The 57267-nt window shown below is 71.3% G+C and carries 52 protein-coding genes, 1 tRNA gene and 2 rRNA genes (1 of these 55 running past the window's edge); 39 read left to right on the top strand and 16 right to left on the bottom strand.

From position 1 onward, the window contains the following. Positions 1-257 precede the first annotated feature (257 nt). The 6 genes from FHU40_RS19145 (at position 258) to FHU40_RS19170 (ending at position 7398) form a co-directional block, all read left to right on the top strand. Positions 258-3414, top strand: a 23S ribosomal RNA gene (locus tag FHU40_RS19145). 160 nt (positions 3415-3574) lie between these two features. Beyond that, positions 3575-3691: ribosomal RNA gene (gene rrf / locus FHU40_RS19150) — 5S ribosomal RNA — on the top strand. Positions 3692-3778: 87 nt separating this feature from the next. Next, the gene (locus tag FHU40_RS28475; RefSeq protein ID WP_183593979.1) at positions 3779-4876 is read left to right on the top strand and encodes a tetratricopeptide repeat protein; all 1098 of its coding nucleotides are present in this window, start codon (positions 3779-3781) and stop codon (positions 4874-4876) included. A 97-nt stretch (positions 4877-4973) separates the two neighbouring features. Next, on the top strand, positions 4974-5750 hold the full coding sequence (locus tag FHU40_RS19160; RefSeq protein WP_183593980.1) for a PP2C family protein-serine/threonine phosphatase: 777 nt from the start codon (positions 4974-4976) through the stop codon (positions 5748-5750). Between the two features lie 40 nt (positions 5751-5790). Further along, a complete protein-coding gene (locus FHU40_RS19165) occupies positions 5791-6726 on the top strand; it encodes an alpha/beta fold hydrolase (protein ID WP_183593981.1) in 936 nt (311 codons plus the stop codon). 138 nt (positions 6727-6864) lie between these two features. Then, positions 6865-7398: a DUF3145 domain-containing protein gene (locus FHU40_RS19170; protein WP_183594757.1), complete on the top strand. Its 534-nt coding sequence runs from the start codon at positions 6865-6867 to the stop codon at positions 7396-7398. 33 nt (positions 7399-7431) lie between these two features. Here the strand turns inward: FHU40_RS19170 and FHU40_RS19175 are convergent, their stop codons facing one another. After that, positions 7432-8367 carry an aldo/keto reductase gene (locus tag FHU40_RS19175; RefSeq protein ID WP_183593982.1) on the bottom strand — a complete coding sequence of 312 codons (936 nt, stop codon included), beginning with the start codon at positions 8365-8367 and terminating at the stop codon, positions 7432-7434. A gap of 94 nt (positions 8368-8461) precedes the next feature. Between FHU40_RS19175 and FHU40_RS19180 the strand changes: the two genes are divergently transcribed. Further along, positions 8462-9040 (top strand): TetR/AcrR family transcriptional regulator, encoded by a 579-nt coding sequence (locus tag FHU40_RS19180; protein WP_183593983.1) that lies wholly within the window; start codon positions 8462-8464, stop codon positions 9038-9040. Here FHU40_RS19180 and FHU40_RS19185 read toward each other — a convergent pair whose 3' ends face one another. The 7 genes from FHU40_RS19185 to FHU40_RS19215 all read right to left on the bottom strand — a co-directional run bounded on the left by FHU40_RS19185 (position 9041) and on the right by FHU40_RS19215 (position 16300). Beyond that, entirely contained in the window at positions 9041-9484 is a 444-nt protein-coding gene (locus FHU40_RS19185) for a hypothetical protein (RefSeq protein WP_183593984.1), read from the bottom strand. Between the two features lie 47 nt (positions 9485-9531). Beyond that, positions 9532-10962 carry a carboxyl transferase domain-containing protein gene (locus tag FHU40_RS19190; RefSeq protein ID WP_183593985.1) on the bottom strand — a complete coding sequence of 477 codons (1431 nt, stop codon included), beginning with the start codon at positions 10960-10962 and terminating at the stop codon, positions 9532-9534. Positions 10963-10987: 25 nt separating this feature from the next. Continuing rightward, positions 10988-12253, bottom strand: a complete 1266-nt coding sequence (locus tag FHU40_RS19195) for a beta-ketoacyl-[acyl-carrier-protein] synthase family protein (RefSeq protein WP_183593986.1) — start codon at positions 12251-12253, stop codon at positions 10988-10990. Between the two features lie 45 nt (positions 12254-12298). Beyond that, complete coding sequence (locus tag FHU40_RS19200) at positions 12299-12544, bottom strand: acyl carrier protein (RefSeq protein ID WP_028645031.1); 246 nt, start codon at positions 12542-12544, stop codon at positions 12299-12301. A gap of 89 nt (positions 12545-12633) precedes the next feature. Beyond that, positions 12634-13644 (bottom strand): beta-ketoacyl-ACP synthase III, encoded by a 1011-nt coding sequence (locus FHU40_RS19205; RefSeq protein ID WP_183593987.1) that lies wholly within the window; start codon positions 13642-13644, stop codon positions 12634-12636. After that, entirely contained in the window at positions 13644-14828 is a 1185-nt protein-coding gene (locus tag FHU40_RS19210) for an acyltransferase domain-containing protein (RefSeq protein ID WP_183593988.1), read from the bottom strand. Before FHU40_RS19210 ends, FHU40_RS19205 begins: the two co-directional genes overlap by 1 nt. Positions 14829-15109: 281 nt before the next feature. After that, positions 15110-16300 (bottom strand): PucR family transcriptional regulator, encoded by a 1191-nt coding sequence (locus tag FHU40_RS19215; protein ID WP_183593989.1) that lies wholly within the window; start codon positions 16298-16300, stop codon positions 15110-15112. A gap of 139 nt (positions 16301-16439) precedes the next feature. On the opposite strand from FHU40_RS19215, the gene FHU40_RS19220 reads away from it, so the two are divergent. After that, positions 16440-17378: an alpha/beta fold hydrolase gene (locus tag FHU40_RS19220; RefSeq protein ID WP_252274590.1), complete on the top strand. Its 939-nt coding sequence runs from the start codon at positions 16440-16442 to the stop codon at positions 17376-17378. A 43-nt stretch (positions 17379-17421) separates the two neighbouring features. On the opposite strand, the gene aceE is transcribed toward FHU40_RS19220, so the two are convergent. Next, positions 17422-20223 (bottom strand): pyruvate dehydrogenase (acetyl-transferring), homodimeric type, encoded by a 2802-nt coding sequence (gene aceE, locus FHU40_RS19225; RefSeq protein ID WP_425490189.1) that lies wholly within the window; start codon positions 20221-20223, stop codon positions 17422-17424. Between the two features lie 169 nt (positions 20224-20392). Between aceE and FHU40_RS19230 the strand changes: the two genes are divergently transcribed. The 11 genes from FHU40_RS19230 (at position 20393) to FHU40_RS19280 (ending at position 31543) form a co-directional block, all read left to right on the top strand. Next, positions 20393-20833, top strand: a complete 441-nt coding sequence (locus FHU40_RS19230; protein ID WP_183593990.1) for a DUF3052 domain-containing protein — start codon at positions 20393-20395, stop codon at positions 20831-20833. Positions 20834-20846: 13 nt separating this feature from the next. Continuing rightward, positions 20847-22460 (top strand): AMP-binding protein, encoded by a 1614-nt coding sequence (locus FHU40_RS19235; protein ID WP_183593991.1) that lies wholly within the window; start codon positions 20847-20849, stop codon positions 22458-22460. A gap of 47 nt (positions 22461-22507) precedes the next feature. Further along, the gene (locus tag FHU40_RS19240) at positions 22508-22972 is read left to right on the top strand and encodes a peroxiredoxin (protein WP_183593992.1); all 465 of its coding nucleotides are present in this window, start codon (positions 22508-22510) and stop codon (positions 22970-22972) included. Positions 22973-23152: 180 nt separating this feature from the next. Then, positions 23153-23224: transfer RNA gene (locus FHU40_RS19245), tRNA-Val, on the top strand. 247 nt (positions 23225-23471) lie between these two features. Beyond that, a complete protein-coding gene (locus tag FHU40_RS19250) occupies positions 23472-23861 on the top strand; it encodes a phage holin family protein (RefSeq protein ID WP_183593993.1) in 390 nt (129 codons plus the stop codon). Between the two features lie 69 nt (positions 23862-23930). Then, on the top strand, positions 23931-26228 hold the full coding sequence (locus tag FHU40_RS19255; RefSeq protein ID WP_183593994.1) for an HAD-IB family hydrolase: 2298 nt from the start codon (positions 23931-23933) through the stop codon (positions 26226-26228). Next, positions 26228-27415, top strand: coding sequence for a zinc-dependent alcohol dehydrogenase (locus tag FHU40_RS19260; protein ID WP_183594760.1), 1188 nt, complete (start codon positions 26228-26230; stop codon positions 27413-27415). Before FHU40_RS19255 ends, FHU40_RS19260 begins: the two co-directional genes overlap by 1 nt. After that, positions 27412-28992 carry an NPN-dependent hydroxyacid isomerase, LarAH14/15/16 family gene (gene larAH / locus FHU40_RS19265; RefSeq protein WP_183593995.1) on the top strand — a complete coding sequence of 527 codons (1581 nt, stop codon included), beginning with the start codon at positions 27412-27414 and terminating at the stop codon, positions 28990-28992. Before FHU40_RS19260 ends, larAH begins: the two co-directional genes overlap by 4 nt. 208 nt (positions 28993-29200) lie before the next feature. Further along, complete coding sequence (locus tag FHU40_RS19270) at positions 29201-30127, top strand: lysophospholipid acyltransferase family protein (RefSeq protein WP_183593996.1); 927 nt, start codon at positions 29201-29203, stop codon at positions 30125-30127. A 157-nt stretch (positions 30128-30284) separates the two neighbouring features. After that, positions 30285-30683, top strand: a complete 399-nt coding sequence (locus FHU40_RS19275; protein WP_183593997.1) for a hypothetical protein — start codon at positions 30285-30287, stop codon at positions 30681-30683. Further along, entirely contained in the window at positions 30683-31543 is an 861-nt protein-coding gene (locus FHU40_RS19280; RefSeq protein WP_183593998.1) for a serine/threonine-protein kinase, read from the top strand. The genes FHU40_RS19275 and FHU40_RS19280 overlap by 1 nt, the downstream gene beginning before the upstream one ends. Positions 31544-31563: 20 nt before the next feature. On the opposite strand, the gene FHU40_RS19285 is transcribed toward FHU40_RS19280, so the two are convergent. The 3 genes from FHU40_RS19285 to FHU40_RS19295 form a co-directional block, all read right to left on the bottom strand. After that, on the bottom strand, positions 31564-32235 hold the full coding sequence (locus FHU40_RS19285) for a response regulator transcription factor (protein WP_183593999.1): 672 nt from the start codon (positions 32233-32235) through the stop codon (positions 31564-31566). Then, on the bottom strand, positions 32220-33632 hold the full coding sequence (locus tag FHU40_RS19290) for a sensor histidine kinase (protein ID WP_183594000.1): 1413 nt from the start codon (positions 33630-33632) through the stop codon (positions 32220-32222). Before FHU40_RS19290 ends, FHU40_RS19285 begins: the two co-directional genes overlap by 16 nt. Positions 33633-33785: 153 nt before the next feature. Next, on the bottom strand, positions 33786-34172 hold the full coding sequence (locus tag FHU40_RS19295) for a hypothetical protein (RefSeq protein ID WP_183594001.1): 387 nt from the start codon (positions 34170-34172) through the stop codon (positions 33786-33788). A 121-nt stretch (positions 34173-34293) separates the two neighbouring features. Here FHU40_RS19295 and FHU40_RS19300 point away from each other — a divergent pair, with 121 nt between their 5' ends. Next, complete coding sequence (locus FHU40_RS19300; RefSeq protein ID WP_183594002.1) at positions 34294-35856, top strand: AMP-binding protein; 1563 nt, start codon at positions 34294-34296, stop codon at positions 35854-35856. Positions 35857-35874: 18 nt separating this feature from the next. Here the strand turns inward: FHU40_RS19300 and FHU40_RS19305 are convergent, their stop codons facing one another. Next, positions 35875-36180: an antibiotic biosynthesis monooxygenase family protein gene (locus FHU40_RS19305; protein WP_183594003.1), complete on the bottom strand. Its 306-nt coding sequence runs from the start codon at positions 36178-36180 to the stop codon at positions 35875-35877. Positions 36181-36247: 67 nt separating this feature from the next. Between FHU40_RS19305 and FHU40_RS19310 the strand changes: the two genes are divergently transcribed. From FHU40_RS19310 to FHU40_RS19320, 3 genes are read left to right on the top strand one after another with little or no spacing between them, the layout of a single operon-like run. Next, positions 36248-37366, top strand: coding sequence for a Nif3-like dinuclear metal center hexameric protein (locus FHU40_RS19310; RefSeq protein WP_183594004.1), 1119 nt, complete (start codon positions 36248-36250; stop codon positions 37364-37366). 34 nt (positions 37367-37400) lie between these two features. Beyond that, positions 37401-38120 carry a zinc ribbon domain-containing protein gene (locus tag FHU40_RS19315; protein WP_425490206.1) on the top strand — a complete coding sequence of 240 codons (720 nt, stop codon included), beginning with the start codon at positions 37401-37403 and terminating at the stop codon, positions 38118-38120. Beyond that, entirely contained in the window at positions 38117-39304 is a 1188-nt protein-coding gene (locus FHU40_RS19320; protein WP_183594005.1) for a bifunctional RNase H/acid phosphatase, read from the top strand. The genes FHU40_RS19315 and FHU40_RS19320 overlap by 4 nt, the downstream gene beginning before the upstream one ends. Positions 39305-39464: 160 nt before the next feature. On the opposite strand, the gene yaaA is transcribed toward FHU40_RS19320, so the two are convergent. Then, the gene (yaaA, locus tag FHU40_RS19325; protein ID WP_183594006.1) at positions 39465-40238 is read right to left on the bottom strand and encodes a peroxide stress protein YaaA; all 774 of its coding nucleotides are present in this window, start codon (positions 40236-40238) and stop codon (positions 39465-39467) included. Positions 40239-40255: 17 nt separating this feature from the next. On the opposite strand from yaaA, the gene FHU40_RS19330 reads away from it, so the two are divergent. The 4 genes from FHU40_RS19330 to FHU40_RS19345 all read left to right on the top strand — a co-directional run bounded on the left by FHU40_RS19330 (position 40256) and on the right by FHU40_RS19345 (position 44688). After that, positions 40256-41731, top strand: a complete 1476-nt coding sequence (locus FHU40_RS19330; protein ID WP_183594007.1) for an RNB domain-containing ribonuclease — start codon at positions 40256-40258, stop codon at positions 41729-41731. Positions 41732-41836: 105 nt separating this feature from the next. Continuing rightward, positions 41837-42244: a YciI family protein gene (locus FHU40_RS19335; protein WP_183594008.1), complete on the top strand. Its 408-nt coding sequence runs from the start codon at positions 41837-41839 to the stop codon at positions 42242-42244. Continuing rightward, positions 42241-43404: an RNA polymerase sigma factor gene (locus FHU40_RS19340; RefSeq protein WP_343057949.1), complete on the top strand. Its 1164-nt coding sequence runs from the start codon at positions 42241-42243 to the stop codon at positions 43402-43404. Before FHU40_RS19335 ends, FHU40_RS19340 begins: the two co-directional genes overlap by 4 nt. 33 nt (positions 43405-43437) lie before the next feature. Then, positions 43438-44688 (top strand): MFS transporter, encoded by a 1251-nt coding sequence (locus tag FHU40_RS19345; protein ID WP_343057950.1) that lies wholly within the window; start codon positions 43438-43440, stop codon positions 44686-44688. Here the strand turns inward: FHU40_RS19345 and FHU40_RS19350 are convergent. Then, on the bottom strand, positions 44681-46126 hold the full coding sequence (locus FHU40_RS19350; protein ID WP_183594009.1) for a sensor histidine kinase: 1446 nt from the start codon (positions 46124-46126) through the stop codon (positions 44681-44683). The two genes, FHU40_RS19345 and FHU40_RS19350, sit on opposite strands and share 8 nt — an antisense overlap. Further along, positions 46123-46818 carry a response regulator gene (locus FHU40_RS19355; protein ID WP_183594010.1) on the bottom strand — a complete coding sequence of 232 codons (696 nt, stop codon included), beginning with the start codon at positions 46816-46818 and terminating at the stop codon, positions 46123-46125. The genes FHU40_RS19350 and FHU40_RS19355 overlap by 4 nt, the downstream gene beginning before the upstream one ends. A gap of 106 nt (positions 46819-46924) precedes the next feature. On the opposite strand from FHU40_RS19355, the gene FHU40_RS19360 reads away from it, so the two are divergent. The 12 genes from FHU40_RS19360 to FHU40_RS19415 form a co-directional block, all read left to right on the top strand. Continuing rightward, on the top strand, positions 46925-47326 hold the full coding sequence (locus tag FHU40_RS19360) for an ArsR/SmtB family transcription factor (protein WP_183594011.1): 402 nt from the start codon (positions 46925-46927) through the stop codon (positions 47324-47326). Beyond that, positions 47326-48234, top strand: a complete 909-nt coding sequence (locus FHU40_RS19365) for a cation diffusion facilitator family transporter (RefSeq protein ID WP_183594012.1) — start codon at positions 47326-47328, stop codon at positions 48232-48234. The genes FHU40_RS19360 and FHU40_RS19365 overlap by 1 nt, the downstream gene beginning before the upstream one ends. 70 nt (positions 48235-48304) lie before the next feature. Continuing rightward, entirely contained in the window at positions 48305-49249 is a 945-nt protein-coding gene (locus tag FHU40_RS19370; RefSeq protein WP_183594013.1) for a LysR family transcriptional regulator, read from the top strand. 259 nt (positions 49250-49508) lie between these two features. Beyond that, the gene (locus FHU40_RS19375) at positions 49509-51071 is read left to right on the top strand and encodes a 4-hydroxyphenylacetate 3-hydroxylase N-terminal domain-containing protein (RefSeq protein WP_183594014.1); all 1563 of its coding nucleotides are present in this window, start codon (positions 49509-49511) and stop codon (positions 51069-51071) included. Between the two features lie 23 nt (positions 51072-51094). Next, positions 51095-52030, top strand: a complete 936-nt coding sequence (locus FHU40_RS19380) for a VOC family protein (protein WP_183594015.1) — start codon at positions 51095-51097, stop codon at positions 52028-52030. Then, on the top strand, positions 52027-52761 hold the full coding sequence (locus FHU40_RS19385) for an RraA family protein (RefSeq protein ID WP_183594016.1): 735 nt from the start codon (positions 52027-52029) through the stop codon (positions 52759-52761). Before FHU40_RS19380 ends, FHU40_RS19385 begins: the two co-directional genes overlap by 4 nt. Then, positions 52758-53189: a cupin domain-containing protein gene (locus FHU40_RS19390; RefSeq protein WP_183594017.1), complete on the top strand. Its 432-nt coding sequence runs from the start codon at positions 52758-52760 to the stop codon at positions 53187-53189. The genes FHU40_RS19385 and FHU40_RS19390 overlap by 4 nt, the downstream gene beginning before the upstream one ends. Then, positions 53186-54754 (top strand): aldehyde dehydrogenase family protein, encoded by a 1569-nt coding sequence (locus tag FHU40_RS19395; protein WP_221200072.1) that lies wholly within the window; start codon positions 53186-53188, stop codon positions 54752-54754. Before FHU40_RS19390 ends, FHU40_RS19395 begins: the two co-directional genes overlap by 4 nt. A gap of 11 nt (positions 54755-54765) precedes the next feature. Continuing rightward, the gene (locus FHU40_RS19400; RefSeq protein WP_215524625.1) at positions 54766-55188 is read left to right on the top strand and encodes a RidA family protein; all 423 of its coding nucleotides are present in this window, start codon (positions 54766-54768) and stop codon (positions 55186-55188) included. Positions 55189-55231: 43 nt separating this feature from the next. Beyond that, complete coding sequence (locus tag FHU40_RS19405) at positions 55232-56692, top strand: purine-cytosine permease family protein (RefSeq protein ID WP_183594018.1); 1461 nt, start codon at positions 55232-55234, stop codon at positions 56690-56692. A 26-nt stretch (positions 56693-56718) separates the two neighbouring features. Beyond that, positions 56719-57225 carry a flavin reductase family protein gene (locus FHU40_RS19410; protein ID WP_183594019.1) on the top strand — a complete coding sequence of 169 codons (507 nt, stop codon included), beginning with the start codon at positions 56719-56721 and terminating at the stop codon, positions 57223-57225. Next, positions 57222-57267, top strand: partial view of a hypothetical protein gene (locus FHU40_RS19415; RefSeq protein WP_183594020.1) — the start only. Its footprint extends 119 nt past the window's final position; only the first 46 of its 165 coding nucleotides appear in the window; the start codon lies at positions 57222-57224; its stop codon lies off the right edge, out of view. Before FHU40_RS19410 ends, FHU40_RS19415 begins: the two co-directional genes overlap by 4 nt.

A 57267-nucleotide genomic window follows, 5' to 3' on the forward strand; every position in this document is an offset into this window, starting at 1 on the left:
GCGGGTTTCTCTGCGGGGGGCGTGTGTCCCCCGGTGCCTCCTTGGGGGGTGCCTCCTTGGGGTCTGGGGTCTTCGGGTCGTGGTCTCCTTGGTGGGTTGGAAGTTTGTGAATTGGATAGTGGACGCGAGCATCTTGCGACATCACTTCACCAGGTGGTGTCGCGATATAGCGATTGGTCGTTCGTGCGCGTGTGTGTGCGGGCGATCGTTGTCTAGTCTTTGTAGTTTTGCTTTGTAGTTTTTGTTGAGTGTTTGTGCGACAAGCTATGAAGGGCACATGGTGGATGCCTTGGCATCAAGAGCCGATGAAGGACGTAGGAGCCTGCGATAAGCCCTGGGGAGTTGGCAACCGAGCTGTGATCCGGGGGTGTCCGAATGGGGGAACCCAGCACGAGTCATGTCGTGTTACCCGCGCCTGAATATATAGGGTGTGTGGAGGGAACGCCGGGAAGTGAAACATCTCAGTACCGGTAGGAAGAGAAAACAATAGTGATTCCGAGAGTAGTGGCGAGCGAAATCGGATCAGGCTAAACCGTCTGCGTGTGATACCCGGCAGGGGTTGCGTGGGCGGGGTTGTGGGACCACTTGGGAGGATCTGCCGGTCTTCCAGACAGTGAGAAAGCATCGTTGAAGTTGAAGTCCATTGGAAAGTGGCGCCGTAGAGGGTGATAGCCCCGTAAGTGTAAGGCGATGTCTGTCGAGTGGTATCCCAAGTAACACGGAACCCCTGAAATTCCGTGTGAATCTGGCGGGACCACCCGTTAAGCCTAAATACTCCTTGATGACCGATAGCGGACTAGTACCGTGAGGGAAAGGTGAAAAGTACCCCTGGCGGGGAGTGAAATAGTACCTGAAACCGTGTGCCTACAATCCGTCAGAGCCCGGCTGCCTCCTTTTGGGGGTGTTGGGGTGATGGCGTGCCTTTTGAAGAATGAGCCTGCGAGTTTGCGTTGTGTTGCGAGGTTAACCCGTGTGGGGTAGCCGTAGCGAAAGCGAGTCCGAATAGGGCGTATCCATGTATGTGGTGTAGTAGCGCGATCAAGACCCGAAGCGAAGTGATCTATCCATGGGCAGGTTGAAGCGCGGGTAAGACCGCGTGGAGGACCGAACCCACTTAGGTTGAAAACTGAGGGGATGACCTGTGGATAGGGGTGAAAGGCCAATCAAACTTCGTGATAGCTGGTTCTCCCCGAAATGCATTTAGGTGCAGCGTTGTGTGTTTCTTGCTCCAGGTAGAGCACTGGATAGCCGATGGGCCCGACCAGGTTACTGACGTTAGCCAAACTCCGAATGGGAGTAAGTGAGAGCGCAGCAGTGAGACTGCGGGGGATAAGCTCCGTAGTCGAGAGGGAAACAGCCCAGACCATCAGCTAAGGCCCCTAAGCGGTGACTAAGTGGAAAAGGATGTGGAGTCGCAGTGACAACCAGGAGGTTGGCTTGGAAGCAGCCACCCTTGAAAGAGTGCGTAATAGCTCACTGGTCAAGTGATTCCGCGCCGACAATGTAGCGGGGCTCAAGTCATCCGCCGAAGCTATGGCACTCACACGTGTACTCAGCCTCCTTGTGGGGTTCAGGTGTGTGGGTGGGTAGGGGAGCGTCGTGTCGCGAGTGAAGCTCCGGGGTGACCCAGGGGTGGATGCGACACGAGTGAGAATGCAGGCATGAGTAGCGAATCACGGGTGAGAAACCCGTGCGCCGAATGATCAAGGGTTCCAGGGTCAAGCTAATCTGCCCTGGGTAAGTCGGGACCTAAGGCGAGGCCGACAGGCGTAGTCGATGGACAACGGGTTGATATTCCCGTACCGGCAAAGTAGCGCCCATGACGAGGCCGGTGATGCTAACCACCCGAAGCCCGGGTGACCGATCCCTTCGGGGTGAGGCGTCTGGGTGGAGCGTGGGATCCGATCCGGTAGTAGTCAAGCGATGGGGTGACGCAGGAAGGTAGCCCAACCACGCCGATGGTTGTTGCGTGGGTAAGCAGGTAGGGGACGGTCTAGGTAAATCCGGGCCGTGGTGTCGTAAGGCACGACCCTGAGATGTGATGCCGAGCCCGTATGGGTGAAGTGGGTGATCCTATGCTGTCGAGAAAAACCTCTAGCGAGCTACGCGCCGCCCGTACCCCAAACCGACTCAGGTGATCAGGTAGAGAATACCAAGGCGATCGAGCGAACCATGGTTAAGGAACTCGGCAAAATGCCCCCGTAACTTCGGGAGAAGGGGGGCCGGATCCGTGATACCCCTTGCGGGTAGTAGCGGTGATGGCCGCAGAGACCAGGCCCAAGCGACTGTTTACTAAAAACACAGGTCCGTGCGAAGTTGTAAGACGATGTATACGGACTGACTCCTGCCCGGTGCTGGAAGGTTAAGGGGACGGGTCAGCCACGTGAGTGGTGAAGCTCAGAACTTAAGCCCCAGTAAACGGCGGTGGTAACTATAACCATCCTAAGGTAGCGAAATTCCTTGTCGGGTAAGTTCCGACCTGCACGAATGGAGTAACGACTTGGGCGCTGTCTCAACCGTGGACTCGGCGAAATTGCACTACGAGTAAAGATGCTCGTTACGCGCGGCAGGACGGAAAGACCCCGGGACCTTTACTATAGTTTGGTATTGGTGTTTGGTTCGGCTTGTGTAGGATAGGTGGGAGACTGTGAAGCATCGACGCCAGTTGGTGTGGAGTCATCGTTGAAATACCACTCTGGTCGTACTAGATGTCTAACCTAGGACCATGATCTGGTTCAGGGACAGTGCCTGATGGGTAGTTTAACTGGGGCGGTTGCCTCCTAAAATGTAACGGAGGCGCTCAAAGGTTCCCTCAGCCTGGTTGGCAATCAGGTGTTGAGTGTAAGTGCACAAGGGAGCTTGACTGTGAGACAGACATGTCGAGCAGGGACGAAAGTCGGAACTAGTGATCCGGCCACGGCATGTGGAAGCGTGGTCGCTCAACGGATAAAAGGTACCCCGGGGATAACAGGCTGATCTTCCCCAAGAGTCCATATCGACGGGATGGTTTGGCACCTCGATGTCGGCTCGTCGCATCCTGGGGCTGGAGTAGGTCCCAAGGGTTGGGCTGTTCGCCCATTAAAGCGGCACGCGAGCTGGGTTTAGAACGTCGTGAGACAGTTCGGTCCCTATCCGCCGCGCGCGTAGGAAACTTGAGAAAGGCTGTCCCTAGTACGAGAGGACCGGGATGGACGAACCTCTGGTGTGCCAGTTGTCCCGCCAGGGGCACGGCTGGTTGGCTACGTTCGGAAGTGATAACCGCTGAACGCATCTAAGCGGGAAGCACGTTTCAAGATGAGGTTTCCCACCGGGTTAACCGGGTAAGGCCCCCAGCAGAACACTGGGTTGATAGGCCAGAAGTGTACAACCGTGAGGTAGAGCTGACTGGTACTAATAGGCCGAGGGCTTGTCACACAAACCCTCAACAAAACCCACAACACATTCCTGCATCGACACTCGCGTCCACATCCATACCAGACACGACAAGACCACGCCCTCGACCGGCCGTGATCTCTAACTGAACAGATGCTTGGCCACACACCGTGACAACACCGGTGCGTGACGCCACCAGAGTTACGGCGGCCATAGCGAAAGGGAAACACCCGGTCCCATCCCGAACCCGGAAGTTAAGCCTTTCAGCGCCGATGGTACTGCAACCGAGAGGCTGTGGGAGAGTAGGACGCCGCCGGACATACACTCAGTAGAGGCCACCGTAAGGTGGCCTCTACTCATTTCAGCACCATGTGGTGCGACCAGCGAGAACCAGGAGTACCCAGTCGTGGCCGAGCAGCGTCGTAGCCAGCGTCCGTCGGGCGGGGGCGGCCGCACGGGCGGCAAGCCCGCGGGCGGGCGCTCCGGCAGCCAGGGCCAGCGGTCCGGCGGCCCCAAGTCGGGGCCGAAGTCCGGTCAGAAGTCCGGTCAGAAGTCGACCCAGAGGTCAGGCCAGGGTTCCGGACAGGGGTCCGGCCAGAAGTCGGGCGGTCCGAAGTCGAGCCAGCCGCGAGGTCAGTCGGCGAAGTCGGCGGAGCGGTCGACTCGCTGGAGCCCGGACGACCGGCGCGGTGCGGGCAAGGACGCGCCCCGGCGCGGCGGCAAGCCGGCGGGCAAGCCCACGGGTGGGCGGTCGGGCGGCCGGCAGGGTGCGCCGCGTGGCGGCGGTCGCGCCGCGGAGCAGCCGGCACGCACGGCCGAGCAGGCGGCGTACGACGGTCCGGAGCTGCCCGCGGAGATCACCGGCGCCGAGCTGGATCGGTCCGTGACCGCTCAGCTGAAGGGTCTGCCGGAGAAGCTCGCGTCGCGGGTGGCGCGGCACCTCGCGGCGGCTGGGCTGTTCATCGACCAGGATCCGGAGCTGGCCTACCAGCACGCGCTGGCCGCCCGGGCCCGGGCGTCGCGGATCGCCGTGGTGCGGGAGGCGACCGGAGAGGCGGCGTACGCCGCCGGCCACTACGCCGAGGCGCTGGCCGAGCTGCGCGCGGCGAAGCGGATGAACGGGGCGACGGCGTACCTGCCGATCATGGCGGACTGCCACCGCGCGCTGGGCAAGCCCCAGGAGGCGCTGAAGCTGGCGAAGAGCCCGGGCGTCGCGAACTTCTCCGCGGAGGCGAAGGCGGAGATGACGATCGTCGAGGCCGGCGCCCGCCGTGACCTCGGACAGCTCGACGCAGCGCTGCGGACGCTCGAGCTGGCGCCGCTGCAGTCGAAGAGCCGCGGGTCGTGGGTGGTGCGGCTGCGCTACGCCTACGCGGACACGCTCGAGGCCGCGGGCCGCGAGCAGGACGCCTTGGCGTGGTTCCACCGGACCCACGCCATCGACGGGGACGACCTGACCGACGCGGCCGAGCGGGCCGAGACCCTGGAGCGCCGGTTCGGCTAGCGCGCTGCCGCCCCTGGTTTCGTGTCGGCGGCGTAGGGCAGGATCGCACCAGTCCCGGGCGAGGGAGGTCATCGTGCTGCGGTTCGCGGGAGCGGGCGTGAGTGACGTCGGTCGGGTGCGTCCCCACAACGAGGACGCGGCCTTCCTGGGCCCCTACGTCGCCGTGCTCGCCGACGGCGTGGGCGGTGCCGCCGCCGGTGAGGTGGCCGCCGCGACCGCGGCCTACGTGGTGGCGGCGACGGCGCTGGCTCGCTTCGGCGAGGATCCGGTGCAGGTGCTGCTCCGCGGTGTCGAGGACGCCCACCTGAGCGTCCGCGTGGGCGTGGCGGTGGACCCGGAGCGGACCGGGATGGCCACCACGTTGACGGCGCTCGTCACCGACGGCCGGCGGGTCGTGCTCGGCCACGTCGGCGACAGCCGTGCCTACCTGCTGCACGACGGCGAGCTGCGTCAGCTGTCGCACGACCACACCTACGTGCAGCACCTGGTCGACTCCGGCCAGCTCGACGAGGACGCGCGGGCCGGTCATCCGTGGAGCAACGTGGTGCTCCGCTCGCTCGACGGCGGCCCCGACCCGAGCCTCGACGTGACGGAGCTGCACCTGGAGGTGGGCGACCGCGTGCTGCTGTGCAGCGACGGGCTCACCGACCTGGTGCCCGACCAGGAGATCAGCGAGGCGCTGGTGACGGTCGCGGACCCGGACGTCGCGGCCGGCGTGCTGGTGTACGCCGCACTGGCGGCCGGCGGCAGGGACAACGTGACCTGCCTGGTGCTCGACGTGGTCGACGGCCCGGTCGTCGTCGGCGACGGCACCGTGCTCGGCGCCCTGGTCGACCCCGCGAACCTGGTCGACCCCACCTCCGTGCGTGTCTGATCCGGCGTCCTCCCGCGGTGTCGAGTGGGAGACTGGACGCATGGCTGGGGCGAAGGCCGGAGTGCGGCGACCGGCACTGGAGGGCACGGTCGCGGTGCGCGGGGACCGGCGGCTGAGCTTCGCGGAGTACGGCTCGCGGGGCGGCCAGGCCGTGGTGTGGATGCACGGCACCCCCGGAGCGCGTCGGCAGGTCCCGTTCGAGGCGCGGCGGTACGCCGAGCAGCACGGGATCCGGCTGATCGGGCTGGACCGGCCCGGGATCGGCTCGTCGACGCCGCACCTGTATCCGGACGTCCTCGACTGGACCCGCGATCTCGAGGTGGTGCTGGAGACGCTGGCCATCGACACCGCCCACGTGATCGGCCTGTCCGGCGGCGGGCCGTACGCCCTGGCCGCCGCCGCAGCGCTGCCCGAGCGGGTGCCGGGCGTCGCCGTCCTCGGGGGAGTGGCGCCGACCCAGGGCGTCGACGCGGCCGCCGGCGGCATGGTCGCGCTCGCCGCGCACCTGGCGCCGCTGCTCACCCTGGCCCGGGTGCCGTTGGGCGTGACGCTCACCCAGGCGATCCGGCTGGCGCGCCCGCTGGCGGGGCCGGCGCTGGACCTGTACGCCGCGGCTCAGCCGCCGGGGGACAGGAACCTGCTCGCGCGGCCGGAGTTCAAGGCGATGTTCCTCGACGACCTGCTCAACGGCAGCCGGTTCCAGACCACGGCACCGATCCACGACGTCATCCTGTTCACGCGGTACTGGGGCTTCGACCTCGCCGAGGTACAGGTCCCGGTGCGGTGGTGGCACGGCGACGACGACCACATCGTCCCGCTCCGGCACGGCCGCCACGTGGTCGACCGGCTGCCGGACGCGACGCTCACGGTCATCGACGGCGAGAGCCACCTCTGCGGGCTCGGGATCGCCGAGGGCGTGCTGGCCTCGCTGCTGGAGCCCGGGCCACGGCGTACGCCGGCCGCCCGGGTCCCGTGACCGCGTGGCCGTTCACACGCCGAACGCTGGCGTTCTCGCGTCCCGTTTGCCACAATGGAGCCACAACTGCACGCGTGTCACTCACGCCTCAAGACATCTTCGGTGAGACCGCTGGGGAAGGCGCATCTCGCGCCGGAGATGAAGGAGGTCACGGTGACCGCAAGCACTGCCATCCGCACCGCGACGAGGGGCGTCCTGTACGTCCACTCAGCGCCGTCCGCGCTGTGCCCTCACATCGAGTGGGCCGTCGGCGGTGTCCTTGGCGTGCCCGTGAGCCTGGACTGGACGCCGCAGGCGGCGCAGGCGGGCACCTACCGCGCCGAGCTCTCGTGGACCGGCGGTACCGGCTCCGCCGCCGCGGTGGCCTCCGCGCTGCGCGGCTGGAACCAGCTCCGGTTCGAGATCACCGAGGAGCCGACCGCCGCCTCGGAGGGCGCGCGCTACTCCTACACGCCCGAGTTGGGCGTCTTTCACGCCGTCACCGGCCTGCACGGCGACATCATGATCCCCGAGGACCGGCTCAAGGCCGCCGTGGTCAAGGCCGCCCTGGGCGACACGACGCTACTCGTCGAGATCGACAAGCTGCTCGGCAAGCCGTGGGACGACGAGCTGGAGACCTTCCGGCACGCCGGCGAGGGCGCTCCGGTGCGCTGGCTGCACCAGGTGGTCTGACAGGCGGCCCGAACGGCGGGCCTGGGCCCTCGCTCAGGCGCGGCCTCCGAAGCCACCGGTCGGCGCGAGCTCGTCGATGCGGGCCAGGTCGGCCTCGGTGAGGATCAGGTCGGCGGATGCGACGTTCTCGGCGACCCGGCCGGGGTTGCGGGAGCCGGGGATCGGGACGATGTGGTCGCGCCGCGCGAGCAGCCAGGCGATGGCCAGCTGGGAGAGGGCGGCGCCCTTCTCGGCGGCGAGCCGGGTCAGGTCGTCGACGATGCGCACGTTGGCGTCGTAGTTCTCCGGTGCCCACCAGCCGACGTACTGGCGGAAGTCGTCGGCGCCGTAGCCGCTTCGCGGCCGGACCGCGCCGCTGAGGAACCCGCGGGCCAGCGGCGAGTAGGCGACGAGCCCGATGCCGAGCTCCTCGATGGTCGGGAGGAGCGCCTCGGTGTCGCGGGCGAAGAGGGAGTACTCGGCCTGCAGGACCGAGATCGGGTGGACGGCATGAGCCCTGCGGATGCTCTCGGCGTCGGTGTTGGACAGGCCGAGGTACCTGACCTTGCCCGCGTCGACGTACTCCTTCATCACGCCGACGACCTCCTCGACCGGGACCCGGGGGTCGTGGACGTGCTGGTAGAGCACGTCGATGCAGTCGACGTCGAGGTTGCGCAGGCTGGCGTCGACGACCTCACGGATGTGGTCGAGCCGGGAGTCCGGCTCGAACCTCGGCGTGAATCCGAACTTGGTCGCGATGGTCACCTCGTCGCGGATCGGCGCCAGCGCGGCGCCGAGGAGCCTCTCGCCCGCACCCCAGCCGTACATCTCCGCGGTGTCGAAGTGGGTCACGCCGAGCTCGTGTGCCTTCCGGATCGCCGCGATCGACTCCGTCTCGTCGGCCGGACCGTAGCCGATCGCGGTGCCCATGGCGCCGTAGCCGATCGCCGCGACCGTGAGTCCCTGCTGCCCGAGGGCGCGCTGCTGCATCGTCTCTCCTAGAGTCATACCGAACGGTTCGGTTTGACTCTACGTGTGGTCGTCCGGTTTCCAAACCGTACGGTTCGGTTCGTATGCTCGAGCCATGGCCGCCACCGAGTCCACCCGCGACCGGATCCTCACGGCGGCCACCGCCGAGTTCGCCCGGCACGGCATCGCCGGCGCCCGGGTGGAGCGCATCGCCAAGGCCGCGCGCACCAGCAAGGAGCGGGTCTACGCCCACTTCGGCAGCAAGGACGAGCTCTACCGGTTCGTGGCGGCGCGAGAGCTCACGGCGATGGCCGCGGCGGTGCCCCTGGACCCGGCGGACCTGCCCGGTTACGCCGTGCGCCTGCACGACCACGTGGTCGCGCACCCCGAGCGGCTGCGCCTGATGCGGTGGGGACAGCTCGAGCTGTCCCCGGACGACACGCCGCCCGACGACCCCTTCCGGACCGTCGTCGCGGGCAAGGTCGCCCAGCTGCGCCGGGCTCAGCGGTCCGGCGTCGTCGACCCGGACTGGGACCCCGTGGACGTCCTCGTCTTCGTGAGCCAGCTGGCGACCTCGTGGGCCGACCAGGGCGACCAGGTGGCTGCGGGCCCGGAGCGCGACGCGTTCCTGGCGGCCCGTCGGCGCGCCATCGAGACGGCCGTCCAACGGCTGTTCCCCGGCGCCGCCGACTGACTACCGGGCCCGCCTCAGGCGGAAGCGGGAGGGCTCGAGCCAGACCCGGTGGCCGCCCTCGTCGTCGTACCAGTGCAGCAGCGCGCGGATCGTGAACCTGCCCGGGCGGGTGTTGTAGCGGCAGAGGTCGAAGGTGCTGCGCCGGGTGGCCGGGTCGGAGTCGGACATGAAGGCTCCGGAGGCGACCGAGTCGCCAGTGGGGTCACGGAGGAAGGTCTCGAGCGTCCAGTCGCCCGTGGGTGGTGTGACGGTGTAGCGGTAGGCGTAGCCGCGGCAGCCCTTGCGGAGCACCCCGTCGGGGGCGTGCGTGCTGCCGTACGACGAGCGCTCATGCGGTGCGCCGGGCTCCGCCGGCGTCGGCTCGGCCCGGCCGGGTGCGCCGAGCAGGCCCACGGTGACGCCGGCGGCCGCGAGGCACGCGGTGGCGCGGGTGACCTGGGTCATACCGGGACCAACGCGGCCCCGGCGCGCCCGTTACGGGTCGGGCCCGCTCAGAGCGGGATGTTGCCGTGCACGCCGCGGCGTACGCCGACGGTCTGGACGGCGTCCTCGATCGCCCGCGCGATCGCCGAGCGGGTCTGCGCCGGCTCGACGACCTCGTCGACGACGCCGATCTCGACGGCCTTCTCGACGCCGCCGGCGATGCGCTCGTGCTCCGCGGCCAGCTCGGCCTCGACCTGCGGCCGGATGTCGGGGGCGACCTCGGCGAGCCGGCGGCGGTGCAGGATCCGGATTGCGGCGACCGCGCCCATGACCGCGACCTCCGCGCCCGGCCAGGCGAACACCTTGGTGGCGCCGAGGGAGCGGGCGTTCATCGCGATGTAGGCGCCGCCGTACGTCTTGCGCGTGACCAGGGTGACCCGGGGGACCACGCACTCGCCGAACGCGTGCAACAGCTTGGCGCCGCGGCGCACCACGCCGTCCCACTCCTGACCGACGCCGGGCAGGTAGCCGGGGACGTCGACCACGACGACCAGGGGCACGCCGAAGGCGTCGCACATCCGGACGAAGCGGGAGGCCTTCTCGGCCGAGAGCGAGTCGAGGCAGCCGCCGAGGCGCAGCGGGTTGTTGGCGATCACGCCGACCGTGCGGCCGCCGAAGCGGCCCAGGGCGGTGACGATGTTGGGTGCCCAGCGGGCGTGCAGCTCCTGCGTGGTGCCCTCGTCGAGGATCGACTCGACGAGCGGGTGCACGTCGTAGGCGCGCTTCTTGGACTCCGGCAGCAGGGCGGCCAGGTCGCGGTCCTCGATCTCGTCGACCTTCATGCTGCCCTGCGAGCCGAGCAGCGAGGCGACGCCACGTGCCCGATCGAGCGCCTCGCGCTCGGACTCGGCGAGGATGTGCACGACGCCCGAGCGGCGACCGTGCGGCTCGGGGCCACCGAGGCGGAGCATGTCGACGTCCTCGCCGGTGACCGAGCGGACCACGTCGGGGCCGGTGACGAAGATCCGGCCCTCGGGGCCGAGGATCACGACGTCGGTCAGCGCCGGACCGTACGCCGCGCCGCCGGCCGCCGGGCCGAGCACCACGGAGATCTGCGGGATCTTGCCGGACGCCTGGGTCATGGCCTGGAAGATCCGGCCGACCGCATGCAGAGAGAGCACGCCCTCGGCGAGGCGCGCCCCGCCGGAGTGCCACAGGCCGATGATCGGCACGCCGTCGGTCATCGCGCGGTGGTAGGCGTCGACGACCACCCGGCAGCCGAGGTCGCCCATCGCGCCGCCCATCACGGTGGCGTCGGAGCAGAAGGCCACCACGCGGGTGCCGTCGATGCTCCCGACCGCGGCGAGCATGCCGGAGTCGTCGTCGGGCGTGATCAGCTCGAGCGTGTCCTCGTCGAACAGCGCGGTGAGCCGGTGCACGGGGTTGCGCGGGTCCTCCGCGCGGGGGAGCTTCGCGGGCTTGGTCGCCGTGGCAGTCACTGTCGTCCTTCCGTGGGGTGGCGGCTCACACCGAACCGAACGCCACGGCGACGTTGGCGCCGCCGAATCCGAACGAGTTGTTGAGCGCCGCAATGTCGCCGGCCGGCAGGTCGCGGGCCTTGGTGGCGATGTCGAGCTCGACCGCCGGGTCCTGGTTGTCCAGGTTGATCGTCGGCGGCGAGACGCGGTGGTGCAGGGCGAGCACGGTCGCCACCGCCTCCAGCGCGCCGGCCCCGCCGAGCAGGTGGCCGGTCATCGACTTGGTGCTGGTCACGACCACCTCGGTCGCGTGGGCGCCGAGGGTCGCGTGCAGCATCAGGCCCTCGGCGATGTCGCCCTGGGGGGTCGACGTCGCGTGGGCGTTGACGTGGACGATGTCGGCCGGGCTGATGTCGGCCTCGGCCAGCGCCCGCAGGATCGCCCGGGAGCCGCCGCGGCCCTCCGGGTCGGGCTGGGCGATGTCGTGGGAGTCGGCGGTGATGCCGGCCCCGAGCACGGTCGCGTAGATGCGTGCGCCGCGCGCCCGGGCGTGCTCCTCGGACTCGAGGACCAGCACACCGGCACCCTCGCCGAGGACGAACCCGTCGCGGGCGAGGTCCCACGGGCGGGAGACCGCGGTCGGATCGCCGCCCGCCTCCCCGCTCGCGGTCTTCGACAGCGCCATCATGTTGGCGAACGCCGCCATCGGCAGCGGGTGGATCGCCGCCTCGGTGCCGCCGGCGACCACGACATCGGCCCGGCCGAGCCGGATCTGGTCGACGGCGTGGGCGATCGCCTCGTTGCCGGACGCGCACGCCGAGACCGGCGTGATGACCGCCGCGCGCGCTCCGACGTACAGGCTGATCTGCGCCGCGGGCGCGTTGGGCATCAGCATCGGCACCGCGAGCGGCGAGACCCGGCGCGGCCCCTTCTCCTTCAGCGCGTCGTAGTTGTCGAGGAGCGTGGTCACGCCGCCGATGCCGGAGGCCATGGCGACGCCGAGCCGATCGCGGTCCAGCGAGCCGTCCTCCTGCGCGGCGGCCAGGCCGGAGTCGGCCCAGGCCTCCATGGCGGCGACCATCGCGAACTGCGCGCTGCGGTCGAGGCGACGGGCCTTGACCCGCTCGATCACCTCGGTGGGCTCCACGGCGATGCGACCGGCGATCTTGACCGGCATCTCCTCGGCCCAGTCGTCGGTCAGGTACCGGACGCCGGAGCGTCCGCTGACCAGGGCGTCCCAGGTGCTGGGAACGTCACCTCCGACGGGACTGGTGGTCCCGAGGCCGGTGACGACGACTCGCTTGGAAGACATGCTGCTCCTCGGTGTTCCTCGACGTGCTGGACGGTCGAGAGAAGGTCAGGCCTGGGCCCGCTCGATGAAGGCGACGGCGTCGCCCACGGTCTTGAGGTTCTTGACCTCGTCGTCGGGGATGGAGACGCCGAACTTCTCCTCCGCTGCGACGACGACCTCGACCATGGAGAGCGAGTCGACGTCGAGGTCGTCCACGAAGGACTTGTCGAGCTGGACGTCGTCGGCGTCGATGCCGGCGACCTCATTGACGATCTCGGCGAGGTCGGCGCGGATCTCTTCGGTGGTGGCCATCAGGCTGTTCCCTCTCTTCGGGGTTGGTTGGGTGGTGCGGAAACTTCGGAAGGGCGCTGGGTCGGGTGCGGTGCCGAGCCCGGGACGGGTCAGGGGACCCGGACCACCTGCGCGGCGTACGCGAGGCCGGCGCCGAACGCGATCAGCAGCGCGAGGTCGCCGCTGCGCGCCTCGCCCTCCTGGATCATCCGGTCGAGCGCGAGCGGCACGGAGGCGGCCGAGGTGTTGCCCTGCTCGGCGATGTCGCGGGCGATCTTGACCCGGTCGGGCAGCTTCATCGCGCGCGCCATGGCGTCGGTGATGCGCATGTTCGCCTGGTGGGGCACGAAGACGTCGAGCTGGTCGGCGGTGATGCCGGCCCGGTCGAGCGCCTCCTGGCCGATCTTGGCCATCGAGTACGACGCCCAGCGGAACACCGGGTTGCCCTGCATGACCAGGTGCGGCATGACGGGGTTGTCGCTGGCGACGACGTCGCGCCAGTCCTCGCGCTGACGGATGTGGTCGAAGTGCTCGCCCTGCGAGCCCCAGACCACGGGGCCGATGCCCGGGGTCTCGCTCGGTCCGACGACGACGGCGCCGGCGCCGTCGGCGAAGATGAAGGCGGTGCCGCGGTCGCCGACGTCGGTCAGGTCGGAGAGCCGCTCGACGCCGATCACCAGCACGTGCCCGGCGCTGCCGGCGCGCACGAAGTCGGCGGCCATCCCCACGCCGTGGCAGAAGCCGGCGCACGCCGCCGAGATGTCGAAGGCGGCGGCGTTGTCGGTGCCGAGCTCGTAGGCGATCGCCGTGGCGATGGCCGGGGTCTGGAACATGTGGCTCACCGTGGCGACGACCACGCACTCGATCTGCCGGGCGTCGACGCCGGCGTCGTCGAGGGCCTTGCGGGCCGCGGCCACCGCCATGAACTGCACGGTCTCCTCGGGGGTGGCCCACCGGCGCTGCTTGATGCCGGAGCGCTGCTGGATCCACTCGTCACTGGAGTCGATCGCCTCGACGACCTCGGCGTTGGGGATCACCCGGCTGGGCCGGTAGGACCCGAGGCCGAGGATCCCGGCGTGGCGGGCGCCCTCGGCCTGGGCGAGAGCGATGGACTCGGCCATCACTGGCCTCCTTCGGGGTGCAGGCGGAGCAGGGGCTGACCGGGGGAGACGAGGTCGCCGTCCTCGACCAGCCACTCGACGACGCGGCCCCCGTGGGGCGCGGCCACGACGGTGCGGTCGCGGAGGCTGGCGACCTCGCCGATCGTCGTACCGGACGACAGCACCTCGGCGTCCGCGGAGTCGGCGGCGATGTGGAAGGTGCCCTTGGCGGGGGAGACGACCATCCGCCAGGTCGGGCTGATGCCGAGGCCGGAGGATTCGCCGTGCTTGGCGCAGAACGCGCGGGCGTCGTCGAGTTGGTCGGGCGTCTTGAGGGCGAAGGTCTCGACCCCCTTGAGCGCGCGCTTCGCGATGCCGGTGAGCGTGCCGGCCGGCGGCATCTCGAGGATGCCGGTGACCCCCAGGTCGTCCATGGCGTCCAGGCACAGGTCCCAGCGGACCGGGCTGGCGATCTGGCCGACGATCCGGGCCAGCACCTCCCGGCCGTCGTGGACGACCTTGCCGTCCCTGTTGGAGATCACGCGGGTGCGCGGGTCGTGCACGGACACCGAGCGGGCCAGCCCGGCGAGATGGCCGACCGCGGGCTCCATGTGGTGGGTGTGGAACGCGCCGGCGACGCTCAGCGGCATCAGCCGGGCCTTGGCCGGGGGCTCCTCGGCGAACGCCGCGAGCTGCTCCATGGTGCCGGCCGCGACGATCTGGCCGGGGCCGTTGTCGTTGGCGGCGGTGAGGCCGTGCGTCTCGATGACCGCGAGGACCTCCTCGCGGTCGCCGCCGAGCACCGCGGTCATGCCGGTCGGGGTGGTGGCGGCGGCCTGCGCCATCGCCTTGCCACGCTCGCGGACCAGTACCATCGCCTGCTCGGCGGTGATCACCCGGGCACCGGCGGCCGCGGCGATCTCGCCGACGCTGTGGCCGGCGACCGCGCCGATCTGGTCGAACGCGTCGGCCGGGTGGGGGAACAGTTCCAGCGCGGCGACCAGTCCGGTCGCGACCAGCAGCGGCTGGGCGATCTGGGTCTCGCGGATGGTCTCGGCGTCCGCCTCGGTGCCGTAGTGCGCGAGGTCGAGGCCGGCCACGGTGGCCAGCCAGTCGAAGCGGGAGGCGAAGACCGGGTCCTCCAGCCACGGCTTGAGGAATCCGGGAGTCTGAGCACCTTGGCCGGGGGCGACGATCACGAGCACGCGTCCACTCTGCCGCGTGGACGGCCCGGACCTCGCCTACGGCCCGCACGAAAACGATCCGCGAGTCTTTGTATGGTTCCTACAAAGACTCCAGGATCCCGGTGCTAGTGGTCGTCGCTGGAAGTTCCTCGGGGGTGGCCCGTGCACAGGGTGCGTGCATCGCAAGGCGCCGGAGCGCAGCTCTACCTGTTCGTCCAGCAAGCGACGGCAACGCAGCGAGGTGCGTGCCCGGGGTGCGGGCCACCCGAAGAACTTCCGGTGATGGCCACTAGGGCGCTGGTCTACGGTGTGCGGCCCGAGAGCCGGCCCAGGACCAGTGCCATCTGCAGGGTCAGCGCCTCGCGTGGATCGCTGGGGGAGAAGCCGGTGAGCTCCGTCACCTGACGCAGCCGGTAGCGCACCGTGTTGGGGTGCACGAAGAGCGCCCGACCGGTGCCCTCGATCGAGGAGCCCTCCTGGAAGTACGTCGAGAGCGTCTCGATGAGGGTGCCCCGGGCGTGCGTGATCGGGAGGTAGATCTCCTCGACCAGGTGCCGTCGCGCGTGCCCGTCGCCGGCCAGCGCGCGCTCGGGCAGCAGGTCCGCGCTGCGCACCGGCCGGGGGGCGTCCGGCCAGCCGGGCGCGGCGCGGTGGGCCGCCAGGGCCGCCCGGGCGGAGACGTGCGCGCTGCCGAGGCCGTCGGCCACCGGGCCGACCACGACGGGTCCGGGCCCGAAGTGGTCCGCGACCACCGCGGCCGCGGCCCGCGCCTCGGCCACCCCGCCGAGCACCACGACCAGGCGGTCGCCCTGGACGGCGCAGAGGGCGTCCATCCCGGCCGCGCGGGCGAGCCGGCGTACGTCGTCGAAGGTGTCGCTCTCGCGCCGCTCCGTGCTGACGCTGCCGAGCACCACCGCGACGTCGCCGCGCCCGGCCCAGCCCAGCGCGCTGGCCCGGGAGAGCAGGGTCTCGTCCGGGTCGGAGCGGAGCACGGCGTCGACCACCAGTGCCTCGAGCCGGGCGTCCCACGCGCCGCGGACCTCGGCCGCGCGGGCGTAGACCTCCGCGGTCGCGAAGGCGATCTCGCGGGCGTAGCGGAGCACCGCGGCCCGGACGTCGGCGGCATCCTCGGGGTCGAGCAGCTGCTCGACGTTCGCCTCGACCACCTCGATCGAGAGCCGCACCAGCGCGACGGTCTGCTGCAGGTTGATCACCCCGGCGAGGGCGCGGGGCGCGGCGCCGAAGACCGAGGCGACCATCTCCCCGCCCGCCGGCGCGGGTTGGTCGTCGGCCAGGCGGTACCAGTCGACGAAGCCCCGGATGCCGGCCTGCACGATCATCGACACCCACGAGCGGTCCTCCGCGCTGAGCGACCGGAACCAGGCCATGTCCTGGTCCATCCGGGCCGTCGCCGCCGTGGCGAGGGCGCCGGTGGCCCGCTGCAGCGCCTCGGCGGCTCGCTCATGGGGGGATGCGGCGGGAGGGGTGGCCACGTGGCGAGGCTATTGCACCCGCCGATGGTCGGGAAAACGCCGGTGATTCCAGGGGATCGGCCGTCGGGCCGGCGAGCGTGCGTGGTTGAATCGACCACTACCATTTGCAGCAGGCGGGCGTACACATGGGGAGGCGTTCGTGACCGGAGGGTACGACGTGCAGTTCGTGACCATCCACGGTCACCGGCGCGCCTTCGTGAAGGTGGGCCGAGGCCCGGCGCTGCTGCTCCTGCACGGCCTGGCCTGCGACCACACCACCTGGGAGCCGGTGATCGAGCGGTTGAGCCGGCGGTTCACCGTGATCGCGCCCGACCTGCTCGGCCACGGCCGGTCCGACAAGCCCCGCGCCGACTACAGCGTGGGCGGCTACGCCAACGGCATGCGCGACCTGCTCACCGTGCTCGGCGTCGACAAGGTGACCGTCGTCGGGCACAGCTTCGGCGGTGGCGTGGCGATGCAGTTCGCCTACCAGTTCCCCGAGCGCACCGAGCGCCTGATGGTCGTGGCGTCCGGCGGCCTCGGGGCCGAGGTGCATCCCGGCATCCGCGCGATCACCACGCCCGGCTTCCACGAGCTGATGGGCGTCCTCACCCTGCCCGGCCTGCGGCACCTGGGCGTCGCGGGGCTGCGCACCCTCGCCGCCGTCGGCGGCAGGCAGACCCGCGACTTCGACGAGGTCGCCCGGATCTTCGACGCCTTCAAGGACCCGGCCGCCCGGCGGGCCACGCGTCACGTCGCCCGCGCGGTGGTCGACTGGAAGGGCCAGATCGTCACGATGGCCGACCGCGCCTACCTCACCGAGGCGATGCCGATGTGGGTCGTGTGGGGCCGCGACGACCGGGTGATCCCGGCGCGGCACGCGGAGACCGTCGCCGCGCTGGCGCCCCACGCCCGGGTCGAGGTGATCCCCGACGCGGGACACTTCCCGCACCAGGACCACCCGGAGCGGTTCTGCCGGATCGTCGAGGACTTCGTCCGGTCGACCGCGCCCGCGACGTACTCCCGTGCCCGCTTCCGGACGCTGCTCAGGTCCGGCGCCGCGTCCGCACCGCTCGAGCCGGTCGAGGACACGGCCTGAGAGGTCGCCGCGAGGCGCCCGGTTGCAGGGACGGCCCGAGAAGTCAGGCGTCGCCGCCCTCCTGCTTGACCCCCGCGACGGCGGTGGGGTCGTCGATGCGGTACTTCGCGAAGGCCTCCTCGACCTTCGCCCGGTCGATCTGGCCGGCGTCGGCGAGCGCCTGGAGCGCCTGGACCACGACCGACTGGGCGTCGATGTGGAAGAACCGCCGGGCGGCCGGGCGGGTGTCGGCGAAGCCGAAGCCGTCGGCACCGAGCACCCGGTAGTCGCCGGGCACCCAGCGGGCGATCTGCAGCGGGACCGCGCGCATGTAGTCGGACACCGCGATGACGGGACCCTCGGCACCGCGCAGCTTGTCGGCGACGTACGCCGTGCGGGGCTGCTCGCCCGGGTGCAGCAGGTTCCACTCCTCGGCGGCGACGCCGTCGCGGGCCAGCTCGTTCCAGGAGGTCACCGACCAGGTGTCGGCGCGGACGCCCCACTCCTCGCGGAGCAGGCGCTGGGCCTCCTTGACCCACGGGAAGCCGACGCCCGAGGCGAGCAGCTGGACCCGGGGGCCCTCCGCCGAACCCTGGGGCGCGTCGTCGACGTGGTGGATGCCCTTGAGGATGCCCTCGACGTCGACGCCCTCGGGCTCGGCCGGCTGCGCCACCGGCTCGTTGTAGACGGTGAGGTAGAAGATCACGTTCTCCGCGTCCTCGCCGTACATGCGCTCGAGGCCGGACTTCATGATGTGGCTGATCTCGTAGGCGAACGCCGGGTCGTAGTGCACGACCGCCGGGTTGCTGGCCGCGAGCAGCGGCGAGTGGCCGTCGGCGTGCTGCAGGCCCTCACCGGTCAGCGTGGTGCGGCCGGCCGTCGCGCCGATCAGGAAGCCCCGGGCGAGCTGGTCGGCCATCGCCCAGATGGAGTCGCCGGTGCGCTGGAACCCGAACATCGAGTAGAAGATGAAGAACGGGATCATGTGCTCGCCGTGCGTGGAGTACGCCGACCCGGCCGCGGTCGCCGACGCCATGCCGCCGGCCTCGGAGATGCCCTCGTGGAGCATCTGGCCCTGGGCGGACTCCTTGTAGGAGAGCAACAACTTCCGGTCGACCGATTCGTACTGCTGCCCGCCCGGGTTGTAGACCTTGGCGCTCGGGAACATCGAGTCCATGCCGAAGGTGCGGTACTCGTCGGGGGCGATCGGCACGATGCGCTTGCCGATCTCCGGGTCCTTCATCCACTCCTTGAGCAGCCGGACCAGGGCCATCGTCGTGGCGATCGAGTGCTTGCCGCCGCCCTGCTTGAGCTCGGCGTAGACCTCGTCGCCGGGCAGCGTGAGGTTCTTGGCCCGGAGCACCCGCTTGGGCAGCGAGCCGCCGAGCTGCTTGCGCCGGTCGAGCATGTACTGGATCTCCGGCGACTCCATGCCCGGGTGGAAGAACGGCGCGGCGCCGGTCTCGTCGTAGGCCCGCTCGAGGTCGCGGTCGGAGATCGGGAGGTAGAGGCGGTCCCGGAACTTCTTCAGGTCGTCCTGGGTCAGCTTCTTCATCTGGTGCGTGGCGTTCTTGCCCTCGAGGGCGTCGATCGTCCAGCCCTTGATGGTCTTGGCCAGGATCACCGTCGGCTGACCGACGTGCTTGGTGGCGGCGTCGAACGCGGCGTACACCTTGCGGTAGTCGTGGCCGCCGCGCGGCAGCTTCACGATCTGCTGGTCGGTCATGTGCTCGACCATCTTCTTCAGGCGCGGGTCGGCACCGAAGAAGTGGTCGCGGACGTAGGCGCCGTCCTCGACGCTGTAGGTCTGGAACGCGCCGTCGGGGGTCGTGTTCATCCGGTTGACGAGCACGCCGTCGACGTCGCGCGCGAGCAGGTCGTCCCACTCGCGGCCCCACACGACCTTGATGACGTTCCACCCGGCGCCGCGGAAGTTGGCCTCGAGCTCCTGGATGATCTTGCCGTTGCCGGTGACCGGTCCGTCGAGCTGCTGCAGGTTGCAGTTGACGACCCAGACCAGGTTGTCGAGCTCCTCGCGGGCGGCGAGGCGGATCGCGCCCAGCGACTCCGGCTCGGCCATCTCGCCGTCGCCGAGGAAGGCCCACACGCGCTGGTCGCCGGTGTCCTTGATGCCGCGGTTGTGCAGGTAGCGGTTGAACCGCGCCTGGTAGATGGAGTTGAGCCCGGTGAGACCCATCGAGACCGTCGGGAACTCCCAGAACTCGGGCATCAGCCGGGGGTGGGGGTACGACGAGAGGCCCGCGTGCGGCCCGTGCTGGACCTCCTGGCGGAACCGGTAGAGCTGCTCCTCGGTCAGCCGGCCCTCGAGGAAGGCGCGGGAATAGATGCCGGGGGAGGCGTGACCCTGGATGTAGACCTGGTCGCCGCCGCCGGGGTGGTCCTTGCCACGGAAGAAGTGGTTGAAGCCGACCTCGTAGAGGCTCGCCGACGACTGGTACGTCGCGATGTGGCCGCCGACCTCGAGGCCCTTGCGGTTCGCCGACGACACCATGACGGCGGCGTTCCAGCGGATGAACGCCCGGATCCGGCGCTCGGTCTCCTCGTCACCGGGGAACCACGGCTCCCGCTCCGGCGGGATCGTGTTGATGTAGTCGGTGCTGCGCAACGCCGGGACGCCGACGTTCGCCTCTCGGGCCCGCTCGAGCAGGCGCAGCATGACGTAGCGCGCTCGCTCGCGGCCGCGCTCGTCGACGAGCGCGTCGAAGGAGTCGAGCCAGTCGTGGGTCTCGTCCGGGTCGATGTCGGGCAGCTGGGTGGGCAGGCCTTCGTGGATGACGGTCGGGGTGGTGCCGCTCCGCTTGGTGTCCGTGCCGGGGTCAGAAGTGGGTACTACGTCTTCGGTCACCTGCTCATCGTTGCACGCGCTCGAACCGCGCCAAATCTACCCATGGGTACCGGACCAGTGGCCGGCTCCTTGTGGACACGGGTTGCGCCCTCGGGTGAACTCCGGTGGACTACTCCCCACCTCGAATCCCCGCGGGACCGCCGCGGGGGCACAGCCGAAGGAGGCGACGTTGAGCTCGACCCCGGATGGTGGGTCCACCCAGACAGATCCTGCACCGGGCCCTGCCGAACGCCTCGGTTTGAAGGCAGGCATGGTGGTCCAGGAGCTGGGGTGGGACACCGACAGCGACGACGAGCTCCGGATCGCCGTCGAGGATCGGATCGACGCCGACCTCGTGGACGCCGACTACGGCAACGTCGTCGACGCGGTGCTGCTGTGGTGGCGTGACGAGGACGGCGACCTGGTCGACGGCCTCGTCGACGCGCTGACCGATCTCGTCGGCGGCGGCGCGATCTGGCTGCTCACCCCCAAGGTGGGGCGGCCCAACGCCGTCGACCCGGCCGACATCGCCGAGGCGGCCCCGATCGCCGGTCTCTCGCAGACCACGACCGCCGCGGTGAGCAAGGACTGGTCCGCAACCCGGCTCGTCGCACCCAAGACGCCGGCCTGACCAGGCTCCGGCCGTGCTCGGCAGGGCTCTCGCGGGTGCGGCCGGTGCCGGCACCACGCTGAGGGTCCTCGGGCGGGCCGGCGTCATCCGCCCGCACCACCCCGTCGCGCTGGCGAGGGCGGCCCGGGCGCTCCGGGAGTGGGGCGTGGGCCCCGCCGGCGGCTTCACCGCCGCCGCCCTGCTCGACCCCCACCGCACCGCGGTCGTCGACGAGCTCGGCTCGCTGACCTACGACGACCTGCGTCGGCGCTCCAACTCGCTGGCCCGGGCACTCGCCGGTCTGGGGGTCTCCAGCGGCGACGGCGTCGCCGTCATGTGCCGCAACCACCGCGGCTTCGTCGACGTCAGCATCGCTGCCGCGAAGCTCGGTGCCGACCTGCTGTACCTCAACACCGCCTTCGCCGGCCCGCAGCTGGTCGACGTCATCGAGCGGGAGCGGCCGCGGGTCGTCGTCCACGACGAGGAGTTCGCCGGCCTCCTGGCCGCCGCCGACGTGGCCGAGCGGGTGGTCGCCTGGACCGACGGCCCGACCGAGGTCCCCGGTCACGGCCCGACGCTCGAGGGACTCATCGGCAGCCACCCCGACGGCGATCTCGAGCCGGCCGGTCGTCATGGCCGCGTCGTGATCCTCACCTCCGGCACCACCGGTACGCCGAAGGGCGCCCCGCGCAGCGAGGCCGGCGTCGACGCGGCGGTCGCGCTGCTGTCGCGGATGCCGCTGCGCTACGGCTGGCGGACCCACATCGCGGCGCCGCTCTTCCACACCTGGGGCTTCGCGCATTTCGCGCTGGCGATGCTGCTCGGCTCCACGATGGTGCTGCGCCGCAGGTTCGACCCGGCGGACTGCCTCGCGGTCGCGGAGGCCGAGCGCTGCGACTCGCTGGTGGTGATCCCGGTGATGCTGCAGCGGATCCTGGCGCTGCCCGAGGAGGAGCTGGCCGGCCACGACCTGGCGCGCGTGCAGGTCGTCGCCTCGTCGGGCTCGGCGCTCCCGGGCGACCTGGCGCTGCGGTGGATGGACCGTTTCGGCGACCACCTCTACAACATCTACGGCTCGACCGAGGTCGCCTACGCCTCGATCGCGACGCCGGCCGACCTGCGGGCGGCCCCGGCCGCGGCCGGCCGGCCGCCGTACGCCACGGTCGTGCGCATCCTGGACCCCGAGGGCCGCGAGCTGCCGCCGGGGGAGACCGGCCGGATCTTCGTCGGCAACGGGCTGCTCTTCGAGGGCTACACCGGCGGTGGCGGCAAGGAGGTCGCCGACGGGCTGATGTCGACCGGCGACGTCGGCCGCCTCGACGCCGACGGCCGGCTCTGGGTCGAGGGCCGCGACGACGAGATGATCGTCTCCGGCGGGGAGAACGTCTTCCCCCAGGAGGTCGAGGACTGCCTGGCGCGGCACGAGGCCGTCGTCGAGGTCGCCGCGGTCGGGGTCGACGACCCCGACTTCGGCACCCGGCTGCGGGCGTACGTCGTGGTCTCGGGTCCGGTCGGCGAGGCCGAACTGCTGGACCACGTGCGGGCGAACCTGGCCCGCTTCAAGGTGCCCCGCGAGATCGTCTTCATCGACGAACTGCCCCGCAACGTCACCGGCAAGGTGCTCAAGCGCGAGCTCGGCCGCGACTGACGGACGGCGATTGAGGGTCTGTCGCCGGCGGGTGACAGGATGGCGGCATGTTCGGTCTCGAGCTCGGGGCTCCGGCCCCCGACTTCATGCTGCGCGACCAGTTCGGCCAGGACGTCTCGCTGTCGTCGTACCGCGACAAGAAGGCGGTCGCGATCCTCTTCTACCCCTACGCCTTCTCCGGTGTCTGCACCGGCGAGATGGCGGGGGTGCGCGATCGGCTCGCGGAGTTCCTGACGTTTGAGACCGAGGTGCTGGCGATCTCGTGCGACCCGATCTACTCGCTGCGCGCGTTCGCCGACCAGGACGGGCTCAACTTCCCGCTGCTCTCCGACTTCTGGCCGCACGGCGAGGTCGCCCGGGCCTACGAGGTCTTCGACGAGGCCAAGGGCTGCCCGAGACGCTCGTCGTACGTCGTCGACAAGCAGGGTCTGCTGCGCTGGGCGGTGCACAACGCGATGCCCGAGGGCCGCGATCTCGACGAGCATCTGCGCCAGCTCGTCGCGGCGGTCTAGACCGGTCGGCGTCCGGTGTCTCGAATTCCGGTCGAAGGGGAGACAACTCCGGCCCGGGCGTCCTAGTCTCTGAGCCGTTGAACCGCAGGTGACCCGAGACGCCTGCGGTTCAACTTCATTTCGGAGCCGGTTCATGCGTAGTCTGTGCCCGCTCCGGCGCCGATGCGCGACCGGCGCGACGGGCGTATAGCTCAGCGGTAGAGCACCTCCCTTACAAGGAGGTGGTCGGGGGTTCGATCCCCTCTGCGCCCACTCCCGAGGCTCACTCACAGGTGCGCCTCGGGTGCGCCGTTTCATCACGGGCTGAAGCCGGAGTCGCGCATCCCGTGCCGTGCTCGCCTTGGTGCGGGGTGACCTTCATCCCTTGATGAACCTGTGGCGCCGGGTGCGACCAGCGCCCGATGCTCACCCACCGGCCGTGCGCGGTCGGCCGAGGCGCGAGGAAGCCCACCCGTCTCAAAGACCGGCCGCCGGGGCTGGTCGGTAGTAGGTTGCACCCATGATCCGGTTGCTGCTCGGCTTCCTGATCCAGCTGCTGTCCAACGCGCTGGGTCTGCTCGTCGCGAACTGGGTGCTCGACGACGTCGAGGTGAGCGGCACGGCGTTCGTCATCGCCGTCGTGATCTTCACGGTCGTCTACGCGGTCGCCCAGCCGTTCCTCACCCAGATGGCCCTCAGCAAGGCGCCCGCCCTGCGCGGCGGCGTCGCCCTGGTCGCCACGCTGGTCGGCCTGATCATCACCGCCGCCGTCTCCGACGGGCTGTCCATCTCCGGCGGGGCGCTGACCTGGATCGAGGCGACGGTGATCGTCTGGATCGTCTCCCTGATCGGCGTGCTGATCCTGCCGTTCGTGATCATCAAGAAGAAGGCCGAGGAGAAGCGCGCCTGACGCCACGTCGCGTCCCAGGGCACCCCCGGTGCCATGAGGTCCCGAGCCATCGGTAGTAGGTTTCTGCGCATGCTCCCGGTGTCGACGATTGCTGCGCGACTCGACGGGCAGCACGTGCTGCTCACCGGTGTGACCGGCTTCGTGGGCGAGGCGCTGCTCCACCTGATGTTGGCCGAGGCGCCGGGCGTGCGCGTCACGGTGCTGGTGCGGCGCAAGGGCTCGACGAGTGCCGAGGCCCGCACGGCGGCGCTGCTGCGCAAGCCGGTCTTCGCCGACATCGTCGAGGCCGCCGGTGGCGTCGAGGCGCTGATGGCGGCCCGGATCGAGGTGCTGGAGGGCGATCTGGCCGACGCGCCCGAGCTGCCACCCGGGCTGGACGCTGTCGTGCACTGCGCCGGCGACGTCTCCTTCGACCCGCCGGTCGACGAGGGCTTCCGCACCAACGTGCAGGGCACCCGCGAGCTGCTCGCCCGGGTCCGCGACGCCGGACCGGACATCCACTACGTGCACATCTCCACGGCGTACGTCGCGGGCCGTCGGCGCGGCAGCATCCCGGAGGCGCCGGTCGACCACGACGTCGACCTCGAGGCCGAGCTGTCGTGGGGCCTCGTCCAGCGACAGATCGTCGAGCACCAGAGCCGCAGCGCGTTCGTGCTCGAGCGCGAGCGCAAGAAGGCCGAGCGCACGCACAGCCGGGCCGGCCTGCTCACCGCGGCCGCCGCGACCGAGGAGGCCCGCAAGGAGTGGGTCAAGCGCGAGCTGGTGCGGATCGGGTCGGAGCGGGCGCGCAGCCTGGGCTGGACCGACTGCTACACGTTCACCAAGGCGCTCGGCGAGCGGGTGGTGGAGCAGCACGCCCGCGACGCCGCCCAGCCGCGCCGGGTCTCGATCGTCCGGCCGAGCATCATCGAGTCCGCCCTGGAGCGTCCGCACCCGGGCTGGATCGAGGGCTTCAAGATGGCCGAGCCGCTGATCCTGGCCTACGGTCGCGGCGAGCTGCCGGAGTTCCCGGCGGCCGCCGACACGATCGTCGACATCGTGCCGGTCGACCACGTGGTGGCCGCGATCGTCGCGGTGCTGGCGCACCCGCCGGAGGCCGGCGACCCGGCGTACTTCCACGTCTCGTCCGGGGACCGCAACCCCCTCACCTTCCGGATGCTCTACGACAACGTCCGGGCCTACTTCGACGAGCACCCGTTCGCCGCCGGCGACCGCGGCGCGGTGCGGCTGCCGGACTGGCGCTTCCCGGGCGCCTCGTCGGTCGAGCGGCTGCTGTCGACCAGCGAGCGGGCGCACCAGGTCGCGAACTACGTGGTCGGCCACGCCCCCCGCGGTGACCGGACCCGCGACCTCGCCCGCAAGCTCGACCAGCAGGGCCGGCGGCTGGAGTTCCTGCGCCGCTACCTGGACCTCTACCGCGAGTACGCCCAGGCCGAGCTGCGCTTCTCCGACGCGAACACGCTCGGGCTCTACCGCTCGCTGTCCCCGGAGGACCAGGCGGCGTTCGCGTTCGACACCGCCGTCGTCGACTGGTCCCACTACCTGCGCGAGGTGCACTGCCCGGCAGTGACCGCGCCGGTGCGACGGATGGACGAGGCCCGCCGCAAGCGCAAGGCCGCGACCGACCCGACGCTCAAGCCGGTGTCGGCGAGCTCGACCGGCCAGATCGGCGCGTTCTTCGACATGGACGGCACGCTGATGTCCTCCAACGTCATCGAGACCTACCTGTGGCTCCGGCTGCGCGAGCAGACCGGCAGCGAGCGCTGGGGCGAGCTGGGCCGGATCGCCGCGAAGGTGCCGGCGATGGTGCGCGCCGAGCGGCGCGAGCGCAGCGCGTTCCTGCGTGCCGTCTACCGGCAGTACGATGGAGCCCGGCTCGCCGATCTGGACGCGATCGCCGACGAGCACCTGACCGACTACGTGCTCTCGCGGCTCTCGCCGGACGCCGTCCGCCGGATCCGCGAGCACCGCAACGCCGGCCACCGGACCGTGCTCATCACCGGCGCCATCCGGCCGCTGACCCGGCCCCTGGAGCCGCTCTTCGACCACATCGAGGCCGCCGAGCTCGCCGTCGACGACCGGGGCGTGTGCACCGGCTTCCTGGCCAGCTCGCCGCTGGTGGGGGAGTCGCGGGCGGCCTGGATGCGGCAGTACGCCGCGGAGCACGGCATCGACCTGGCCGCGTCGTACGGCTATGCCGACTCCCACTCCGACCTGCCGCTGCTCGATGCCGTCGGCCGGCCGGTGGCGGTCAAGCCCGACGTGTCGCTCTTCCGGCACGCCCGTCGGCACCGATGGACGATCGTCGACTGGGCGAGCTCGACGTCCAACACCCGCACCCTCAACCCGGCAGGTGATCTGCGGTGATGCTCGCGCTCGAGATGTTCCGGTCGCTGCCGCGCACGGTGGCCGGGAAGGCGATCGGCGGCCGGATGCCCGGCATCCTCTCGGGGTACGCCGCGCCGCTGCGGCTGGTGACGATCCAGGAGCCGAGGGTCGACCGACCCGGCTGGGCGCGGCTGCGCACCCGGCTCTCGGGCATCTGCGGCTCCGACCTCGGCGCGCTGTCGGGCCGGACCAGCCTGTACTTCTCCGCGGTCGTCTCGCTGCCGTTCGTGCCCGGCCACGAGGTCGTCGCCGAGCTGCTCGAGGACTGCGAGGACCTGCCGAAGGGCACCCGCGTCGTGGTCGACCCGGTGCTCACCTGCGCCGCCCGCGGCGTCGAGCCCTGCTCGGCCTGCGCGGACGGGCAGACCAACCGCTGCGAGCGGATCACCGTCGGACATCTCTCGCCGGGCCTGCAGACCGGCTTCTGCAAGGACACCGGCGGCGGCTGGGGCCAGCAGCTCGCGGCGCACCGCAGCCAGCTGCACCCGGTGCCCGAGGGCTTCTCCGACGAGCAGGCGATCCTGATCGAGCCGGTCGCCTGCGCCGTCCACACCGCCCGCCGGGCCGGGGTGCGCAGCGGCGACCGGGTGCTGGTCAGCGGCGCCGGGTCCGTCGGGCTGTTCGCGACCCTCGCGCTGCGCGAGCTCACCGACGCCGGCGAGATCATCGTCGTGGCCAAGCACGCCCACCAGCGCGAGCTGGCCCGCGAGTTCGGTGCGACCGAGGTCGTCGCACCGGGCGAGGTGCTGCGGCGGGTACGCCGGGCGACGGGTGCCTTCCAGCTCGAGCCGGAGTTCTCCTCGCCGTACCTGCTCGGCGGCGTCGACGTCGCCGTCGACGCGGTGGGCAGCAAGCAGTCGCTCGAGACCGCGCTGCAGGCCACCCGCGCGGGTGGGCGGGTCGTGCTCTCCGGCATGCCGGCCGCCGCCGACCTCTCCGCGGCCTGGTTCCGCGAGCTCGAGGTGGTCGGCACCTACGCCTCCGCCCAGGGCGACGCGGCCTTCGACCAGGCCGTCGAGCTGGTCGCCACCGACGCCGTCCAGCAGCTCGCGAAGAGCGTCGCCAGCTACCCGTTGCACCGCTGGCGGGAGGCACTCGACCACGCCCACGCGGCCGGCCGTCTCGGCACCGTGAAAGTCGCTTTCGATCCCAGGAGTTCCACATGAGTCGCCCCGGATTCGTCCTCGAGGTGGACGACCGCACCCCGCCGCTGGTCGTGCACGAGGGGCTGGGCTTCCGCCTGGAGAGCTTCCCGCTCGGCACCCGGGTGGTCTACCCGCCGGAGTCGATCCCCGCGGTGCCCGACGTCGACGAGGCGATCCGCGAGGCGTTGCTGCACCCGGTCGACTCCGACCCGCTGCCGACGCTGCTCTTCCCGGGCATGCGGCTGACGATCGCCTTCGACGACCTGTCGCTGCCGCTGCCGACGATGAAGGCGCCCGACATCCGCGGCCGGATCATCGAGCACGTGCTGACGATGGCGGCCGAGGCCGGCGTCGACGACGTCAAGCTGATCGCCGCCAACGCGCTGCACCGCCGGATGACCGCGGCCGAGCTCAAGCACATCGTGGGGGAGCGGGTGTTCCGCTCGTTCTACCCCCAGGGCGACCTCTATAACTTCGACGCGGAGGACCGCGCCAACCTCACCCACCTCGGCACCACCGACAAGGGCGAGGACATCGAGATCAGCAAGCGGGCCGCCGAGTCCGACCTGCTCGTCTACGTCAACGTGAACCTCGTCGCGATGGACGGCGGACACAAGTCGGTGGGCATCGGCCTCGCGTCGTACAAGTCGCTGCGCCACCACCACAACGCCAAGACGATGGTGCACTCGCGGTCGTTCATGGACCACAAGCACTCCGCGATGCACCACTCGGCGTGGCGGATGGGCCGGGTCATCAAGGACACCGTCAAGGTCTTCCAGATCGAGACCACGCTCAACAACAACGTCTTCCCGAAGCCCTTCGACTTCCTGCAGAAGCGGGAGTGGGAGTGGTCGGTCAAGGACCAGGCCACCATGCTCGGCGTACGCCGGGGTCTCGCGGTCGCGCCGCAGAAGATGCGGCACAAGATGTTCCACGACATGCGCTCGGTCTACGGGCTCACCGGCGTCAACGCCGGCGAGGTCGAGGCGGTGCACGAGCGCACGCTGGCGAAGGTGCATCAGCAGCACCTGGTCGAGGTGCAGGGGCAGTCGGACGTGTTGGTGATGGGGGTGCCCTACCTCGGCCCCTACAACGTCAACTCGTCGATGAACCCGATCCTGGCCACCTGCATGGGGCTCGGCTACTACTTCAACTCCTACCGGGGTCAGCCGGTCGTCCGGAAGGGCGGCGCCGTGATCCTCTACCACCCGCTCAACGAGGGCTTCAACCAGCTGCACCACCCGTCGTACGTCGACTTCTACGAGGAGGTGCTCGCCGAGTCGACCGACCCGGCGGTCGTGGGGGAGAAGTACGAGCAGCAGTTCGCGCAGGACCCCTGGTACATCCACCTCTACCGCACCTCGCACGCCTACCACGGCGTCCACCCGTTCTACATGTGGTACTGGGCGGCGCACGCGATGGACCACGTCGACGAGGTGATCTGGGTGGGGGCCGACCGGCGGGCCGCGGCGCGGCTGGGCTTCCGGGCCGCGACCACGCTGCAGGACGCGCTGGAGATGGCGTCCGGCACGGTCGGCTCGTCTCCCTCGATCACCTACCTGCACAACCCGCCGCACCTGCTCGCGGACGTGCGATGAGTGCCCGGCGCGGCGGTCCGGGTGGCGGTCCGGGCGGCGGTGCGGGTGGCGGTGCGGGTGGCGGTGCGTGGGCAACCGTTTCGGGCGCCCGGTCGGTTGCTGGCTCACCGCCGGCCGGCGGCGTGGCCGGGCGGCGGTGCGTGAGCAACCGTTTCGGGCGCCCGGTCGGTTGCTGGCTCACCGCCGGGCCGGCTGGGGCGGTGGCCCGATGACCTTCCTACGCGAGTCGATCGACGACGTCCGCCAGGTCGCCCGCGGGTGGCGCTGGGGCCGGCGACCCCAGGTCCCGCGGTCGGCCGAGGCGTGGGTGCCGCCGTCGCGGTCGACGGTGTTCCGCACCGACTGGTCGCGCCGCAAGCCGGCGATGGCCGCGCGCGAGGTCGCGCAGAAGGCCGGCCTCGAGCCGCTCTTCCGCTCCCAGGTGCGCACGCAGGTCGAGGGGCTCGACGTGCTCGACCGCATCGACGGCCCGGTGATCTTCGTCGCCAACCACGCCTCCCACCTCGACACCCCGCTGATCCTGCTGTCGCTGCCCGACGAGTGGCGGCGGCGTACGGCGGTGGCGGCTGCGGCGGACTACTTCTTCGACACCTGGTGGCGCGCGGTCGGATCGGTGCTGCTCTTCAACACCTTCCCGATCGACCGGCGCGGCGGCACGATGGCCGCGACGCCGGGCGAGGTGCTGGCCGACGGCTGGAGCCTGGTCATCTACCCCGAGGGCACCCGGTCGGTCGACGGCTGGATGGGGCGGTTCCGCCTCGGCGCGGCGTACCTCGCCAAGGAGCACGGCGTGCCGGTCGTGCCGGTCGCCCACCGCGGGACGTTCGCGGCGATGCCGCGCGGCCAGGGCTGGCCGTCGCCGGGGCGGCGGCAGCTCACGATCCGCTTCGGCGAGCCCCTGGTGGCAGGACCCGACGAGTCCGTGCGCGACTTCGCGCCACGGATCAAGGACGCCGTGGGCGCGCTGCTCGACGAGGACCGCAGCACCTGGTGGGAGGCCCGTCGCCGGGCGGCCGCCGGCGCCGTACCCGACCCGTCGGGGCCGCGCGTCTCACAGTGGCGCCGGGTGTGGGAGCAGACCGAGTCGCCGGTCGCCGACGCACCGGCGCGCCGGCTGACCGCCTGGCGGCGCTGACCGCAACCGGAACGAGCCCGACCCCGACCCTCGAATGCAGCACCCGGGCTGAGGTCCGGGCGGGCCACCATGAGAGCGATCTCATCGGCGACTCATGGTCGCCTCACCGGCAGGCGGAATCGTCGTCCTCGTCCAGCAACCACACGAGGAGACGATGATGAACAAGCTGATCACGACCGGCACGCTCGGCCTGGCCGCCCTGGTGACCACCGGGCTGGTCGCCTGGCAGGCGCCGACGGCGTCGGCCGACCACGGCTCGGGCCACGCCTCCGACCAGGGCAAGGCGTTCAAGCGGGACGACGACAGCCACGTGCTCGTCACCACCGTCGACGACGACGATGACGACGACACCGGGCTCGACCAGCAGACCGGCACCCAGACCCGCACCCGTGGCGGCGATGACACCAACACCAACACCCGCACCCGGGGTCGCGATCGCGACGACAGCCGGCACAGCCGGGTCCGCGACCTGACCAACGACGGTCCGGGCAGCGGCAACGTTGACCGGTCGCGGCACCACACCAACGACGGCACCCGTCACAACACCCGCGGCTGATGTCCTCCCTGACCTCCTGGGACTTCGTGGAGGGTGACCCGATCACCGCCGAGCTGACGGCCGTCCGTCGGCTCGGCGGCGGGTCCGCCTACGAGGCCTACCTGGCGTTCGACGAGATCACCTACGCGCCCGTCGTGGTGAAGATCGTGCGGCCCGACCAGGTCGAGGACGAGCACAGCCTGCGCGGGCTGGCGCGCGAGGTCGACGCGCTCGCGACGATCAACCACCCGGTCGTGGTGCGCGGGCTGCGGCACGTGCTGTCGGGCGAGCGCCCGCACGTCGTGCTGGAGCAGATCGACGGGCCCCGGCTCTCGACGCTGGTCCGGCGCTACGGACCGCTCCAGGAGCAGCAGTACCTGCCCCTGGCGATCGAGGTCGCCAGCGCGCTCCACTACCTCGCGCACCTCGGCTGGGTGCACCTCGACGTGAAGCCGAGCAACGTGATCATGGGCGCCCCAGCGCGCCTCATCGACCTCTCGGTCGCGCGGCCGGTGGCCGACGCGGCCCGCACGGTGCGGATCGGCACCGACGCCTACATGTCCCCCGAGCAGGCGGACCCGGATCGCTTCGGCGCACCCTCGACCGCGTCCGACGTGTGGGGCCTGTGCGCGACCCTCTTCGAGGGGGTCGCCGGCTACCGCGCCTTCGACCGCGCCCACAACGACGAGCTCCCGCAGACCTACGACGACCCGTACCAGCTCCCCGACGGCGTACCGCCGGAGGTGTCGAAGGTCCTGTACGCCGGCCTCGACCGCGATCCGGCCAACCGGCCGCTCCCGCGGGAGATCGCGGAGGCCCTCGAGCCGGTCCTCGACCGGCAGCCGCCGGTGCGGCTCGGCGGTGCGCTGCGGACCAGGTGAAACGGACAAGATGACGCGGGTCACCGGTTGAAGCGGTAGCCCATTCCGCGCACGGTGGCGATCGACCCGGAGCCGAGCTTCTTGCGCAGGTAGCCGACATAGACGTCGACGACGTTGGAGCCGGGGTCGAAGTCGAGGCCCCAGACGTGGTCGAGGAGCTGCTCGCGGGAGAGCACCTGCCCGGCGTTGACCATGAACATCTCGGCCAGCGCGAACTCGCGCGCGGAGAGCTCGACCTGCCGTCCACCCACCTCGGCGCGGCGGGTGCGCACGTCGAGTCGGACCCCGCCGCAGTCGAGGACGTCCTCGCGCCGCGGGCCGCCGTTCGACTGGTCCTGGCGCAGCCGCAGGCGGACCCGGGCGAGCAGCTCGGCGAACCGGAACGGCTTGGGCATGTAGTCGTCGGCACCGCCTTCGAGCGCCGAGACCGTGTCGCCGACGGAGTCGCGTGCGGTGAGCACGATGACGGGGACCTGGGAGCCGTGGGCGCGCAGCTGGTCGAGTACCTCGAACCCGTCGATGCCGGGCAGGCCGATGTCGAGGACGACGAGGTCGAAGTCGCCGCTCAGCGCGCGGTCGAGGCCGGCGTGACCGTCGGCGACGATCGTCGTCAGGTGGCCGTCGGCGCGCAGGCCCTTCGCCACGAACGACGCGATGCGCTGCTCGTCCTCCACGATCAGGATGCGGGCCACTCGTCCTCCATCTTCCGCACTCTCGAGAGTGTCACGACGAACCGCGCCCCCGGTGGATCCGCGTCCTCGACGGCGACCGTGCCGCCGTGCGCTCGCACGATGGCACCGACGATGGAGAGACCGAGTCCGAAGCCCTCGTCACCCGGAGGTACGGCGGAGCGGCCGAAACGTTCAAAGACCAGCTCCCGATCCTCGGGCGGGACGCCGGGCCCGGTGTCGCGGACCCAGATCCGCACCTGCGTCGGCGTGGCCACCGACCCGATCGCGATGGTGTCACCAGCGCGGGTGTGCTTGACCGCGTTGTCGGCGAGCTGGAGCACCGCCTGGGTGAGCCGCTGCTCGTCGGCGACGACCTTGGCCTCGGCCACCTCGTCGACGACCCAGTCGCGGTCGCCGAGGCCGCGGGCCTTGGCCACCAGGTCGTTGGTCAGCCCGTCGAGGTCGACCTGCCGCAGCCGCAGGAAGTCGGGGCGGTCGCTCTTGGCGAGCAGGATCAGGTCGCCGACCAGCCGCGACATCCGGTCGATCTCGTCGAGCAGCAGCAGCCGGGTCTCGGCGACGTCGGCGGGGTTGTCGGAGTCGAGCAGCTCGAGATGTCCGCGCAGCACCGTGAGCGGGGTCTTGAGCTCATGGCCGGCGTCGTCGAGGAACTGCCGCTGCCCGACGAACGCCGCCTCCAGCCGGTCGAGCATGCCGTTGAAGGTGCGGGTGAGCGCGGTGATGTCGTCGTTGCCGGTGACCGGCAGCCGCTGCGAGAGATCGGTCTCGGTGATGTCCTCGGCGGTCTCGCGCAGGGTGCGCAGCGGAGAGAGCAGGCGTCCGGAGACCCAGAACGCCACGGCCGTCACGACCAGCAGGACGAGTGCCGCGACGATGGCGTAGGTGCGCATCGTGTCGCGCAGGCCGGACCGGACCCGGTCGAGGTTGGTGATGACGACCAGGGCGCCGGTCTGGTCGCCCTGCCGCACCGACTGTGTGTCGACCTGGAGCCTGCCGTCGGGCGAGTCGACCGTTGCGGTGCCGTTGTCGGCGACCAGCGGGCCGATCACGGCATTCAGCTCGGCGCGGCTCAGTGGGAGCCGTCCGGGCGACTTCCCGTTGACCGCGCCGTCCCACCACCCGACGAGGTACTCGTCGTCGTCGGGCACGTTGCGCTCGAAGAACAGCCGGACCATCTCCTCCGCGCTCGCGAACGGACGGCCGGTGTCGGGGTTCACCCCGTCGCTCTGCAGCTTGCCGAACTCGGCGAACTCCTGGTCCACCGAGCTCGCGATCTGCTGTTCCAGGCGGCGGGACTCGATCGTGTACACGACGGCGCCGGCGAGGACGAGTCCGGCGAGCACCAGCAGCGCCACGGTCGCGGTGATGCGGACCCGGACCGAGACGCTAGTGGTCATCGCTGTTGATACGTCGGGGGTATCCGTGTTCAGGGTGGGTGCCTCGCAAGGCGGCGGCGCGACGGCATACCTGGTTGTCTACCGAGCGTCGCCAACGCGGCGAGGTGCGTGCACTGGGTGCGTAGACCCTGGGTGAATCAACGGTGATGGCCATTAGTCGTCGCCGCCACCGCGCCCGCTGTGATCGTCGTCCCGGTCGTCGTGATCCCGGCCCCGGCGGTCGTCGTCGCCGTCGTCGTCGTGGTCGTCGAAGTCGTCGTAGTCCGGCACGATCACCTCGACGTCGTCGTCATCGTCGCTGTCGTCGTCATCATCGTCGCCGTCATCCCCGCGGCCCGGCGTGCCGGTGGGCGACGGCGGCTCGCTGGGCTTGCGGGTGGGCTTCGCGCTGGGCGTGGTGCTCGGGTCGGGCTCCTGGATCTGGATCGTCTCCCGCGGCCGCGGGTCGTTCGAGGCGGACGCGGCGAGGGAGCCCGCGACGTAGGCACCCATCGGGACGACGACCGCGAGCGCGATGAGGATCTTCCAGACCGGCTTCATGGCGTCATCATTCTCCCCGATCGTGGGCAGACGGTGAGAGCCCGATGAGAGGACTCTCACCGATCCGCGGTCCAGAAACGAGGCAACCTCCGGACAACGTTGCGTGGATAGAGTGGCAGGCATGATCGTGCCGTTCAGCGTCTCGGACTTCATCGATCGAGCCGTGCAGGTGTACGGCGAGCGGGTGGGCGTCGTCGACGAGCCCGATCAGCCCGCGCCACCGCTGGAGGGTCCACTGGGCGGCGGGCGGCTCACGTACGCCGAGCTCGGTGCCCTGGCCGGCCGGCAGGCCGCCAGGCTCGACGAGCTCGGGCTGGAGGTGGGCGACCGGGTCGCGATCGTGAGCCACAACAGCGCGCGGCTGCTCACGTCGTTCTTCGGGGTCAGCGGCTGGGGCCGGGTGCTGGTGCCGGTCAACTTCCGGCTGCGTCCCGACGAGGTGCGCTACATCGTCGAGCACTCCGGTGCCCGCGTGCTGCTGGTCGACCCCGAGCTCGAGGAGTCGCTCAAGGACGTGGACGCGGAGTTCAAGTTCGTCCTCGGCAACGACGACGAGCTGTACGCCCCCGAGGGGTTGCGGCCGCAGGCCTGGGCGCCCGACGAGAACGCCACCGCGTGCATCAACTACACGTCGGGCACGACCGCGCGGCCCAAGGGCGTGCAGATCACCCACCGCAACATCTGGGTCAACGCCGTCACCTTTGCCATGCACGCGGCCGTCACCGACCGCGACGTCTACCTGCACACGCTGCCGATGTTCCATGCCAACGGGTGGGGCTGGCCGTTCCTGGCGACCGGCCTGGGGCTGAAGCAGATCGTGCTCCGCAAGGTCGACGGCACCGAGATCCTGCGCCGGGTGCGCGACCACGGTGTGACCGTGATGTGCGCGGCCCCTGCGGTCGCCGCGGCGGTGCTCGAGGCCGCGCAGACCTGGGAGGGCGAGATCCCCGGCCGCGACCGGGTGCGGATCATCATGGCCGGGGCCCCGCCGCCGACGAAGACGATCGTGCGGGTGCAGGAGGAGCTGGGCTGGGAGTTCATCCAGATCTACGGCCTCACCGAGACCTCGCCGTTGCTGACCTTCAACCGCACCCGCGCGGAGTGGGATGACCTGCCCGCCGAGCAGCGGGCGTCGCTGCTGACCCGCGCGGGCGCGCCCGCGCTCGGCGTACGACTGGCGATCTCGGACGACGACGACAACGAGGGCGAGGTGCTGGCGCAGTCGAACGTCGTGCTCGAGGGCTACTGGGAGCAGCCGGAGGAGACCGAGCGGGCGCTGGGCGACGGCTGGTTCCACACCGGCGACGGCGGGACGATCGGCGACGACGGCTACCTGACGATCTCCGACCGGAAGAAGGACGTGATCATCACCGGCGGCGAGAACGTCTCCTCGATCGAGGTCGAGGACGTGATCTTCTCGCACCCGGCCGTCGCCGAGGTCGCGGTGATCGGCGTCCCCAGCGAGAAGTGGGGCGAGACGATCATGGCGATGGTGGTGCTGGCCGAGGGCCAGCAGGCGACCGAGGCCGAGATCATCGCGTGGTGCAAGGAGCGCGCGGCGGGCTACAAGGCGCCCACCGTCGTGGAGTTCCGCGCCGAGCTGGCCCGCACCGCCACCGGCAAGCTGCAGAAGTTCAAGCTGCGCGCGCCGTACTGGGAGGGACGCGGCCGGCAGGTCAACTGACGTCGGGGACCCAGCGGGTTAGCCGCGTCCGACGTCCAGGACGACCTCGAACTCGAGCAGCTCGGCACCGGAGGCCACCGGCTTCCCGTGCTCGCCCGCGTGGGCGGCGCGGGCCGACCCGTCGCGCCAGGCCTCGAACGAGGCCTCGTCCTCCCACTGGGTCACCACGAAGTACCGGTCCTCGCCCTTGACGGGCCGCAGCAGCTGGAAGCCGAGGAAGCCCGGGCTGCTCTCGACGGTGTGCGCGCGGTGGGCGAAGCGGCGCTCGAGCTCCTCGTGGGCCTCGGGCGGGATGGAGATGGCGTTGATCTTCACGACCGACATGAGGCGAGCCTAACGACCCCGGTGGAGCCGCCCCGGCACGACGGCCGGGCTCGGATAGCCTCCCCCCATGCCCGCGCTGAAGGACGTCGTCGCCCTGCTGCACGGCTGGTACCCGCCCGACACGGCCGACTCCTGGGACGCCGTCGGCCTGGTCGCCGGCGACCCGGACCAGCCGGTGCGCAAGGTGCTGTTCGCGGTCGACCCGGTGCTGCCGGTGGCCCGCGAGGCGGCCGAGTGGGGCGCCGACCTGCTCGTCGTGCACCATCCGCTCTTCCTCAAGGCGGTGCACGGCGTCGCGGCCACCACGCCGAAGGGACGCACGCTCGCGACGCTCACCGGCGCCGGGTGCGCGCTGCTCACCGCGCACACGAACGCCGACCAGGCCCGCGGCGGCGTCTCCGAGTCGCTCGCCCGCGCGCTCGGCCTGACCGGCCTGGCCCCGATCGTGCCCGCGCCGGCCGGGCCGATGGACAAGCTCACGACCTTCGTGCCGCTGGCCGACGCCGACGCGCTGCGTGCGGCGCTCGCCGAGGCGGGCGCCGGCCGGATCGGCGACTACGAGCACGCGTCGTTCTCGACGCCGGGCAGCGGCCGGTTCCGCCCGCTCGAGGGAGCCACCCCCGCGATCGGCTCGGTCGGCGACCTCGAGACCGTCGAGGAGGAGCGGGTCGAGGTCGTGCTGCCGCGGTCGCGGCGCGCGGCGGTGGTCCGGGCGCTGCTGGCCACCCACCCCTACGAGGAGCCGGCCTTCGACGTCGTCGAGCTCGCCGACCCCGGCCTCGCCGAGACCGGCACCGGCCGGATCGGGTTGATCGCACCGACCACGCTGCGCGGCTTCGCCGCGGCCGTCTCGGGTGCGCTGCCGCAGACCGCCCACGGCGTCCGCGTGGCGGGAGACCCGGAGCGGGAGGTACGCCGGGTCGCGGTGTGCGGCGGCGCCGGGGACTTCCTGCTCGACACCGTCGCACGCACCGACGCCGACGTCTACGTGACCAGCGACCTGCGGCACCACCCGGCGAGCGAGTTCCTGGAGCCGGATGGGCCGGCGCTGATCGACATCGCCCACTGGGCTGCGGAGTGGACGTGGCTGCCCGCGGTGGAGGCGCGGGTCCGTGCCACGCTGGGCGATACGGTGGACACCCGCGTGAGCACCACGTGCACCGATCCCTGGCAGTTCCGCATCTGAGGAGACCCCGCTGAAAGCCGACCCCGCCGCCCAACTGAAGCTCCTCGAGCTCCAGGAGCTCGACGCCCGCGGCGACCAGCTGCGCCACCAGCGCGCCAAGCTGCCCGAGCTCGCCGAGATCGCCGAGCTGAGCGCCAAGCGCACTGACGTCGACAACCTCGCGCGCGACGCGCGGATCTCCGTCGACGACCTGACCGCCGAGCAGCGCAAGATCGACACCGACGTCGAGGCCGTCAAGGCGCGCCGCGCCCGCGACCGCGACCGGATGGACCAGGGCCTGGTCACCAATCCCAAGGACCTCGAGCGGATGCAGCACGAGCTCGAGTCGCTGGAGCGCCGGATCTCCTCGCTCGAGGACGACGAGCTCGAGATCATGGAGCGGGTCGAGGAGGCGCAGCGCGAGCTCGACGAGCTCCAGCTCCTGGTCGCCGAGACCGACGAGCGGCTCGGTGTGCTCGGCGCGGCCCGCGACGAGAAGTTCGCCGACATCGACGCGCAGGCCGAGCGGGTGCGGGCCGATCGCGCCCCGGCGACCGAGGGCATCCCGGCCGACCTGATCGCGCTCTACGACCGCCTGCGGGAGCAGAAGGGCGGCATCGGCGCCGCCGCGCTGCGCGCCCGGGAGTGCGGCGGCTGCCGCCTCACCCTCGACTCGGCCGAGCTGACCCGGATCAAGGGCCTGCCCGACGACGAGGTGGTCCGCTGTGAGGAGTGCCAGCGGATCCTGGTGCGCACGCCCGAGTCGGGGCTGTGACCCGCGGCGTCGTCGTCGAGGCCGACGGCGCCTCCCGGGGCAACCCCGGGCCCGCGGCGTACGGCGCCGTGCTCCGCGACGCCGAGACCGGCGCGGTCCTCGCCGAGGACGGCCGCACGCTCGGGGTGGCGACCAACAACGTCGCGGAGTACTCCGGCCTGGTCGCCGGCCTCGAGCTCGCCGCCGAGCTCGCCCCCGGTGCGGACGTCGAGGTGCGGATGGACTCCAAGCTCGTCGTCGAGCAGATGTCGGGGCGCTGGCGGATCAAGCACGCCGACCTGCGGCCGCTGGCCGAGCAGGCGATGCGGCTGGCGCCGACGGGTACGACGTACACCTGGGTGCCGCGGAACCGGAACGGCCACGCCGACCGGCTCGCCAACGAGGCCCTCGACGGCACGCGCGACGGCGTCACCGTCGCCCGGGAGCCCGGCCCGTGGGAGGAGGAGCCCGAGTCGCTGGCCGAGTCGGTGCAGGACCCCGACACGCAGCCGGTCTCCATCCAGACCCAGGCGCGCGGCTGGTCCGGCGGGGAGGCGCCGACGACAGTGGTGCTGGTGCGCCACGGGGTCACCCCGCACACGGTCGAGAAGCGGTTCTCCGGCGGGCTCGCCAGCGCCAACCCCGGCCTGAGCGACGAGGGCCGCGCGCAGATCCGCGCCGTCGCCGACTGGCTCAGCCCGATCGCCGAGCGCATCGACGCCGTGGTCGCCTCGCCGGTACGCCGCACGCTGGAGTCGGCCGAGATCGTCGCGGCCGCCCTCGGGCGGGAGGTCGAGCTGGAGCCGGGCTTCGCCGAGATGGAGTTCGGGGCCTGGGACGGGCTGACCTTCGCCGAGGTGGGGGAGCGCTACCCCGACGAGCTGACGACGTGGCTCGGCTCGGTCGATCACGCCCCCGGCGGCGGGGAGTCCTTCCGCGCGGTGCAGGAGCGGGTGCTGGCCGGGCTCGCGCGGCTGCTCGAGACCCACGCCGGCCGCACCGTCGTGGTCGTCAGCCACGTGACGCCGATCAAGACGCTGGTGGCCACCGCCGTCGACGCACCGCTCGAGTCGGTCTTCCGGATGGAGCTGAGCCCCGCCTCGGTGACGGTGCTGGCGTGGTTCGACGACCGGCCGTCGATGCGGATGTACAACGCCCTGCCTCCGGGCAACGACGTCTTCGCCGCCTGGGCCGTGAAGTGGTGACCTAGGAGCCTCCTGAACAATCCGCGCGGCTACGCGACGGCCGGTGGAGCGTTGGCTGCGTTCGCCTCGGTCGAAGTGACCCGCCACGCCTTCCCTCGGCCGCCTTGCCACCGCACGCACCGGCCGCCGCTCGCGCTCGCCCGTCTTGTTCAGCAGACTCCTACAGCTCGCTGACCACCACGTCGAGCTGCACGCCCTGCCGGCCCGGCGCGCCCTCCTCGACCGTCCAGCCCAGGTCGCGCAGCGCGCCGGCGAGCCGGGACGGCGTGCGCGGGTCCGCGCCGCTCTCGAGCAGGGCGCGCACGATGCGGCCCTTGGTGGCCTTGTTGAAGTGGCTGACCACCTTGCGTTGGCCCCGGTGCTCGTGGAGCACCCGCACCGTGGCGACCTGCAGGTCGGGCGCGGGGCGCCAGAACGCGGCGTAGGCGCTGCTGCGCAGGTCGACCAGCAGCCCGCGGCCGAGCGCCTCCGTGGCGGCCTCGCCGAGGCACTCGCGCCACACGCCCGCGACCGGGCCGAGCCCGGGCAGGGTCACGTCGCCCGAGAGGCGGTACGCCGGGATCCGGTCGCTCGGGCGCACCAGCCCGAACAGGCTGGAGGTCACCGCCAGCCGCCGGGTCGCCCGCCGCCGAGCCGCGGGGGTGAGCGTGGCGACGTCGAGGGCGTCGTACAGGACTCCGGTGTAGACCTGGTCGGCGCGCGCCGTCGGGTTCTCACGCAGCCCGCGGTTGAGCGCGACCAGGTCGAGCTGGGTGCCGCCGATGCCAAGGGTCTTCGCGGCCACGTCGGGGTCGCCCTCGCAGAGCTCGACGAGGGCGTCCAGCACCCGCTCCCGCGCCGCGGTCAGCGTCGGGAAGTCCAGCGCGGTCAGGTCGAGGGGCTTGCCGCGACGTGGCGCGGCCTTGCCCTCGCTGGGCGGTAGCAGTACGAGCACGCGGCTATGGTGCCCGTATGCCCAGCAGCCGCGTCGTCCGGGTCCGCTCCGTCGATGACGGCGTGGCCGCCGCCACGCTGCGCGCGGGCGTCGAGCGGATCCACGGCGAGCTCGACGTCTCGCCCGACTTCCCGCCCGAGGTCGAGGCGACCGCCGCCACGGCGGCCGGCTCGCCGCGGCTGCCGGACCTCGACCGCACCGACGTGCCGTTCGTGACCATCGACCCGCCCGGGTCGCGCGACCTCGACCAGGCGCTGCACCTGTCGCGCAACGGCTCGGGGTACGTGGTGAAGTACGCGATCGCCGACGTCGCCGCCTTCGTCACGCCCGGCGACCCGGTTGACCTCGAGGCGCACCGGCGCGGCGAGACGCTCTACGGCGCGGACTCCAAGGTGCCGCTGCACCCGGCGGTGCTGAGCGAGGGCGCGGCGTCGCTGCTGCCCGGCGAGGTGCGCCCGGCGCTGCTCTGGACGATCCGGCTCGACGACGAGGGCACCCGCACCGACGTGCACGTGGAGCGGGCGCGGGTGCGCTCGACCGCACAGCTCACCTACGCGCAGGCGCAGGCCGCGATCGACGGCGGCACGGCCGACGAGTCGCTGGCGCTGCTGCGCGAGATCGGCGAGCTCCGGATCGCGCGGGAGGCCGCGCGCGGCGGGGTGTCGCTGCCCTTGCCCGAGCAGGACATCGAGGTCGCGGGGGAGCGGTGGCACCTGGAGTTCCGCCAGCAGTTGCCGGTCGAGCTCTGGAACGCCCAGCTCTCGCTGCTCACCGGCTTCGCCGCAGCCGACCTGATGCTCTACGCCCGCATCGGCCTGCTCCGCACCCTGCCGCCGCCCGACCCGCGCGACGTGCAGCGCCTGCACCGGACGGCGCGCGCGCTGGACATCGAGTGGCCGGCCGAGCAGCTCTACCCCGACTTCATCCGCACCCTCGACCCGGCGATCCCCGCCCACGCCGCGATGGTCAACGCCGCCACCCGGCTGCTGCGTGGGAGCGGGTACGTCGCGTTCGACGGCGAGACACCCGCGCAGCCGCTCCACTCGGCGCTGGCCGAGCAGTACGCCCACGTCACCGCACCGCTGCGCCGGCTCGGGGACCGCTACGCGAGCGAGGTGTGCCTCGCGCTCTGCGCCGGCACCGACGTCCCCGACTGGGTGCGGGCGGCGCTGCCGTCGCTGCCGAAGACCCTCCAGGCGTCGGGGTCGAGGTCACGGACGTACGAGCGGGCGGTGCTCGACCTGGTCGAGGCCGGCGTGCTCGCGAGCCGGGTGGGCGAGGTCTTCGGCGGCGTCGTGGTCGACGTCGACGACAAGGACGAACGCCGTGGGGTCGTCGTGCTCCACGACCCCGACGTCGAGGCGGTGGTCGGCTCGGAGGAGACGCCCCTGCCGCTCGGCACCGACGTCCGGGTGCGGCTCACGACCGCCGACGTCGCGACCCGGCGGGTGGAGTTCCAGCTCGTCGAGGAGCGGCTGACCGCGACCGCGTGACGGGGGACGAGAAATGGTCGGGCACCGATGTCGAGAACCGGGCAGCGGCTCCGTCCCCGCTGTGAACGCGACCAACATGGGTCGCCGGCACCGAGGAGAACCACGATGACCAAGTACCTGCTGCTCAAGCACTACCGCGGCGCCCCGGCCCCGGTGAACGACGTGCCGATGGACCGGTGGACGCCGGAGGAGATCTCGGCCCACGTGCAGTACATGCGCGACTTCGCGGACCGGCTCGAGCAGACCGGCGAGTACGTCGACGGTCAGGCACTCGCGCCCGAGGGCACCTTCGTCCGCTACGACGGCACGGGTCGCCCGCCGGTCACCGACGGGCCGTTCGCCGAGACCAAGGACCTGATCGCCGGCTGGATGGTGATCGACGTCGACAGCTACGAGCGCGCCGTCGAGCTGGCCGGCGAGCTGTCGGCGGCGCCCGGCGCGGGCGGCCAGCCGATCCACGAGTGGCTCGAGCTGCGGCCGTTCCTGACCGAGCCGCCCACCATCACGGAGTGACCTCGGTGGACGAGGTCCTGCTGCGCAGCCTCACGCCGAGGGTGCTCGGCATCCTCGTCCGCCGCGGAGCCGACTTCGCGGCGGCCGAGGACGCCGTCCAGGACGCACTCATCGACGCCCTGCGGGTCTGGCCGGTCGAACCGCCACGCGACCCGCAGGGCTGGCTGGTGACCACGGCCTGGCGCCGGTTCCTCGACGCGACCCGCGCCGACGCCGCCCGCCGCCGGCGGGAGGACCGCGTCGACGAGGAGCCGGAGCCCGGGACGGCGAGCGGGGCCGACGACACGCTCCAGCTCTACTTCCTGTGCGCGCACCCGTCGCTGACGCCGTCGTCCGCGGTCGCGCTCACGCTGCGCGCCGTGGGCGGGCTGACCACCCGCCAGATCGCGCAGGCCTATCTCGTGCCCGAGCCGACCATGGCCCAGCGCATCAGCCGCGCCAAGCGCACCGTCGCCGCCGTGCGCCTCGACCAGCCCGGCGACGTCGCCACCGTGCTGCGGGTCCTCTACCTGGTCTTCAACGAGGGCTACTCCGGCGAGGTCGACCTCGCCGACGAGGCGATCCGGCTCACCCGCCAGCTCGCCGCCGCGATCGGCACCGACCACGAGCTCGGCAGCGAGACCGCCGGGCTGCTCGCGCTGATGCTGCTCCACCACGCCCGGCGGGCGGCCCGGACCGCTGCCGACGGCAGCCTGGTGCCGCTCGCCGAGCAGGACCGCAGTCGGTGGGACACCGCGGCGATCGCCGAGGGCGTCGAGATCCTGCAGGCCGCCCTCGCCCGCGACCGGCTGGGGGAGTTCCAGGCGCAGGCCGCGATCGCGGCGCTCCACGCGGACGCACCCACCGCCGCGGAGACCGACTGGGTGCAGATCGTCGAGTGGTACGACGAGCTCGTGCGCCTGACGGACAGCCCGGTCGTCCGGCTCAATCGCGCGGTGGCGGTCGGCGAGGCCGACGGACCGCGCGCCGGCCTCGCCGCGCTCGCGACGGTCGACGACTCGCTGCCCCGGCACACCGCCGCGGCGGCGTACCTCCACGAGCGGGACGGCGACCTGGCGACCGCGGCCCGGCTGTACGCCGAGGCGGCCCGGCAGGCGACCAACCTTGCCGAGCGCGACCACCTGACCCGGCAGGCGGCGCGGCTCAACACGCTGCGGTGACGGCCGACCCGCGACGGGGCAGGATGGGCGGACGTGGCGCACATCCAGCGAGCTGGGACCGCCGTCTGGACGCCGTGGCGAGCGGTGTTCGCGTTCGGGTTGGTCAGCCTGACGGCCGACATGGTCTACGAGGGCATGCGGGCGGTGTCCGGGCCGTTCCTGGGATCGCTCGGCGCCTCGGCGCTCACCGTCGGCCTGGTGACGGGAGCGGGGGAGGCGGTCGCGCTCGTGCTGCGCCTGGCCACCGGGGCCTGGGCCGACCACAGCCGGCGGCACTGGCGCCTCACGGTCGTCGGCTATGCGATGACCGCCGTCTGTGTGCCGCTGCTCGCGATCGCGCCGTTCGTGGGCGCGGCCGGCGTCGCCCTGGCGTCGGTCCTGATCCTGCTGGAGCGCACCGGCAAGGCGATCCGGAGCCCGGCGAAGTCCGCGCTCCTCGCGCGGATGGCGACGGCGACCGGGCGCGGGCGAGGGTTCGGCGTACACAAGGCCCTCGACCAGGTGGGCGCGTTCGCGGGGCCGCTCCTGATGGCCGGTGCGCTCGCGGTCACCGGCGCGTACTGGCCGGGGTTCGCCGTGCTGGCGATCCCGGGCGTTCTGTGCCTGCTGCTGCTGCTCGCCCAGTTGCGGCGGCGGGTGCCGTCGATCGCCGAGCCGGACCCCGAGGACACGCCGGTCCCCGCCGCCGGCGGGGGCGCGCTGCGCCGGGTGCGCGCCGCCGTGCTCGGCTCCGACCTCCCGGGCACCTTCCATCTGTTCGCGCTGTCCGCGGCGTTGACCACGGCCGGACTGATGACCTTCGGCGTGATCTCCTACCGCTTCGTCGACGCCGGACTGGTCGCGATCGCCGCGGTGCCGCTGGTCTACGCCCTCGCGATGGCCGTCGAGGCGCTCGCGGCGCTGGTCACGGGGGACCTCTTCGACCGCTGGGGAGCGGGCATCCTCCTGGCCGTACCGGCGCTCGTCTCGGTGGTTCCGGTCGCGGTCTTCGCGGACCAGTTGTGGCTGGTGCTGGTCGGCGTCGCGGTCTGGGGCCTCGCCACGGGCGTGCAGGACTCGACGGTCAAGGCGTACGTCGCGAGCCTGGTCGGCCCGAGCCGCCGCGCGACCGCGTACGGGGTCTTCGCGGCGGTTCAGGGCCTCGGCGCGCTCGGCGGTGGCGCGCTCGCGGGCGCGCTCGTCATCGGGCACGCCGCGCTGCTCGCGGCCTGCATCGGGGTGCTGCAGGTCGTCGCGTTCGGGCTGCTCTGGGCGACGCTGCGCGTCGGACGACCGGTCAGCTGACGGGTTGCTCGGTGGCGGGGAGCAGGACGGTGACGGTCATCCGGTCGTCGTGGCGGCAGGGGAGGTCCGTGCGTGCTCCGGTGGCGACGTGGTGCGCTCGGTAGCACAGCCGCAGCTCGCCGCCGGCCGCGGTGACGAGGTGCTCGACGATCGACAGCCCGAGCCCGGCGCCGGGCCGGGAGCGTGCCTCGGGGGCCCGGCTGAAGCGGCGGGTGGCCTGGGCGAGCAGGTCCGGCGGCATGCCGGGTCCGTCGTCGACCACCTCGACGATCGCGCGATCTCCCTCGCGGCGTACCCGGACCCGGACGGGCGGACGGCCGTGGGTGAGCGCATTGGCGAGCAGGTTGGTCACGATCCGCTCGAGCGCGTGCGGATCGACGGGCACGAGCGTGGCGCCTCCGGGCACCTCGACGGTCACGTCCCCGGGTCGGTCGGGGTGGGCCTCGCCCCAGCGCCGGACGACGCCCTCGGCGGCCCCGGCGAGGTCGCCCACGGCGTCGCGGGGCTCGGTCTCCCGGCTCAGGTCGAGCAGCTGCTCGGCCAGCTCGGCGAGCCGCGCGACGTCCACGGCGAGCTCGTCGAGCGCGGCCTCGTGCTCCTCGACCGAGCGGATCCGGCGCCGGGTCAGCTGGATCCGGGACTTCAGCAGCGTCAGCGGCGTGCGCAGCTCGTGGCTCGCGTCGTTGACGAACTGGCGCTCCCGGTCCAGGGCCTCCTCCAGGCTCGCGAGCATCTCGTTGAGGGTGTGGCCGAGCCGGGTGACCTCGTCGTCGCGGGCCTCGGGCACGTCGAGGCGCAGGTGCGCGGCGCCGGTCGCGATCTCGGCGGCCCGGCTGCGGTAGCGCTCCACCGGGCGCAGCGCCAGGCGGGCGAGCTGGTCGCCCACGACCGAGGCGATCACCAGGGCGCCGAGGCCGGCGATGGTCAGCTGGAGGAGGAGCTCGCGCAGCGCCTCGTCGCGGTGGTCGCGGCGGACGCCGACCAGCAGGTAGTCGACCGTGCCGGCGCCGGTGTCGGGGAGCGCCTCGACGCGGACCCGGTACGGCGTGTCGGCGGCCGGCAGCAGACTGCCCACGTCGAAGGTGCGGACGCCGCTCTCGCCGACCTGGTCGAGCCGGGACTCCGAGACGAGGGGCGTCGCCGAGGCCGGGCCGCCCCAGTCGAGCACCGTGCCGTCGTGTGCGAGCACCTGCCACCCGACCCCGGTGGCGTCGGCCGCGTCGCGTGGGGCGACGGTGCCGTCGGCGCTGACGAGCGGCGCGATCACGCCGGCGGCCGACGCGAGCTCGGTGTCCAGGCCGCGGTCGAGCGCGTACTCGACGCGCCAGTAGACGAAGGCGCCGGCCGCGGTCAGCAGCACGAGCATGACGACCGAGAAGCCGGCGACGAGACGGACCCGCAGGGGCAGCCGGCTCCCGAGTCGGCGTACGCCGCTCATCGAGGCCCCGGCTCGACGGGGAGCTCGAGGCGGTAGCCGGCGCCGCGCACGGTGGTGATCGTGCTGGTGCCGAAGGGCTTGTCGATCTTGCCGCGGATCGAGGCGAGGTGGACGTCGATGACGTTGCTGCGCAGGTCGGTCTCGCCGTCCCAGACGTCGTCGAGGATCGTGTAGCGCGACAACACGCGGCCCGCGCTGGCGGCGAGCAGGTGCAGGATGTCGAACTCCCGGGCCGACAGCTCGATCTCGGTCTCGCCGCGCCGGACCCGTCGCGAACCGGCGTCGACGACGAGGTCGCCGACCTCGACGACCTCGTGCTCGGCGTACGACGAGCGCCGGTGCAGCGCCCGGAGCCGGGCCAGCAGCTCGTCGAGGTCGAACGGCTTGGGCAGGTAGTCGTCGGCCCCGGCGTCCAGGCCGTGGATGCGGTCGCGGACCTCGCCGTGGGCGGTGAGCATCAGCACCGGCGTCGTCAGCCCGAGGTCGCGGAGTCGCCGGCACACGGTGACGCCGTCCATGCCGGGCAGCATCCAGTCGAGCAGCAGCACGTCGTACGGCACGCCGTCGGGGAGGGCACGGGCGTACGCCGACCGGCCGTCGTGGACGACCTCGACCGCCCAGCCGGCCTCGGCGAGTGACTGCTCCAACACCTCGGCCAGCCGTACGTCGTCCTCGGCCACCAGCACCCGCACGCGCCACCCCCTTCCGGGCTGGCCCCATCGTCCCCGGCCGAGCCTCATCAGGGCCAGAGCTCGACCCCCGGTGTCCGGCAACGCCAATGGGCGATATCATCGCTCCATGTCGATGATTCAGGTGGCGCCCGCCGATGCGGTCCAGGCCCATGCTGCAGTCGAGTCTGCCGGAGCCTCCGCGCTCTTCCGCGCTCTCGGCGACCCGTCCCGCCTGTCGATCCTGCGGCACCTGGAGCTCGGGCCGCACCGGGTCGCCGACCTCGTCGAGCACCTCGGCCTGGCACAGTCCACCGTCTCGAAGCACCTGGCCTGTCTGCGGGACTGCGGCCTGGTGTCATCGACCCCGCAGGGGCGGGCCTCGATGTTCGCGCTGGTGCCTGGAGTCCCCGTCGACCGGCTGCTGTCGGCCGCCGAGTCGGTGCTGGTCGCGACCGGTGCCGCGGCGGACAGCTGTGCGTCCGTGAGTCCTTCCGGCTCCGGCTCCGTGTCCGGGATGGAGGTCGGCTGATGGGCGCGGGACACAGCCACGGCGGCTCCGGGCACGCCGGCGGCCGGCACCGCTGGCGCCTGGCCACGGCGTTCGGCATGGTCGGCGCGTTCTTCGTCGTCGAGCTCGTCTTCGGACTGCTGTCCGGCTCGCTCGCGCTGATCTCGGACGCGGGCCACATGGCCGCCGACGTCGTCGCGCTCGGCGCCGCGCTGGCCGCGACCCGCATCGCCACCCGCCCGGACCGCACCGGGCTGCGCACCTACGGCTCCTACCGGGCCGAGATCTTCGCCTCCGGCCTCACCGTCCTGATCATGCTGGGCGTCTCCGTCTACGTCGTCGTCGAGGCGCTGCGCCGCGTGGGGGAGCGGGTCGACGTCGAGGCCGGCCCGATGCTCGTCGTCGGTGCGCTGGGCCTGCTCATCAACGTCGCCTCGATCATGCTGCTGCGCGGCGGCTCGAAGGAGTCGCTCAACGTCAAGGGCGCCTACTACGAGGTGATCGCCGACGCCGCCGGCAGCGTCGGCGTCATCGCCGCCGGCCTCCTCGTCACGACCACGGGGCAGACCTGGTGGGACACCGCCGTCGCCCTGGCCATCGGCGCCTTCGTCGCCGTCCGCGCGGTCATCCTCGGCCGTGAGGTCCTGCACGTCCTGGGCCAGCACGTCCCCGCCGGCATGGACGTCGACGACATCGTCGGCGACCTCGCCGCCGTCCCCGGCGTCGTCGACGTCCACGACCTCCACGTCTGGACCCTCACCTCCGGCATGAACGTCGCCACCGCCCACCTCGTCGTCGCCGCTGACGCGAACCCGCAGGCCGTGCTCGACCGCGCTCGCGACGTGATGCGCGACAACCACCACCTCGAGCACGCGACCCTCCAGGTCGAGGCCCGACCGACCAAGGAGTGCACCGAGAGCACCTGGTGACCGGGTCGGTGTAGCGCGACTGGGCCGGGAGCCCCGCACCGATAGGCTGTTCGTCGGGGGGTAGCGCGCCGTGGACTTCAGACAGCTCGAGTACTTCCGGGTCGTCGTCGATGCCGGGTCGGTCTCCCGGGCCGCCAAGCGGCTCCACCTCACGCAACCGCCGGTCAGCATCGCGATCTCGAAGCTGGAGAAGGAGCTCGGCGTCCGGCTCCTGGAGCGCACGGCGAAGGGCGTGGTGCCGACCGCCGCGGGTCTCTACCTGCTCGCGGAGGGCGGCCAGCTCCTCGCCGACCGCGACCGGCTGGTGCGCCAGCTCGCGCTCATGGGCGACGGTGCGGTCGGGGAGCTGCGGGTCGGCGTGGAGCCGATGGTGGTCAACGAGCTGATCGCGGAGGTCGTCGGAGCCTTCGTGGACTCGGCTCCCGGTGCGCACGTCAGCCTCACCGATGCCGCTCCCGACGCCCTGCTCCACGGCGTCCGGACGGGCGAGCTGGACCTGGCGTGCGTGCCGTTCGGCCCGAACCAGTTCGCCGACTTCGTCACCGAATTCTGCGACTACGAGCTGCTGGGCCGGATCCCGGTGCAGCTGGCCGTCCCTGCCGGCCGCCGGCGCGAGCAGCACGAGGGTGCCCGGGGCTGGGGACGGTGGGTGGTGCCCTACCGCCTGTCGGCCTTCAACGGCTTCCCGGAGGCCATCGAAGGGGCGCTCCGTGACGACCCGACCTTCGAGACGATCGAGGTGTCGACCCCGCAGACCTCGGTCGGCTTCGTCGCCGCCGGGCTTGGCGTCGCGCTGGTCACCGAGCGGATGGTGAAGGGCAACCCCGAGGTGGCCGCGCTCTGGGCTCCGGACTGGGTGCCCGACATGGGCGTCTCGGTGCTGTGGCGGCGAGGGGGCGAGGTGACGCCGTTGATGGCTCGGTGGCTCGACGCCAGCCGCGCCGTCGCCCGTGATCGCCTGGTGAGGGTCGAGCCATATACCTCCGTGAATACCCCTGGTGACGATCCCGTATAGGACTCGATCTGACCTGGCAACCCTAATCTCACGATATGGACGAGTTTTCTTGGGCTTTTCGGAGATGAGGAGGCGCCCGGGACGATCGAACGCGCCGGCCCCGCAAGATCGGCGTTTGCGCAGGTCAGCGCGCTAGGCGGCGGCCGAGTGGCCTGGGTCACGCGCCGGCCTGACGGGCCGGGCGGCGGCGGATCGCGGCGTTGTCAACCCCTCCGCTCCTCTTTCTTGTCGAGCGCGGCCGTTGTCAGGATCCCCGGCCATGAGCGAGCTGCTGACCAAGGACGACACCATCGAGCCCGGGGCCGCCCTCGTCCCCTTCACCGGCGAGGAGTACCTCGCGAGCCTCGACGACGGTCGCGAGGTGTGGATCTACGGCGAGCGCGTCACGAACGTCGCGGAGCACCCCGCCTTCCGCAACTCGGCGCGGATGATCGCCCGGATGTACGACGCCCTGCACGACCCGGCGCGCCAGGACATCCTGACCACGCCGACCGAGTGGGGCGGCTTCACCCATCGGTTCTTCCGCGCGGCGAACAGCGTCGACGAGCAGGTCGCGGCCCGCGACGCGATCGCGGAGTGGCAGCGGATCACCTGGGGCTGGATGGGCCGGTCGCCCGACTACAAGGGGTGCTTCCTCGGCACCCTCGGCGCCAACTTCGACTTCTACCGTGGCTACGAGGACAACGCGCTCGCCTGGTACCGCAAGGCGCAGGAGCGCACCTACTACATCAACCACGCCATCATGAACCCGCCGGTCGATCGGGCCATGGGCGCGGACGCGGGCAAGGACGTCTTCATGCGGGTGACGCGCGAGACCGCCGACGGCATCTACGTCTCCGGCGCGAAGGTGGTCGCCACCGGCTCCGCGCTCACCCACTTCACCTTCGTCGGCCACGTGGGTCAGGTCGCGATCCAGGACCCGGCGTACTCCCCGGTCTTCATCACGCCGACCAACGCCCCCGGAGTGAAGCTGATCTGCCGCACCTCGAACGAGTACCGCGCCGCCGTGCTCGGCAGCCCCTTCGACTACCCACTCTCCAGCCGGGTCGACGAGAATGACGCGATCCTGGTCTTCGACGAGGTGTTCGTCCCGTGGGAGAACGTCTTCATCCACAACGACCTCGAGCAGGCCAACCGCTACAACGTGCACTCGGGCTACCTCGAGCGGGCCTCCCTCCACGGCTGCACGCGGTTCGCCGTCAAGCTCGACTTCCTCGTCGGCCTGCTTTCGAAGGCCCTCGACGTGACCGGCGCCGGTGAGTTCCACGGCGTGAAGTCGCAGCTCGGCGAGGTGATCGCCTGGCGCAACACCTTCTGGGCGCTGTCCGACGCGATGGCCAAGAGCGGGGTCCCGTGGAAGAACGGGATGGTCCGCCCCGACCCACACTTCGCCGGCGCCTACCGGGTGATGAACCAGCTCGCCATGCCGAAGATCAAGAACATCATCGAGCAGGTGGTGGCCAGCGGGCTGATCTACCTCAACTCCCACTCCAGCGACTTCAAGGCGCCGGAGATCAGCGGCTACCTCGACACCTACCTGCGCGGCACCAACGGCATCACCGCGGAGGAGCGGGTCAAGGTGATGAAGCTGCTCTGGGACTCGATCGGCACCGAGTTCGGCGCCCGACACGAGCTGTACGAGATCAACTACATCGGCAGCAACGACGTCACCCGCCAGACCAACCTGTTCGCCGCCCTCGGCACCGGGCTGCTGGAGGAGTGCCGGCAGTTCGCGCAGACCGCGATGGACGAGTACGACCTCGACGGGTGGACCGTCGACGACCTGGTCGGACCGGACGACGTCAGCGTCCTCGGTCGCTGACGAGGCGCCGAGGAGAGACAGCCATGGCGACCGCAGTCGACTGCGCCCAGGTCACCTACGAGATCCCGGATCTGGAGCTCCAGAAGAGGTTCCTCACGGCGTTCGGGATGACGCCGGCGGAGGGTGGCGACGAGCAGACCCTCTACATGCGAGGGACGGGCACCCAGCACCACATCCACGTCAGCCGCAAGGCACCCCGGCAGCGCTTCGTCGGGGCGTCGATCGAGATGGCCACCCGCGAGGACCTCGACGAGCTGGCCGCCCTGTCCGGCTCCTCGCCCGTCGGGGAGTCGACCGAGCCCGGCGGCGGCCTCGAGGTCGTGATGCACACCCCCGACGGGATCGAGATCAAGGCGATCTGGGGGAGGACGAAGGCCGAGCCGCTCGCGGACCGCGAGCCGTTCCGGTTCAACAACCTCACGGACAAGCCGCGGGTCCACGAGTCGGTGCGGATCGAGACCGCGCCGTGCACCATCGCCCGGCTGGGGCACTTCGTGCTCCATGTCAGCGACCACGACGCGACCGTCGCCTGGCTGATGGAGCGCTTCAACTTCCTGCCGTCCGACTACATGGTCCCGGCGGGCACCGACGACCCGCCGTACGGCACGTTCCTGCGGCTCGACCTCGGCGACCAGCTGGTCGACCACCACTTCCTGCTGGTGCTGCAGTCCGACTGGGTCGGCGTCCACCACAGCGCGTTCGAGGTGCTCGACCTCGACGCGGTGATGTCGGCGCACGACTACCTGCTTGAGGCGGGGTTCACGCTCGACGTCGGCGTCGGCCGGCACCGGCTCGGCAGCCAGGTCTTCGACTACTGGAAGGACCCGCACGGGTTCCGGATCGAGCACTACACCGACGGCGACGTGGTCGATGCCAGCCACCGGCCGACGTCGTTCAACGGCACCGCCAGCGAGACCACGCAGTGGGGCAACCGGCCGCCGCTGGAGTTCTTCCAGTGAGCCCGGCGGAGGAGGCGGCCCTCGAGCAGCTCCGCCAGGTCGGCACCGCGAACGTCGCCAACGCCCTCTACACGCGCGGATTCCGCAACGTCGTGCTGCACGGCGTCGTCCCCCTGGGCACGGACCAGGAGCAGCTCGTCGGGCCGGCGTACACGCTCCGGTTCATCCCCGCCCGGGAGGACCTGGACTCGCTGGACGAGTACGCCGAGGACTCCAACCTCCACCGGCGCGCCATCGAGGAGGCGCCGCCCGGCTCGGTGCTGGTGATCGACGCCTTCGGCTCGACCCGGGCGTCGTCGATGGGGGACATGATGGCGACCCGCCTGCGCCAGCGTGGCGTGGCGGGCGTCGTCACCGACGGTGGGTACCGCGACGCCACGGGGATCGCGGCCACCGGCCTGCCCTGCTACCAGACGGGTGGCGCGCCGCCGGCGACGCCGATCGCCCTGCACCCGATCGCGCTCGACGAGCCGGTGGGCTGCGCGGGCGTCGCGGTCTATCCGGGCGACATCGTCGTGGGCGACCGCGACGGGGTCGTCGTGGTCCCGCGCCACCTCGTGGTCGAGGTCGCCCAGGCGGCGTACGACGCCCACCAGTACGAGCAGTTCGCCGAGCTGCAGATCGGGGCCGGCCGACCCATCTTCGGCCTGTTCCCGGCCACCCCCGAGAGCCGGACCGAGTACGACGCGTGGGTGGCCGCCGGCCGCCCGCACCCGGAGGAGAGCGCATGACCGACGTCACCGAAGCGAGCCTGAAGTCCCTCGAGCTGCTGGTGCACGCCACCGACCTCGACGAGGACCAGTGGATCGACTACCCGGAGTACGGCTTCCGCCAGTACTTCCTGTTCAAGAACGAGGAGACCGGTGCAAGCATCGCGCTTCTCGAGTACGAGCCGGGTGGCCGGATCCCCACCAAGCACACACACGCCTCGAACCAGTTCATGTACTGCCTCGAGGGCGACTACGAGTACACCGACTCCGGCAAGCGGCTGGGGCCCGGCTCCTTCTACATGAACCCCAAGGACCACCCGCACGGTCCGACGCTCGCCCACGAGCGCAGCGTGCTGATCGAGATCTACGACGGGCCGCACTACTACGAGAAGCCCGAGTACCACACCGACGAGACGATCGGCGACTTCCTCGCCAAGGACCCGGCATGACCGCCACGAACGGGAGCACGCAGATGACCGACCAGAGGTTCGACCCGGCCGAGGCGCTCGCCTCCTTCGGCCTGGACCGGGTGCTCTCCGGGACCTACTCCGCCGCGACGGGCTGGGGCCCGGTCGAGGGCCGCGACGTGATCGACGCCCAGAACCCGGCCGACGGCACGACCGTCGCCCGGGTCGCCGGCTCCACCGGCGCCGACTACCAGGAGATCCTCGCCGGCGCGACCAGCGCCCAGGAGCGGTGGCGCAACGTGCCGGCGCCCCGGCGCGGCGAGTTCGTGCGCCGGATCGGTCAGCTGATCGAGGAGAACATCGACGCGCTCGCGGCGATCGTCTGCCTGGACACCGGCAAGTCGGTGATGGAGGCGAAGGGCGAGCTCAAGGAGTCGATCGACATGTCCGTCCTGGCCGCCGGCCAGGCACGGATGCTCTACGGGTTCACGCAGCAGTCGCAGCGGCCCGACCACCGGATGTACGACCAGTGGCTGCCGCTCGGCGTCGTGGGCATCATCAGCGCCTACAACTTCCCCGCGGCCGTGTGGGCCCAGAACGGGTTCCTGTCGGCGATCGCCGGCAACACCGTGGTGTGGAAGCCGAGCCCGAAGGTGCCGCTGACCGCGATCGCCCTGCAGCAGCTGGTGAACCGCGCGGCCGAGGAGCTCGGCCACCACGGAGTCTTCTCCCTCTACCTGCCCGCGGACGACGCCGATGCGGAGCTGATGGTCGCCGACCCGAGGGTCGCGATGATCTCCTTCACCGGCTCGACCGGGGTCGGGAAGAAGGTCGCCGCCATCGTGGGGTCCACCCTGGGGCGCCGCTACCAGCTGGAGTGCTCGGGCAACAACGGCTGCATCGTCGACGAGACCGCCGACCTGGACCTGGCCGCGAAGGCACTCACCTTCGGTGTCGTCGGCACCACCGGCCAGCGCTGCACCAGCACCCGGCGGGTGATCGCGCACGTCGACGTCGTCGACGCGCTCGTCGAGAGGATGAAGCAGGCCTTCGACCAGATCGCGATCGGCGACCCGCGCGACCCCGGCACCGTGGTCGGCCCCCTCATCGACGCTGCTGCGGTCGACCAGTACCGCGACGTACTGGAGCGTGCGACGGCGCAGGGCGCGACCGTGGCGTACGGCGGGCGGGTACTCGACCGCCCCGGCCTCTTCGTGGAGCCGGCGATCGTCACCGACGTCAAGCCGGACTTCGAGATCGCCCAGGAGGAGACGTTCGCGCCGATCGTGTCGGTGCTGACCTACCAGACCCTCGACGAGGCGATCCGGATCCACAACGACGTCGCCCAGGGGCTCGCCTCCGGCATGCACTCGACCAACCTCACGAACATCGAGACCTTCCTCTCCGCCCGCGGCAGCGACTGCGGGATCGTCCGGATCAACATGGGGACGACCGGTGCCGACGTGGGGGCCGCCTTCGGCGGCGAGAAGGAGACCGGGGGAGGGCGGACCGCGGGCTCGGACGCCTGGAAGGGCTTCATGCGCCGCCAGTCGGTGTGCGTGAACTGGGGCGGAACCTCCGCCTGGGACCACCTGATCGAGCTGTGAGGAGCACTGTCGTGAACACGTTGAACCTGGTGAGCCAGAAGAAGCAGCGGATCCGGTCGGAGGCGGTGCGCGAGCCCGCCGACCGGCTGTGGTCGAACTGCTACCGCATCGGGGACCTGGTCCTCGTCTCCGGCATGACCGCCCGTGCCGACGACGGCGAGACCGTCGTCGGCGGCGAGTACGAGCAGGCGCGGGTGATCTTCACCAAGATCAAGAACCTGGTCGAGGCGGCCGGCGCGGTGATGGACGACGTGGTCAAGATGACGATCTACGTCACCGACATCAGCCGCAACCGCGCCGTCTGGCAGGCCCGCGAGGAGTTCTTCACCGGTGACTTCCCGGCGTGCACCCTCGTCGAGGTCTCGGCCCTCGCGAAGCCCGAGATCCTCCTCGAGATCGAAGCCATCGCGGTCGCCGGCTGCAGCGCCGACTGACCCGCGTCGCCCCCACCCTCCGTCCGGACCTCAAGGAACGCCCATGACAACTCTGAACAACCCCGACTCGTCTCGGTCGGTGGAGACCTCGCTGGCCGCGGCGGCGGAGGACCACGCGCTGGTCAGCGTGCCGGCCGTGGACCGCCGCAGCGGCTTCCAGCTGGCCCTGTCGCCCGTCAGCGTCGCGACCGCCCTGGTCATCTTCGCGATCGCCGGCTTCACCGTGACCCTGGCCGGCTTCGTCTGGGGCCTGGTCGCCGGCGTCGCCGTCGGCGTACTCGGGTTCGCGCTCGGCAACCTGCTCGGGAACATGGCCTACCGCACCGGCCTGTCCGGCACCGTGACGTCTCGGTTCTTCGGCTTCGGCCAACGTGGCTCCGCCGTCGGCTCCGTGGTGTTCGCGGTGATGATCCTCGGCTTCCTCGCCGTCGAGTCGGCGCTGCTCTACGAGGGCACGCTGCTGATGTTCGAGTGGGAGGACACCTGGGCCACGAAGATCGGGGTGTACGGCGTCCTGACCTTGCTGTGGATCGCCCTCGCGATCTTCGGCATCAAGCTCGCGCTGCGCGCCGGCGCGGCGATGATCGTCGTGACGCTCCTGGTGACGGCGTACATGATCGTGCAGATCTACGTCGTCGACGGCGCCAGTGTCTCCGCGGTGTTCGGGTTCGACGGCGTCGTCCCGGGCGGCGGTTGGACCAAGTTCGAGACCGCCGTGTCGGTGATCGGCGCGACCGCCGGCACGATCGCGCTGGTCACCGCCGACTTCGCCCGCTACGCCCGCACCGACAAGGACGTCACCGTGCTCGCCGCGGCCGGGCCGCTGGTGCAGAACGTGGTGATGATCGTGCTCGGCTCGCTCGTCGTCATCGGCGGCATGCCCGAGGTGGTCGAGTACCTGATGGCGCGCGACGCCGGGCTCACCCCGGAGGCGGCGGCCGCGGCCGGCAGCGGCCTGGTGATGGGCAACACCGGCGCGTTCTTCGTGATCTTCGCCGGCTGGGCCGGGTTCGTGACGATCTACGCCGCCCAGGCCAAGGCGCAGGCGATCAACGCCTACTCGGGGTCGCTGGCCCTGGTGAACCTCGTCGACTCCCTCTTCGGGAAGAAGCCCGGCCGCGCCGTGATGGTGGTCGTCGGCAACGTGATCGCGCTGCTCATGATCGCCGCCGGGATCCTCGACGAGTTCAACACGTACCTGTCCTACCTCGGTGCGATGACGCTGGCCATGGCCGGCGTGATGATCGCCGACTATTACGTCGTCCGTCGTGGCAGCGTCGACGGCAGCCACCGGATCGAGAAGTGGAACTGGGCGGGCGTGACCACCCTCGTCGTGGCCGCGGCGGTCGGCATCTGGCTGATGGAGGCGGAGATCGTCACCCTCGGCTTCCTGGTGTCGCTCGTGGTCGCGGTCGTCGGCTACCCGCTGCTGCGCTCGGTGCTTCCCGAGGGCACCGGCACCGGCTTCGTCGCCGAGGCCGAGGCGCTCGACGAAGCGCTCTGACCGCCCACGTGAAGAGGAGAACCCGGATGTCCCAGCATGTCGTCGACGCGCCCTCCGTGGTGGAGTCGCCCGCCCTCCGCAGCGCCTTCGGGCGGTTCGCCACCGGCGTGGTCGCCGTGACCTACGAGTCCGCCGGTGCCCGCTACGGCATGACCGTCAACTCGTTCACCTCGGTCTCGCTCGACCCGGCGCTGGCGCTGGTCGCGATCCGGAAGAGCTCGCGGGCACGCGAGTTCCTCGAGACCGGCCACTACGCGATCAACGTGCTGGCGGAGGAACAGCTTGCCACCGGCCTCCACTTCGCGGGCCGGCCCGGCGACGGGTCCGACGTCGAGTGGGTCACCGAGGGGCGAGCGCCCCGGGTGAGGGGGGCGCTCGCGTACTTCGAGTGTGCGCCGTGGGCGACGTACGACGGGGGCGACCACGTGCTCGTCGTCGGCCGGGTGACCGCCTTCGGAGAGCGCGACGGAGCAGGACCGCTCGTCTTCTTCGAGGGCGGTTGGCGCCAGCTGGCCGCGGGCGGTCATGCATGAGCGCGCTCGGCGGGTTCCCCGGCGCCGGCTACCTCGACCTGC

The sequence above is a fragment of the Nocardioides soli genome, assembly GCF_014191495.1.
In the GTDB taxonomy this organism is placed as follows: Bacteria; Actinomycetota; Actinomycetes; order Propionibacteriales; family Nocardioidaceae; genus Nocardioides; species Nocardioides soli.

What these genes read in the sequence shown, in the direction of transcription:
- FHU40_RS19165 (WP_183593981.1), top strand. Translation starts at nt 5,791, where the DNA reads ATGGCTGGGGCGAAGGCCGGAGTGCGGCGACCGGCACTGGAGGGCACG.
- FHU40_RS19170 (WP_183594757.1), top strand. Translation starts at nt 6,865, where the DNA reads ATGAAGGAGGTCACGGTGACCGCAAGCACTGCCATCCGCACCGCGACG.
- FHU40_RS19175 (WP_183593982.1), bottom strand. Translation starts at nt 8,367, where the DNA reads ATGCAGCAGCGCGCCCTCGGGCAGCAGGGACTCACGGTCGCGGCGATC.
- FHU40_RS19180 (WP_183593983.1), top strand. Translation starts at nt 8,462, where the DNA reads ATGGCCGCCACCGAGTCCACCCGCGACCGGATCCTCACGGCGGCCACC.
- FHU40_RS19185 (WP_183593984.1), bottom strand. Translation starts at nt 9,484, where the DNA reads ATGACCCAGGTCACCCGCGCCACCGCGTGCCTCGCGGCCGCCGGCGTC.
- FHU40_RS19195 (WP_183593986.1), bottom strand. Translation starts at nt 12,253, where the DNA reads ATGTCTTCCAAGCGAGTCGTCGTCACCGGCCTCGGGACCACCAGTCCC.
- FHU40_RS19200 (WP_028645031.1), bottom strand. Translation starts at nt 12,544, where the DNA reads ATGGCCACCACCGAAGAGATCCGCGCCGACCTCGCCGAGATCGTCAAT.
- FHU40_RS19205 (WP_183593987.1), bottom strand. Translation starts at nt 13,644, where the DNA reads ATGGCCGAGTCCATCGCTCTCGCCCAGGCCGAGGGCGCCCGCCACGCC.
- FHU40_RS19240 (WP_183593992.1), top strand. Translation starts at nt 22,508, where the DNA reads ATGTTCGGTCTCGAGCTCGGGGCTCCGGCCCCCGACTTCATGCTGCGC.
- FHU40_RS19250 (WP_183593993.1), top strand. Translation starts at nt 23,472, where the DNA reads ATGATCCGGTTGCTGCTCGGCTTCCTGATCCAGCTGCTGTCCAACGCG.
- FHU40_RS19255 (WP_183593994.1), top strand. Translation starts at nt 23,931, where the DNA reads ATGCTCCCGGTGTCGACGATTGCTGCGCGACTCGACGGGCAGCACGTG.
- FHU40_RS19260 (WP_183594760.1), top strand. Translation starts at nt 26,228, where the DNA reads ATGCTCGCGCTCGAGATGTTCCGGTCGCTGCCGCGCACGGTGGCCGGG.
- larAH (WP_183593995.1), top strand. Translation starts at nt 27,412, where the DNA reads ATGAGTCGCCCCGGATTCGTCCTCGAGGTGGACGACCGCACCCCGCCG.
- FHU40_RS19270 (WP_183593996.1), top strand. Translation starts at nt 29,201, where the DNA reads ATGACCTTCCTACGCGAGTCGATCGACGACGTCCGCCAGGTCGCCCGC.
- FHU40_RS19275 (WP_183593997.1), top strand. Translation starts at nt 30,285, where the DNA reads ATGAACAAGCTGATCACGACCGGCACGCTCGGCCTGGCCGCCCTGGTG.
- FHU40_RS19280 (WP_183593998.1), top strand. Translation starts at nt 30,683, where the DNA reads ATGTCCTCCCTGACCTCCTGGGACTTCGTGGAGGGTGACCCGATCACC.
- FHU40_RS19290 (WP_183594000.1), bottom strand. Translation starts at nt 33,632, where the DNA reads ATGACCACTAGCGTCTCGGTCCGGGTCCGCATCACCGCGACCGTGGCG.
- FHU40_RS19295 (WP_183594001.1), bottom strand. Translation starts at nt 34,172, where the DNA reads ATGAAGCCGGTCTGGAAGATCCTCATCGCGCTCGCGGTCGTCGTCCCG.
- FHU40_RS19300 (WP_183594002.1), top strand. Translation starts at nt 34,294, where the DNA reads ATGATCGTGCCGTTCAGCGTCTCGGACTTCATCGATCGAGCCGTGCAG.
- FHU40_RS19305 (WP_183594003.1), bottom strand. Translation starts at nt 36,180, where the DNA reads ATGTCGGTCGTGAAGATCAACGCCATCTCCATCCCGCCCGAGGCCCAC.
- FHU40_RS19310 (WP_183594004.1), top strand. Translation starts at nt 36,248, where the DNA reads ATGCCCGCGCTGAAGGACGTCGTCGCCCTGCTGCACGGCTGGTACCCG.
- FHU40_RS19330 (WP_183594007.1), top strand. Translation starts at nt 40,256, where the DNA reads ATGCCCAGCAGCCGCGTCGTCCGGGTCCGCTCCGTCGATGACGGCGTG.
- FHU40_RS19335 (WP_183594008.1), top strand. Translation starts at nt 41,837, where the DNA reads ATGACCAAGTACCTGCTGCTCAAGCACTACCGCGGCGCCCCGGCCCCG.
- FHU40_RS19350 (WP_183594009.1), bottom strand. Translation starts at nt 46,126, where the DNA reads ATGAGCGGCGTACGCCGACTCGGGAGCCGGCTGCCCCTGCGGGTCCGT.
- FHU40_RS19360 (WP_183594011.1), top strand. Translation starts at nt 46,925, where the DNA reads ATGTCGATGATTCAGGTGGCGCCCGCCGATGCGGTCCAGGCCCATGCT.
- FHU40_RS19365 (WP_183594012.1), top strand. Translation starts at nt 47,326, where the DNA reads ATGGGCGCGGGACACAGCCACGGCGGCTCCGGGCACGCCGGCGGCCGG.
- FHU40_RS19375 (WP_183594014.1), top strand. Translation starts at nt 49,509, where the DNA reads ATGAGCGAGCTGCTGACCAAGGACGACACCATCGAGCCCGGGGCCGCC.
- FHU40_RS19380 (WP_183594015.1), top strand. Translation starts at nt 51,095, where the DNA reads ATGGCGACCGCAGTCGACTGCGCCCAGGTCACCTACGAGATCCCGGAT.
- FHU40_RS19390 (WP_183594017.1), top strand. Translation starts at nt 52,758, where the DNA reads ATGACCGACGTCACCGAAGCGAGCCTGAAGTCCCTCGAGCTGCTGGTG.
- FHU40_RS19395 (WP_221200072.1), top strand. Translation starts at nt 53,186, where the DNA reads ATGACCGCCACGAACGGGAGCACGCAGATGACCGACCAGAGGTTCGAC.
- FHU40_RS19405 (WP_183594018.1), top strand. Translation starts at nt 55,232, where the DNA reads ATGACAACTCTGAACAACCCCGACTCGTCTCGGTCGGTGGAGACCTCG.
- FHU40_RS19410 (WP_183594019.1), top strand. Translation starts at nt 56,719, where the DNA reads ATGTCCCAGCATGTCGTCGACGCGCCCTCCGTGGTGGAGTCGCCCGCC.